General features: G+C 47.5%; 55 protein-coding genes (1 of these 55 cut by a window edge). 23 read left to right on the top strand and 32 right to left on the bottom strand.

Features of this window, described 5'->3' with window-relative positions; translation table 11 throughout:
* Positions 1–197, top strand: partial view of an HlyD family efflux transporter periplasmic adaptor subunit gene (locus RTV33_RS06985; protein WP_312642877.1) — the final stretch only. The gene continues 1,183 nt to the left of window position 1, outside the view; only the last 197 of its 1,380 coding nucleotides appear in the window; the start codon falls outside the window, past its left edge; it ends in the stop codon at positions 195–197.
* A gap of 128 nt (positions 198–325) precedes the next feature.
* A complete protein-coding gene (locus tag RTV33_RS06980) occupies positions 326–667 on the top strand; it encodes a hypothetical protein (protein ID WP_312642875.1) in 342 nt (113 codons plus the stop codon).
* 257 nt (positions 668–924) lie between these two features.
* Here RTV33_RS06980 and RTV33_RS06975 read toward each other — a convergent pair whose 3' ends face one another.
* Genes RTV33_RS06975 through kdpF form a run of 4 tightly spaced genes read right to left on the bottom strand, consistent with a single transcriptional unit; the run spans position 925 to position 5,452 of the window.
* On the bottom strand, positions 925–1,539 hold the full coding sequence (locus tag RTV33_RS06975; protein ID WP_312642873.1) for a K(+)-transporting ATPase subunit C: 615 nt from the start codon (positions 1,537–1,539) through the stop codon (positions 925–927).
* A gap of 17 nt (positions 1,540–1,556) precedes the next feature.
* Positions 1,557–3,611, bottom strand: a complete 2,055-nt coding sequence (kdpB, locus tag RTV33_RS06970) for a potassium-transporting ATPase subunit KdpB (RefSeq protein ID WP_312642871.1) — start codon at positions 3,609–3,611, stop codon at positions 1,557–1,559.
* A 13-nt stretch (positions 3,612–3,624) separates the two neighbouring features.
* Complete coding sequence (gene kdpA / locus RTV33_RS06965; RefSeq protein WP_312642869.1) at positions 3,625–5,349, bottom strand: potassium-transporting ATPase subunit KdpA; 1,725 nt, start codon at positions 5,347–5,349, stop codon at positions 3,625–3,627.
* Between the two features lie 25 nt (positions 5,350–5,374).
* Complete coding sequence (kdpF, locus tag RTV33_RS15670; RefSeq protein ID WP_396327233.1) at positions 5,375–5,452, bottom strand: K(+)-transporting ATPase subunit F; 78 nt, start codon at positions 5,450–5,452, stop codon at positions 5,375–5,377.
* Between the two features lie 424 nt (positions 5,453–5,876).
* Between kdpF and RTV33_RS06960 the strand changes: the two genes are divergently transcribed.
* Together RTV33_RS06960 and RTV33_RS06955 are read left to right on the top strand one after the other, a co-directional pair.
* Positions 5,877–8,582 (top strand): sensor histidine kinase KdpD, encoded by a 2,706-nt coding sequence (locus RTV33_RS06960; protein ID WP_312642867.1) that lies wholly within the window; start codon positions 5,877–5,879, stop codon positions 8,580–8,582.
* Complete coding sequence (locus RTV33_RS06955; protein ID WP_312642865.1) at positions 8,575–9,315, top strand: response regulator transcription factor; 741 nt, start codon at positions 8,575–8,577, stop codon at positions 9,313–9,315. Before RTV33_RS06960 ends, RTV33_RS06955 begins: the two co-directional genes overlap by 8 nt.
* 220 nt (positions 9,316–9,535) lie before the next feature.
* On the opposite strand, the gene nagA is transcribed toward RTV33_RS06955, so the two are convergent.
* The 7 genes from nagA to RTV33_RS06920 form a co-directional block, all read right to left on the bottom strand.
* Complete coding sequence (gene nagA, locus RTV33_RS06950) at positions 9,536–10,681, bottom strand: N-acetylglucosamine-6-phosphate deacetylase (protein WP_312642864.1); 1,146 nt, start codon at positions 10,679–10,681, stop codon at positions 9,536–9,538.
* Positions 10,682–10,737: 56 nt separating this feature from the next.
* Positions 10,738–11,559 carry a PTS system mannose/fructose/sorbose family transporter subunit IID gene (locus RTV33_RS06945; protein ID WP_312642863.1) on the bottom strand — a complete coding sequence of 274 codons (822 nt, stop codon included), beginning with the start codon at positions 11,557–11,559 and terminating at the stop codon, positions 10,738–10,740.
* Positions 11,552–12,334, bottom strand: coding sequence for a PTS sugar transporter subunit IIC (locus RTV33_RS06940; protein WP_312642861.1), 783 nt, complete (start codon positions 12,332–12,334; stop codon positions 11,552–11,554). The genes RTV33_RS06945 and RTV33_RS06940 overlap by 8 nt, the downstream gene beginning before the upstream one ends.
* Positions 12,335–12,560: 226 nt before the next feature.
* Complete coding sequence (locus RTV33_RS06935; RefSeq protein WP_312642858.1) at positions 12,561–13,052, bottom strand: PTS sugar transporter subunit IIB; 492 nt, start codon at positions 13,050–13,052, stop codon at positions 12,561–12,563.
* Between the two features lie 12 nt (positions 13,053–13,064).
* Entirely contained in the window at positions 13,065–13,478 is a 414-nt protein-coding gene (locus RTV33_RS06930; protein ID WP_312642856.1) for a hypothetical protein, read from the bottom strand.
* 237 nt (positions 13,479–13,715) lie between these two features.
* Positions 13,716–15,662, bottom strand: a complete 1,947-nt coding sequence (locus RTV33_RS06925; RefSeq protein ID WP_312642854.1) for an HTH domain-containing protein — start codon at positions 15,660–15,662, stop codon at positions 13,716–13,718.
* A 309-nt stretch (positions 15,663–15,971) separates the two neighbouring features.
* Entirely contained in the window at positions 15,972–16,514 is a 543-nt protein-coding gene (locus RTV33_RS06920; protein ID WP_312642852.1) for a stage V sporulation T C-terminal domain-containing protein, read from the bottom strand.
* A 312-nt stretch (positions 16,515–16,826) separates the two neighbouring features.
* Here RTV33_RS06920 and RTV33_RS06915 point away from each other — a divergent pair, with 312 nt between their 5' ends.
* The 4 genes from RTV33_RS06915 (at position 16,827) to RTV33_RS06900 (ending at position 19,938) form a co-directional block, all read left to right on the top strand.
* Positions 16,827–17,480 (top strand): Crp/Fnr family transcriptional regulator, encoded by a 654-nt coding sequence (locus RTV33_RS06915; RefSeq protein ID WP_312642850.1) that lies wholly within the window; start codon positions 16,827–16,829, stop codon positions 17,478–17,480.
* Between the two features lie 64 nt (positions 17,481–17,544).
* Positions 17,545–18,597: an ABC transporter substrate-binding protein gene (locus tag RTV33_RS06910; protein WP_312642849.1), complete on the top strand. Its 1,053-nt coding sequence runs from the start codon at positions 17,545–17,547 to the stop codon at positions 18,595–18,597.
* Positions 18,569–19,357 (top strand): ABC transporter permease subunit, encoded by a 789-nt coding sequence (locus RTV33_RS06905; protein ID WP_312642847.1) that lies wholly within the window; start codon positions 18,569–18,571, stop codon positions 19,355–19,357. The genes RTV33_RS06910 and RTV33_RS06905 overlap by 29 nt, the downstream gene beginning before the upstream one ends.
* Positions 19,354–19,938: an ATP-binding cassette domain-containing protein gene (locus RTV33_RS06900; RefSeq protein WP_312642845.1), complete on the top strand. Its 585-nt coding sequence runs from the start codon at positions 19,354–19,356 to the stop codon at positions 19,936–19,938. The genes RTV33_RS06905 and RTV33_RS06900 overlap by 4 nt, the downstream gene beginning before the upstream one ends.
* Before the next feature lie 51 nt (positions 19,939–19,989).
* On the opposite strand, the gene RTV33_RS06895 is transcribed toward RTV33_RS06900, so the two are convergent.
* The 4 genes from RTV33_RS06895 to RTV33_RS06880 all read right to left on the bottom strand — a co-directional run bounded on the left by RTV33_RS06895 (position 19,990) and on the right by RTV33_RS06880 (position 24,369).
* On the bottom strand, positions 19,990–20,976 hold the full coding sequence (locus tag RTV33_RS06895; protein ID WP_312642843.1) for a Gfo/Idh/MocA family oxidoreductase: 987 nt from the start codon (positions 20,974–20,976) through the stop codon (positions 19,990–19,992).
* Positions 20,977–21,026: 50 nt separating this feature from the next.
* Positions 21,027–22,361, bottom strand: a complete 1,335-nt coding sequence (locus RTV33_RS06890) for a DUF3887 domain-containing protein (protein WP_312642841.1) — start codon at positions 22,359–22,361, stop codon at positions 21,027–21,029.
* A 131-nt stretch (positions 22,362–22,492) separates the two neighbouring features.
* Entirely contained in the window at positions 22,493–23,992 is a 1,500-nt protein-coding gene (locus tag RTV33_RS06885) for a 4Fe-4S dicluster domain-containing protein (RefSeq protein ID WP_312642840.1), read from the bottom strand.
* A 98-nt stretch (positions 23,993–24,090) separates the two neighbouring features.
* Entirely contained in the window at positions 24,091–24,369 is a 279-nt protein-coding gene (locus RTV33_RS06880) for an NAD(P)H-dependent oxidoreductase subunit E (protein ID WP_312642838.1), read from the bottom strand.
* 326 nt (positions 24,370–24,695) lie between these two features.
* Between RTV33_RS06880 and RTV33_RS06875 the strand changes: the two genes are divergently transcribed.
* The 3 genes from RTV33_RS06875 (at position 24,696) to RTV33_RS06865 (ending at position 27,953) form a co-directional block, all read left to right on the top strand.
* The gene (locus RTV33_RS06875) at positions 24,696–24,956 is read left to right on the top strand and encodes a (2Fe-2S) ferredoxin domain-containing protein (protein WP_312642835.1); all 261 of its coding nucleotides are present in this window, start codon (positions 24,696–24,698) and stop codon (positions 24,954–24,956) included.
* Between the two features lie 68 nt (positions 24,957–25,024).
* Complete coding sequence (locus RTV33_RS06870; RefSeq protein WP_312642833.1) at positions 25,025–26,734, top strand: [Fe-Fe] hydrogenase large subunit C-terminal domain-containing protein; 1,710 nt, start codon at positions 25,025–25,027, stop codon at positions 26,732–26,734.
* A 46-nt stretch (positions 26,735–26,780) separates the two neighbouring features.
* Positions 26,781–27,953, top strand: coding sequence for a SpoIIE family protein phosphatase (locus RTV33_RS06865; protein WP_312642832.1), 1,173 nt, complete (start codon positions 26,781–26,783; stop codon positions 27,951–27,953).
* A 93-nt stretch (positions 27,954–28,046) separates the two neighbouring features.
* Here RTV33_RS06865 and RTV33_RS06860 read toward each other — a convergent pair whose 3' ends face one another.
* Together RTV33_RS06860 and mtaB are read right to left on the bottom strand one after the other, a co-directional pair.
* Positions 28,047–28,748, bottom strand: coding sequence for a 4Fe-4S double cluster binding domain-containing protein (locus RTV33_RS06860; RefSeq protein WP_312642830.1), 702 nt, complete (start codon positions 28,746–28,748; stop codon positions 28,047–28,049).
* 38 nt (positions 28,749–28,786) lie between these two features.
* A complete protein-coding gene (mtaB, locus tag RTV33_RS06855) occupies positions 28,787–30,085 on the bottom strand; it encodes a tRNA (N(6)-L-threonylcarbamoyladenosine(37)-C(2))-methylthiotransferase MtaB (RefSeq protein WP_312642828.1) in 1,299 nt (432 codons plus the stop codon).
* Between the two features lie 337 nt (positions 30,086–30,422).
* On the opposite strand from mtaB, the gene RTV33_RS06850 reads away from it, so the two are divergent.
* The 4 genes from RTV33_RS06850 (at position 30,423) to RTV33_RS06835 (ending at position 33,897) form a co-directional block, all read left to right on the top strand.
* Positions 30,423–30,653: an HPr family phosphocarrier protein gene (locus RTV33_RS06850; protein ID WP_312642826.1), complete on the top strand. Its 231-nt coding sequence runs from the start codon at positions 30,423–30,425 to the stop codon at positions 30,651–30,653.
* A gap of 131 nt (positions 30,654–30,784) precedes the next feature.
* Entirely contained in the window at positions 30,785–31,975 is a 1,191-nt protein-coding gene (locus tag RTV33_RS06845; RefSeq protein WP_312642824.1) for a D-alanyl-D-alanine carboxypeptidase family protein, read from the top strand.
* Positions 31,976–32,085: 110 nt separating this feature from the next.
* Positions 32,086–33,423 carry a glucose-6-phosphate isomerase gene (locus tag RTV33_RS06840; RefSeq protein WP_312642823.1) on the top strand — a complete coding sequence of 446 codons (1,338 nt, stop codon included), beginning with the start codon at positions 32,086–32,088 and terminating at the stop codon, positions 33,421–33,423.
* A gap of 63 nt (positions 33,424–33,486) precedes the next feature.
* Positions 33,487–33,897, top strand: coding sequence for a hypothetical protein (locus RTV33_RS06835; protein ID WP_312642821.1), 411 nt, complete (start codon positions 33,487–33,489; stop codon positions 33,895–33,897).
* Positions 33,898–33,995: 98 nt separating this feature from the next.
* Here the strand turns inward: RTV33_RS06835 and RTV33_RS06830 are convergent, their stop codons facing one another.
* On the bottom strand, positions 33,996–34,136 hold the full coding sequence (locus RTV33_RS06830) for a hypothetical protein (protein WP_312642819.1): 141 nt from the start codon (positions 34,134–34,136) through the stop codon (positions 33,996–33,998).
* Between the two features lie 100 nt (positions 34,137–34,236).
* Here RTV33_RS06830 and RTV33_RS06825 point away from each other — a divergent pair, with 100 nt between their 5' ends.
* The gene (locus RTV33_RS06825) at positions 34,237–34,497 is read left to right on the top strand and encodes a helix-turn-helix transcriptional regulator (RefSeq protein WP_312642817.1); all 261 of its coding nucleotides are present in this window, start codon (positions 34,237–34,239) and stop codon (positions 34,495–34,497) included.
* A 36-nt stretch (positions 34,498–34,533) separates the two neighbouring features.
* Here the strand turns inward: RTV33_RS06825 and RTV33_RS06820 are convergent, their stop codons facing one another.
* From RTV33_RS06820 to RTV33_RS06800, 5 genes are all read right to left on the bottom strand, one after another.
* A complete protein-coding gene (locus RTV33_RS06820; protein WP_312642814.1) occupies positions 34,534–35,193 on the bottom strand; it encodes a redox-sensing transcriptional repressor Rex in 660 nt (219 codons plus the stop codon).
* A gap of 23 nt (positions 35,194–35,216) precedes the next feature.
* Positions 35,217–36,377, bottom strand: a complete 1,161-nt coding sequence (locus RTV33_RS06815) for an isocitrate/isopropylmalate family dehydrogenase (RefSeq protein WP_312642812.1) — start codon at positions 36,375–36,377, stop codon at positions 35,217–35,219.
* A 117-nt stretch (positions 36,378–36,494) separates the two neighbouring features.
* On the bottom strand, positions 36,495–37,589 hold the full coding sequence (locus RTV33_RS06810; RefSeq protein ID WP_312642810.1) for a permease: 1,095 nt from the start codon (positions 37,587–37,589) through the stop codon (positions 36,495–36,497).
* A 393-nt stretch (positions 37,590–37,982) separates the two neighbouring features.
* Positions 37,983–38,726, bottom strand: a complete 744-nt coding sequence (locus RTV33_RS06805) for a PHP domain-containing protein (protein ID WP_312642808.1) — start codon at positions 38,724–38,726, stop codon at positions 37,983–37,985.
* Positions 38,727–38,883: 157 nt separating this feature from the next.
* The gene (locus RTV33_RS06800; protein ID WP_312642806.1) at positions 38,884–39,948 is read right to left on the bottom strand and encodes an extracellular solute-binding protein; all 1,065 of its coding nucleotides are present in this window, start codon (positions 39,946–39,948) and stop codon (positions 38,884–38,886) included.
* A gap of 494 nt (positions 39,949–40,442) precedes the next feature.
* Here RTV33_RS06800 and RTV33_RS06795 point away from each other — a divergent pair, with 494 nt between their 5' ends.
* The gene (locus RTV33_RS06795) at positions 40,443–41,066 is read left to right on the top strand and encodes an ECF transporter S component (RefSeq protein ID WP_312642804.1); all 624 of its coding nucleotides are present in this window, start codon (positions 40,443–40,445) and stop codon (positions 41,064–41,066) included.
* Positions 41,067–41,154: 88 nt separating this feature from the next.
* Here the strand turns inward: RTV33_RS06795 and alr are convergent, their stop codons facing one another.
* Complete coding sequence (gene alr, locus RTV33_RS06790) at positions 41,155–42,339, bottom strand: alanine racemase (protein WP_312642802.1); 1,185 nt, start codon at positions 42,337–42,339, stop codon at positions 41,155–41,157.
* Between the two features lie 212 nt (positions 42,340–42,551).
* Between alr and RTV33_RS06785 the strand changes: the two genes are divergently transcribed.
* Complete coding sequence (locus RTV33_RS06785) at positions 42,552–43,931, top strand: MATE family efflux transporter (RefSeq protein WP_312642800.1); 1,380 nt, start codon at positions 42,552–42,554, stop codon at positions 43,929–43,931.
* Positions 43,932–44,115: 184 nt separating this feature from the next.
* Here the strand turns inward: RTV33_RS06785 and RTV33_RS06780 are convergent, their stop codons facing one another.
* Positions 44,116–44,991, bottom strand: a complete 876-nt coding sequence (locus RTV33_RS06780; protein WP_312642798.1) for a LysR family transcriptional regulator — start codon at positions 44,989–44,991, stop codon at positions 44,116–44,118.
* A 107-nt stretch (positions 44,992–45,098) separates the two neighbouring features.
* Between RTV33_RS06780 and RTV33_RS06775 the strand changes: the two genes are divergently transcribed.
* The 3 genes from RTV33_RS06775 (at position 45,099) to RTV33_RS06765 (ending at position 48,671) form a co-directional block, all read left to right on the top strand.
* Complete coding sequence (locus RTV33_RS06775) at positions 45,099–46,010, top strand: 4Fe-4S binding protein (RefSeq protein ID WP_312642797.1); 912 nt, start codon at positions 45,099–45,101, stop codon at positions 46,008–46,010.
* Between the two features lie 379 nt (positions 46,011–46,389).
* A complete protein-coding gene (locus RTV33_RS06770) occupies positions 46,390–47,103 on the top strand; it encodes an ABC transporter ATP-binding protein (protein ID WP_312642796.1) in 714 nt (237 codons plus the stop codon).
* Entirely contained in the window at positions 47,100–48,671 is a 1,572-nt protein-coding gene (locus RTV33_RS06765; protein ID WP_312642795.1) for a putative ABC exporter domain-containing protein, read from the top strand. Before RTV33_RS06770 ends, RTV33_RS06765 begins: the two co-directional genes overlap by 4 nt.
* A 165-nt stretch (positions 48,672–48,836) precedes the next feature.
* Here the strand turns inward: RTV33_RS06765 and RTV33_RS06760 are convergent, their stop codons facing one another.
* The 7 genes from RTV33_RS06760 to RTV33_RS06730 all read right to left on the bottom strand — a co-directional run bounded on the left by RTV33_RS06760 (position 48,837) and on the right by RTV33_RS06730 (position 55,004).
* A complete protein-coding gene (locus tag RTV33_RS06760; RefSeq protein WP_312642794.1) occupies positions 48,837–49,142 on the bottom strand; it encodes a hypothetical protein in 306 nt (101 codons plus the stop codon).
* 240 nt (positions 49,143–49,382) lie between these two features.
* Positions 49,383–49,730 (bottom strand): hypothetical protein, encoded by a 348-nt coding sequence (locus RTV33_RS06755; RefSeq protein WP_312642792.1) that lies wholly within the window; start codon positions 49,728–49,730, stop codon positions 49,383–49,385.
* 19 nt (positions 49,731–49,749) lie between these two features.
* On the bottom strand, positions 49,750–50,964 hold the full coding sequence (locus RTV33_RS06750) for a cation:proton antiporter (protein WP_312642790.1): 1,215 nt from the start codon (positions 50,962–50,964) through the stop codon (positions 49,750–49,752).
* Positions 50,965–51,451: 487 nt separating this feature from the next.
* Complete coding sequence (locus RTV33_RS06745) at positions 51,452–51,943, bottom strand: ureidoglycolate lyase (RefSeq protein WP_312642788.1); 492 nt, start codon at positions 51,941–51,943, stop codon at positions 51,452–51,454.
* A 46-nt stretch (positions 51,944–51,989) separates the two neighbouring features.
* A complete protein-coding gene (locus RTV33_RS06740; protein WP_312642786.1) occupies positions 51,990–52,328 on the bottom strand; it encodes a cupin domain-containing protein in 339 nt (112 codons plus the stop codon).
* 146 nt (positions 52,329–52,474) lie between these two features.
* Positions 52,475–54,037 carry an autoinducer-2 kinase gene (gene lsrK, locus RTV33_RS06735; protein ID WP_312642784.1) on the bottom strand — a complete coding sequence of 521 codons (1,563 nt, stop codon included), beginning with the start codon at positions 54,035–54,037 and terminating at the stop codon, positions 52,475–52,477.
* A gap of 61 nt (positions 54,038–54,098) precedes the next feature.
* Positions 54,099–55,004: a sugar-binding transcriptional regulator gene (locus tag RTV33_RS06730; RefSeq protein WP_312642782.1), complete on the bottom strand. Its 906-nt coding sequence runs from the start codon at positions 55,002–55,004 to the stop codon at positions 54,099–54,101.
* 419 nt (positions 55,005–55,423) lie between these two features.
* On the opposite strand from RTV33_RS06730, the gene RTV33_RS06725 reads away from it, so the two are divergent.
* Both RTV33_RS06725 and RTV33_RS06720 read left to right on the top strand, forming a co-directional pair.
* Positions 55,424–56,953, top strand: a complete 1,530-nt coding sequence (locus tag RTV33_RS06725) for a sugar ABC transporter ATP-binding protein (protein WP_312642780.1) — start codon at positions 55,424–55,426, stop codon at positions 56,951–56,953.
* On the top strand, positions 56,950–57,671 hold a 722-nt coding region (locus tag RTV33_RS06720), incomplete at its 3' end, for an ABC transporter permease subunit (RefSeq protein WP_312642778.1). The genes RTV33_RS06725 and RTV33_RS06720, both read left to right, overlap by 4 nt.

Below are 57,671 nucleotides of genomic sequence, written 5' to 3'. Positions count from 1 at the left end.
TTGTACCCTATGAGGCAGGCAGCGCTGTTTATGTAGTAAGGGGCAGAAAAGCTGTGCTGGTTCCGGTAGAAACGGGAGTGCAGCGTGGCGGCAGGGTGGAAATTCTCTCCGGTTTAGAAGAAGGCGATGAGGTGATTCTGAACCCCTACGAAAACAAGATTCAAAACGGGAGCCGTGTGGCGGCCAAAGCACTGTAAAACAACGGTGATACCGTTAGACCGGAGCATAACTTTTTTAAAATAAGCCTTTTGTGGCCCTTCACCTCGAAGCTCATAGGTACGGCCGTACTCCTGCTTAAGAGAAAAAGCTTTGTATCGAGAACAACATGAGCGAAATATTGTTTACCAATAATATTTTTGCAGCCAATACTCCCATTCACATAAACAGTATGAAACGAATGGTGTCAGATCGCTCTTATTATGCGTCACCTTATAAATTTACTAAACATAAACTGTTATTAGTTTACAATAATCAAGAGAGGGTCTTAAGAGATATGTTCGATAGATTGAGCTCATTTTTCTTTCCATCTGAAGGTCGCCGCTGGTTTCCTAACTGGGTTCGCCGAGACCGTAACCGAGATCGCCATGGCCGCAATGATGGCCGCCGCGACCACCGTGACCACCGTGACCGTCACGACCGCCATGAACACCACCGTGATTGGCATTAAAATTTAAACCACGCATCGATCTAACATAGCGCAGGGAATGGTATGCGCGTAGATTGCAATGTTAATGAGCGGAGTTGCTAGTCAGCTCCGCTCTTCTGTAATGGATGGGGTGTATCTATGTGAAAAGCCCCGGAGCGGCGGTTGATCGCTTCGGGGTTTGAGGGGCTGTAACCTGATAGTTAGTTTGTCAGAACCGTTGGCTGAGCTTTTCACGCGCTATCTGACCAAGGGCAAATCCAACTGGAATCACCCGATGCTTACCCAATTCTTTCGAATATCTCCAAATTTACCAGCAGCACATTGACGGTTTCTTCCCCAAAAACACCAAGCAGTTTTTCGTTTGTATGCGCGTCTACAATTTCGGTCAGCTCCGCTTCGGTAAGCCCTGTCGCTTTAGACAGTGCTGGAATTTGAACCTTGGCCGATGCGGGTGAGATGTGCGGATCAAGCCCCGAGCCGGAGGCTGTCAAAAGGTCGGTGGGGATATCCTCTTGCTTTACGTCGGGGTTGCGCTTCAAAAAAGTGGAGATATCCTGCTCTACCCGATTTGCCAACGCTTTGTTGGACGGTGCGTAGTTGTTGGAGCCGGAGCCGACGCCGCTATAGCTGCCGTCAGCTTTCTGCTCTTGCGTGTAGGTATTGTAATTTACCGCAGAGGGGCGGCATTTCATAAACCTGTCGTCTTTAAAATCTTGTCCCACCAGCCGTGAGCCAACCGCTTTTCCGTTTACCTCCACCAAGCTGCCGTTTGCCTGTGACGGAAACAGAACCTGCCCAATGCCCGTTACCAGAAGCGGATAAGCAAGGCCGCACACAAGCATGAGAACCACAGTGAGCAGCACAGCGTTTTTAAAAGTTTTGCCTATATTCATAACTCAATCGCTCCTTTTTATAGCCCAATTGCGCGAAGCATGGGTGCAATGATTAAATCAATTGCTTTAATGCCTACAAAAGGTGTAATAACACCGCCCAAGCCATAGATCAGCATGTTTTTAGCCAGCATTTTTGCTGAGCTCATCGGCTTATACGGAACGCCCTTCATCGCAATGGGAATCAGCAGCGGAATGATAATGGCGTTGAAGATCAAAGCCGATAAAATAGCGCTGTTGGGGGTTGCCAGCCCCATGATGTTGAGCATCTGCATCTGTGGGATTGCCATCATAAACATAGCGGGGATAATGGCAAAGTATTTTGCCACATCGTTGGCGATACTGAAGGTGGTGAGTGAGCCGCGTGTAATTAGAAGCTGCTTGCCAATTTCCACAACCTCCAGTATCTTGGTGGGGTCAGAATCCAAATCTACCATGTTAGCCGCCTCTTTGGCGGCGGTAGTGCCGCTGTTCATGGCAAGGCCCACATCTGCCTGAGCCAATGCGGGGGCGTCGTTGGTACCATCGCCCGTCATAGCAACAAGCTTGCCCTCTGCCTGCTCCTTTTTGATGACCGCTATTTTATCCTCCGGCTTGCACTCTGCAACAAAACCGTCCACACCTGCCTCTTGTGCTATGGTAGCAGCGGTAAGGGGATTGTCACCTGTGCACATAATCGTTTTAATCCCAATTTCCCGCAGCCTTGCAAACCGCTCTGCCATGCCCGGTTTTACGGTATCTTTTAAATAAATAACACCCAAAATCCTCTGGTTAACACACACTACCAGCGGTGTACCGCCCAGCTTTGAGACATTGCTTACTTTGTCGGGCAGGTCACTGGGGATAGTACCCCCAAGCTGCTTTACGTATTCGGCAATGGCATCGGAAGCGCCTTTGCGAATTTTGGTACCGTCGGCAAGGTCAATGCCGCTCATACGGGTTTGGGCGGTAAACTCAATAAAGCGTGCTTTGGCGTAGAGGTCTGTAGTTCTATTACCGCCAAGCTTTCGCCCAAGCTCTACAATCGATTTCCCCTCGGGAGTATCGTCTTGCAAAGAGCATGCCACCGCACATTCAATCAGCTCGTTTTTATCTTGATGCTGCACCGCAATAAATTCTGATGCGAGACGGTTACCAAAGGTAATGGTTCCGGTTTTATCGAGTATCATGGTATCTACGTCGCCGCAAGCCTCAACCGATTTACCGGAGAGTGCGATAACGTTAAACCTCGTCACTCTGTCCATGCCCGCTATGCCAATGGCGGAGAGCAGGCCGCCTATGGTAGTGGGAATTAAGCAGACGGTCAGTGCAACCAGCGTAGAAACGGGGATTTCAACACCACTGTAGCGGGCAATGGGGTACAATGTGACAATGACGATTAAAAAGATAATGGTAAGGCTGACGAGCAGGGTGTTCAGTGCAATTTCGTTTGGTGTTTTCTGGCGGGATGCACCCTCAACCATGGCGATCATTTTATCGAGGAACGACTCGCCGGGGGAAGATGTAATTTTGATTTTCAGCCAGTCGCTTACCACAGTGGTGCCGCCGGTTACCAAGGCAAAATCGCCGCCGCTTTCTTTCACCACAGGGGCCGATTCACCTGTGATAGCGGATTCGTCGACCGATGCGATGCCCTCAATTACCTCACCGTCGTTCGGGATATTTTCGCCGCTTTTCACCAATACAATATCGCCCTTTTTTAGGTCAGATGCGTTGATGATTTGTTCAACGCCCTCAGACAGCAGTCTGGCACTGGTATCTTTCTGGGTTTTCTTCAGGCTTGCAGCCTGCGCCTTTCCTCTGCCCTCGGCAACGGCCTCGGCAAAGTTTGCGAACAAAACCGTAACAAAAAGCACAATGGAAACAATAATGTTGTAAGCCCTCAAATCGCTGCCATTTGCACCGAAGATATTGGGAAAGACCGAGAGCAGTATCGTAACAGCAAAGCCCACTTCAACCACAAACATAACCGGGTTTCTCATCATGGTTTTGGGGTTTAACTTAGCAAAAGCACTGGCAATGGAGGACGTCAGAATGTCCTTGGTAATTAACTTTGTCTTTTTAGCCTTGCTCATAAAAAAGCCTCCTTTAGCGCCAAAGCGCCAGATGCTCTGCGACCGGCCCCAGCGATAAAACGGGGAAGAAGGTGAGAGCCGCAAAAATTAAAACTACTACGACAAGCGAAACCGTAAAGGTAAGGGTATCTGTCTTTAACGTGCCTACCGTTTCATTTACCTGCCGCTTTCTCATAAGCGAACTTGCAATTGCAAGCTGAAACACAATGGAGAGATACCGCCCAAAGAACATGACAATGCCTGTTGTAATGTTCCAGAACAGGGTATTATCCGCCAGCCCCTCAAAGCCCGAGCCGTTGTTGGCAGCAGAGGAGGAATACTCATAAAGCACCTGCGAAAGCCCATGAAAGCCCGGGTTGGTGATTGCGCGCAGTCCTGCCTGTGTGCTGACAGCCAATGCAGAGAATGCAAGTATCAGCAGCGGGTGCACGATGATACACAGCGCGGTAAGCTTCATCTCTTTACCTTCAATTTTTTTACCAAGATATTCGGGGGTTCTGCCAATCATCAGCCCACAAATAAATACGGTTAAAACAGCATAAAGCGCCATATTCATAAAGCCAACTCCCTTGCCGCCGAATACCACGTTTAGCATCATGTTCAGCATTGGGGTAAGTCCGCCCAAAGGGGTGAGCGTATCGTGCATATTGTTCACCGTACCGGTGGTAAAAGCGGTTGTTACCGTTGTAAACAAAGAGGATTGCGCAATGCCGAACCGCACCTCTTTACCCTCCATATTGCCCATGCTTTGGCTGAGCCCCACCTGTGCCAAAGTGGGGTTGCCCATACTCTCGGCAACAAAGCAAAGTGAAAGCCCCAACAAAAAGATGATAGACATTGCGGCGAAGATGGTTCTTCCCTCGCCACCGAACAGGGCAGATTTTGCAAGAGCGGGGCTGGCTGCATATTGCTCTTTTTTACGGTCAAATACAGTAAGCCCAAATACAACCACACATGCGCCGGGCAAAATCATCATAGACAAAAGTTCAATTAAGTTGGATATAATGGTAGGATTCTCAAAAGGTGCGGCAGAGTTTGCGCCGAGAAAACCACCCCCGTTTGTGCCGATATGCTTGATTGATTCCAGTGAAGCGATGGGGCCCATAGCAATGTCCTGATAGCTCCCCTCTATGGTTTGTACCGTTACATTCGGTGAAAGATTCTGCGGAACGCCCTGCCAAATCAAAAGGATAGCGGCAAGTATCGAAATGGGCAGCAGTACGCGGGTTGTCACCCGTACCATATCCACATAAAAATTGCCCATGCCTTTTTTGCCGGCAATGCCGCGGATAAATGCCATGCAAGCCGAATATCCGCTTGCGGCAGAGGTGAACATCAAAAAGGTAATTACCATCATCTGGCTTAAATACGACAAGCCGGCCTCACCCGAATAATGCTGCAGGTTGGTATTGGTTATAAAGCTGATGATGGTGTTAAAAGATAAATCTGCCGGCATTGCACCGATTCTGTTTGGATTCAGGATAGGAAGCGCCTGTATCCTTAAAATCAGATATCCCGCCAGAACCATAACCGCGTTTGTAATAAGAAGAGAAAACACGTATCGTTTCCAGCTCATATCGTTGCAATCAATGCCGCATACCTTGTAGATTCCGTTATCGAGGTGGTTGAAAAGCGGGTCGGCAAAGGTTTTTTTATGGTCGGCTACATAATAGAGATATCGGCCGATTGGAATTACCAAAACAAGAAAAATACATAGTGTAAAAAATATCTGAATCATCTGTCTTTCCTCCTGCACAGCCGGGTTAAAACTTTTCGGGGTTTATTAGGGCATATACAAGGTAAGCGCCCAGCCCCAAAATCAATAAGATCAACAGCAACATAATATACCCCCTATTTGTTGATTTGGTGGTCGCACCACTGAATCAACCCTATTACTAAGGCAAAACCAACTGCCAAAATACCAAGCATGCATAAATCTGTCATCCTTACGTTTCCTCCTGCGGTTCATCTCTTTTGCAGCTACCAATAGCCACTGTTCCGGTTATTACCGGGCAGCTATAAGAGTATCATGCCAGAGATAAATACAGTGTGAGGGTTTTATAAAAGAGATAAAGACTTTGTTAAGATGCAATATGCTTAACAAAGTCTTTATCTCGTCCGGTAAAATTAAGTACAGTTTTTTATCTGTTTGGCGGTTTATATGCATTTATAAAATCTTAACACAAATCGTGCAAATTCTAATGAAGAATTAATTTTGTTTATGGTACAATGATAAAAAAGGATTGCACGGAGAGGTGACTCGCAATGAATGAAAACCGCCCGCACCCTGAGCATTTGCGGTTGGAACTTTCACGGCAGGTATTAAAGCAAAGGCGCGGCAAGCTCAAAATATTTTTTGGCTATGCTGCCGGTGTTGGTAAAACCTATGCCATGCTGGAGGCGGGGCATGCCGCCAAGGATGCGGGAGTGGATGTTGTTGCGGGGTACATTGAACCGCATTTGCGCCCCGAAACCAGCAAGCTGATTGAGGGTTTGGAGGTGATACCTGCTCTAAAAGTAACCTGGAAAGGGATTACCGTCAACGAGTTTGATTTGGATGCGGCCATTCAGCGCCATCCGACGCTCATTTTGGTAGATGAGCTGGCACACACCAATGCACACGGCTGCCGCAATTTAAAACGGTATCAGGATATTGAGGAGCTGTTAAAAGCCGGAATTGATGTGTATACAACCGTAAATGTTCAGCATATCGAAAGCCTGAACGATATGGTGTACCGCATTACAAAAATTGCCGTAAAAGAGCGGATTCCCGATAAAGTTATTGACTCGGCCGACCAGATTGAGCTGGTTGACATTGAGCCGGAAGAGCTGATTGCCCGCCTGAGCAGCGGCAAGGTTTACCGTAACGTGCAGGCGAAACGGGCGTTGCAGAATTTCTTTACAAAAGATAATTTGGTAGCGCTGCGGGAGATTGCCCTGCGCCGTACCGCCGATCAGATCAATAATAGGTTGGAGCAAGAAAACCCCATATCCAAGCGCGAATACTATACCAACGAGCATATATTGATTTGCCTGTCAAGCTCGCCCTCCAACGCAAAGGTGATACGTACTGCGGCAAGAATGGCAAATGCCTTTCACGCTGCATTTACAGCACTGTTTGTAGAGGTGCCGGGAACGAGCGAACTCTCGGGAGAGAACAGGGACCGGCTGCGCGCCAATTTAAGGCTGGCGGAGCAGCTTGGGGCAAAAATAGCCACTGTCTACGGTGATAATGTGCCGGAGCAAATTGCCGAATATGCAAAGGCGGCGGAAGTTTCTAAAATTGTAATTGGGCGCTCCAACAATAAAAAGCGCCTGCTTCCGCAGCAGACTTTTGTAGAAGCACTGACACAGCTTGCCCCCGATTTAGACATCTTTATCATTCCGGATCATTTCGCGCCATACGCCCGCCCTTCGAAGCTTAAAAAGGCACAAAATCCCGCAATCTCGGTATTGGACGCTCTGAAATCTGTCGCTATTTTAGCGCTTGCAACTTCGATTGGGTTTTGCTTTCACCATTTTGGGTTTAACGAGTCAAATATCATTATGGTGTATATTGCGGGCGTTCTGCTAACCTCTGTTTGCACCCACCGAAGGCTGTACAGCCTAATTTCCTCCGTACTGAGTGTTCTGATATTCAACTTCCTTTTTACCGATCCCAGATTTACCTTTAACGCATACGACAGCGGATATCCCGCCACATTTGTTATCATGTTTCTCGTCGCTATGTTTACCAGCTCGCTTACAATGCGTGTAAAAAAACAGTCCCGACAGAATGCGCTCAAAGCCAGAAGCACCGAAACCCTGCTGGAAACAAGCCAAAGGCTGCAAAAAGCAGAGGATACGATGGCGATTTATCATGTAATGGGCGAGCAGGTAAGAAAGCTGCTGGAACGAACGGTTATCCTCTATCCGGTGACAGCGGGTACGTCTTTGAGTACCGAACCAATTGTTTTTTCGGAAGAAGCCGAGGCCTCTGTGCAAAAATACCTTTCGCACGAAGAACGCGCAGTGGCGGAATGGGTGCTTAAAAATGATAAGCATGCAGGTGCCACAACCAATACTCTGTCGGGTGCAAAATGCCTTTGCCTTTCGATTAGAGGGCAAACATCTGCGGTTCATGCGGTTATTGCCATTTCAATGGAATCTGCCGAACTGGGCTCCTATGAAAAAAACGTACTCATATCTATGCTGGGTGAATTTGGGCTTTCTCTCGAAAAAGAAGCAATTTATCAGTCCAACAAAGAAATTTATATGAAAGCACAGCAAGAGCAGCTTCGGGCAAACCTTTTGCGCGCAATTTCGCACGACCTCCGCACTCCGCTGACGGCGATTTCCGGCAATGCAAGCATTCTTATGGGCAACGGCAACGTTTTAAACGCAGATAAAAAGCAGCAGCTTTACACCGATATTTACGACGATTCGATCTGGCTGATCAATCTGGTGGAGAATTTGCTTTCGCTTACCAGAATCGACAACGCCCAAATGGAACTGAACCTTCAGCCCGAGCTGCTGGATGAAGTGATCAACGAGGCACTTAGGCATATCAACCGGAAAAGTGTTGATTATTGTATCAGCGTTGATTTGGCGGACGACATGCTCATGGCAGCCATGGATGCAAGGCTGATTATTCAGGTGATTATCAATCTGGTGGATAATGCAATTAAATATACAGACCCGGGTACATCCATTCAAATCAAAGCGTATCAGCTGAGCCCCGAAAAAATCGCCGTGGAAATTTGCGATAACGGCAACGGCATTGCAGACCGCGATAAAGCCAAAATATTTGATATGTTTTACACCGCAGATAAAAACACAGGTGACAGCAGACGCGGGCTTGGGTTGGGGTTATCGCTGTGTAAATCTGTAATAAACGCGCACCAAGGGGAAATATCCGTGCGGGACAACCACCCAAAAGGAACTGTCTTTTTGTTCACATTACCAATAAAGGAGACGAATGCATATGAATAAGCTGAACCTCTTTGTGGTGGAAGATGACAAGGCAATTCGCAACCTCATCGCTACCACGCTGGAAACACAGGGTTATCATTACCAAACGGCCTCAACGGGCAGTGCTGCGATTATGGGCATTTTGTCTTCTAAACCGGATATCGTTATTTTGGATTTGGGGCTGCCTGATATGGATGGAGTCGATATCATACGCAAGGTTCGCGAATGGTCGGAGGTTCCCATCATTATTGTAAGCGCCAGAAGTGAGGACAAGGATAAAATTCAAGCGCTGGATGCCGGTGCGGATGACTACCTGACAAAACCCTTTAGCACAGATGAGCTTTTGGCGAGATTGAGAGTTACCCAGAGACGGCTTAAAAACATCGGCTCCATGTCCTCATCGGCGCAGGACACGGTTTTTAAAAATGGAGATTTGAAAATTGACTATCCGGCGGGATGTGCTTACCTAAGCAATACAGAGCTTCGTCTCACCCCCAACGAATATAAACTGCTGTGTCTGCTTGCCCGAAATGTGGGAAAGGTTTTGACGCACAATTTTATTCTGAAGGAGATTTGGGGCAGCACACTGTCGGGCGACACGCAGTCGCTGCGGGTGTTTATGGCAACTCTCCGCAAAAAGATTGAGACCGATACCGCAAACCCCAAATATATTCAGACGCACATTGGTGTCGGCTACCGTATGCTTAAAATAGAGGATGCGGAAATAAAGCCATGTAGCGCCGAAGCAAAATGAAATTTAGTTTATACGATATTACAACAAAAAATCATGTGCAAGGTTAAAACCCCTATACATGATTTTTCTTTGTCCCTTGTTCGGGATATTGATATCCTATGGTTTTCAGCAAGGATTTGAACTATTATGGTAGCCCGTGACTGTTGCACAATAGAAAAGGTGAACATCTATTCACGAGCAATAGACGTTCACCTTTTTTAGATGGTTCGTTACCGTTATTCTACTTTGAGTACGCAACATCGCCGCTGACAAAGGTCTTTATGCACTCAAAATCTTTGCTTATAACAACTACATCTGCGTCTTTTCCAACACAGATAGAGCCCTTGCTGCTATCGATTCCAAGTTTACGCGCCGGGTTGAGCGAAGCCATCTCTACAACCCTTTCGATGGGAATATGCAACTGCTGGTGAAGACTTTTCATGCCAAATAAAACAGGTTTGGTACTGCCGCAAAGCCTTCCACCCGATTCACGAATATACCCATCTTCACCTACAAACAATGTCATATTGCCGAAAAGGGTGTATTCGCCGGGTGCCAGCCCGGTAAGACCTATAGAATCTGAAACCAGAATAAACTTGCTGTAATCCTTTAATTTGAACATGATTTCAAGCATTTCCGGGCAAAGATGAAAAAAGTCGGCTATAATCTCGCAATCGACATTCGGATCCATCAAAGCTGTACCCAGTGCACCGATGTCACGGTGATGAATACCGCTCATAACATTACCGGTATGTGTAACCAAAGTAATGCCTTTCGCAAAGCCATGTGCCATTTCCTTGTGGGTTGCATTTGTATGGTATGCTGCAACAATTATTCCTTGTGAGATTAGGTAATCGATGACTTCATCTGCACCACATGCTTCCGGAGCAATTGACATAATCTTGAGAAGCCCGCATCCACGCCTTACATATTCCTTTGCAACCTCCACCGAGGGCTTAGGATAGGTGAAGTGGTTAGCAGCATTTTCACCCTCTCGTGTTCCAAAAGGGCCTTCCGAGTATATTCCCAGTATCTGTGCGCCATCGTTTCCTCTTTGCTCAACCGAAGCAATGATTTCAAAGAAATCCAGAGAAGCAGTGGGTGTTACACCTGTAACACCTACCGACGGCAGCATGGAGAGGTATCCCAAAAGATTCTCCTCATTGATGTCATCGCCCTCTGCCCATACACCTTTTCCCATAAAGCCATGGCTATGTAAATCAATGATTCCGGGAATAAGCATGGAATCTCCACAGTCTTCTATGCTGCCGCTTACAACAGCACCTTTTGGCAGTATTTCTGTAATTTTACCGTTTTCCATTCCCAGGTAACCAGAAACACATCCCGATTGAGTGAAGATATGCTCTGACTTTAAAATTTTTTTCATGTCAATCGTCCATTTCAATTCAATTTCATCTTTATTGCTGATTTCCAGCCATGAAATCAAAATATTCCAAGAATCGCTCCAAGTATGCACATTACCATAACGCCACATACAATCACTACAGGCTTAACACCCTTTTTGACGAGGGCGATGATACCAAATACCATAGCTAAGCTGAGCATTCCGGGCATAATGGAATCAAAAACCTGCTGCAGTGCGATTTCGGCGCTGCCTAGCTTTAAAGTAAAGGGGGTAGACACATTAACCATTTGTGCTACCAATGAACCAATCATAATTACACCGATAATAGACGCCGCATTGGTAACTCTTTTCAGGATTCCGCCCTGAAACAGCTTGTCAATCATCGTGGTGCCGATAGAGTAACCTGTAAACATCAAAGTTTTACGTATAAACAAGAATGGCAAAAAGTAAAGTAAAAACGCCAGTATGGGTCCAAACACACTGCCCGGAGTAGCAAGTGAAATACCTATTCCTGCTGCAATAACCCTCAGTGTGTTGAACTGAAAGGAATCACCGATACCCGCCATAGGCCCCATTAGGGAAGTTTTTGTTGCTGTAATCGCTTCAGAGGATATTTCGCCTGTTTCCGCTTTTTTCTTCTCCATAGCAATATTCAGTCCCAGAATAAAGGGCAGGCACATGTTGTTTGTATTCATGAAGCTGTTTGCTCTGTTCAAAGCTTCTTTTTGGTCTTTTTCGGTTTTGTAATATTTGTTGATAAAAGGCATCATGCAGTAGGCATAGCCTTGGCCAAGCATTTTAACGTAGTTAAAGGATGCACTGGTAGTACCGGATTTCCACATTGCTGTGGTAAGCATTTTCTTTTCCTCTGGTGAAATATTAGCGTACATTTTACTCATCGAAAAAATCCCCCTCTTCTGCCGAAACAGCTACTGCCGGCTGTGTGTCACCTTTGTCAGCCATAAACACAATTACTGCAATTGCGATTGCTAAAATTGATGTTGCAATGATAGGTAAATTCATATATTTGCAGAAAACAAATCCAACAAAGAAGAAGATGCATGTGCGTTTTGTCATGGTCATATTCAGCAGCAGTGCAAAACCAAGTGCGGGAAGCATGCCACCAGCAACACTAAAACCATGCATTATGGTTGCCGGCAGCATTGCAACCAAACTATCAAACTTCTCCATGCCAAAGGCGATGCCTGCAAATACGATAAGCGCATCAGGCAGATTCATAAGCCAAAGCGGCTGCGTCAAATGCATTTTAGTAAAAGTTTTGTATTTTCCTTGCTCCAGCAAAGAATCGTATTTGGGAGCCAGCATAGTGCTTGCAGTTCCGATCAGGGTCATTGCGGCACCGGATGCTGTAGCTACAGGTACTGAAAGCGCCAATGCCGCTTCCATATTCGCACCCGTCAAGATAACAAATGGAACGGCAAGTGCAGATGCCAGCGACGCGTTTGCGGGCAGTGTTCCGCCAATTGAAGCATAACCCATATAGATTCCTTCAAGTGCTGCGCCCATCATAATGCCTGTTTGCAAATCTCCCAGTGCCATACCAATCAATGTAGAAATCAGCAGGGGACTGTAAAACACTGCGCATGCTGTGGTAGTTCCCAGATAATACATTGCATAAAGAATCAATGCCACTACCAATGCTTCAAAAATCATTGTAAGCTCCATTCCGCCGCTCTGCACCGGCATAAAATTTTAATGAGAAAGTGCAACCCTTATCAGCAGAGCAAAGAAATGATAAGAGTTTCTTTGGGTATAGGCGCGGCGACGGCACTGTCGCAGAAAAAATGAGTGAATTGTTTCACTCGCAGACGTTGGGCTTAAAAGACGAAAATATCTTTTGCTTTCGCACAGTTGTAGGTCTTTCAGCCTATTTTCTCCTCTAAAACTTTTCCAGCAGCGCGCTTAAAGATAGTTTTGGGCGCTCTGGCACCATCCTCACCTCTGTTTCAATTCCGGTTGCTATAATTTCCTTTAAAATCTGCACTTCCTCACTGTTCACAAACAGGCCATCGCTTAACATTTTTCTGTCCGTCGCTTTGTCTCCGAGTCTTCCGCTGTTTCCTATATTCACCAAAGGAATATTGGGAACCGCTTTTGCAATTTTCAGCGCATCCTTTGGACAGTCGACCACAATTAGAATAGACATCTTCTCACAGCGCGGGTCATTTAACAGCACAATAGCATCGTCTACTGTTTTGATGGCAACTTTCATACCCTGAGGAGTAGCCATTTTCAATGTCATTTTAATCATTTCGTCTTCTGCGGCAGTATCGTTAGCCACTACTATGGAGGTAACCGTCAGCACCTTTGACCAGGCGATTGCCACCTGTCCATGAATCAACCTTTCATCTACTCTTAGCATTTTTATCATTTTCCTGTCCTCCTAAAAAAAATCCTCTTCTCCCGGCTGGTTGTCTGCTTTTAAGCTATCTGCGGTTATGAGTCTCATCTGGTCGCGGCAAACCTTAACAGCATCTTCCATCTCTTCTGCGCTTGGTTCGTTCATAAAAAGTATCTCCATAGCAAGGACAAGGTTGATTCCGGCAACAACGGTTACCCTGTTACAGATATATTTAGTCGCGATACGGTTAACGCTTCCCCCGTAGAGATCGGTCATGATTACAATTTTCTCGTCTTTAAAACGGACGTTTACGAGGTCAGCTATCTTTTCCTCAGGGTCGGAGTCATCCAGATAAGCATCGATTACATGCAGATCATGGCGCTCTCCTATTAACAAATTCAGTGAGCTTTGGATGCCCGAAGCCATTTTTCCGTGTGTAATAATAATAAATTGCATGTACTGTTCCTCACTTATATCAAAAATCTTGGCAAGCCCTGTTTCTTTGTGAGAGCTTGCCTGCAGTAGCGTTTTGTTTTAAGTTAGCCATATTATACCTATATTTTTTATAAAAGGTAATGTGTTATTTTTCTCCTTGGTAGGTGCAAAACGAGCCATTGCACTTACACAAGTGCAATGGCTCGCCAATAGTCTTTGGCAATATAACAACAAAACAATATACCATATGCAATTTCGTCACTTTTCATAATAAGACATGTTTTTGCTTAAATAAGTATTTTCAACCATATTCTGTGAGCCTGTCACCTTTTCCATCACTTTATCAACAATCCATAATTCCTGTGGAGAAATTTCACCGCGCATCTCAAAATACAATACATATCGGACTTCACTGCTTCCCCAAGATAACGGGTTCATAAGCGTGAGCAACTGACACCTGCGCGTGGCCGGCCTGACATCAAAGTTGATGATAACCGCCGCTCCATTTCCGCAGTCATACGAAATCACTTTTTCTCTGTGCTCCAGCTCACCGGTTAATACCCTGCTTTCTTGTATATCACTGTGATCCTTATAGATCAGAAACGTCAGAACATCCTCTTTCGACTTAAAATTAAGGTTTAAAATAATATTGTTTTTGGATAGGTACGGGATAATATCAGGGGTTTTAAGCTCTTCCAGCAGGAAATCCATAACCGGCTTATATCCATCGCCAGCGGTGAGTTTAGAGAGCGGTATTGCAGGAATATTGTCACTATATGTTGGCTCTAGCCCCAATATCAGGTCATATTTTTCTGCCCTCTCTTCTCTGCGCACAAGATACATTTCTTGAATATCTATTTTCTCAATGTACTGTCCATACAGCAATTTTAGCTCATCCGAAATAAGTCTTGCACTTTCATATCCGGAAGAAGGAAAGATCAATATTCGCTTCTTTTTTACCGAAAACGCTCTTTGCCGAACCGCATATTTAAAGCAGTAGGCAAGTTGATAAATTTTCTCTTTGCATACATTTTTTCCGGTTGCATTCTGAATGGATTTTGCAGCTAAATAGCCGAGCTGCTGTGCCAAAGGGTTTTTTGCAACCTCATCAAACCTCAGCTTCATGCACCAGCTATTGTGTTCCACTACATCAATGTGCATTCCTATGGATACCGGAATCAGCGTTCTGATTAAAGAGGCTCTTAATTCCTCTTGGCATTCAAACTGAATATCATACCCGTCGCTCATATCAAGCAGTATGCAGTCCGCCAGACGTTTCGCCTCTGTGTGGTGTGCGCCGTAGCGCAATACATCCATGGAGGGTGAAATATCTTCAAACGACAGCAGCATTACAGTCAAAAACAGCTTTTCTACCTCCGGAAGCGGTTTTTCAAAATACACATTGGTACGCTCTATAATGCGTTCCATAATCTTATATTCCAAAAAGTTTTTATATGGAACCAGCTTGCTGTATGGAATGTCTATGAGATGTCCGGCTATGTACCGTTTGTATGAAAGAAGCAGCAATACCGGTAATTTTTGCGAGTAGAAATCCTTAATAACCGTGTTGCTCCTTCTCATTTCTTCCAAGAAGATTTGCCGTGTATGCAGCCGTATTTCCATTGGAACATCAAACAGCTTATTAAACTCTTTTACCTTAAAATTAGGAATAGACTTGTGGTAGTAGTGGGTGTAGAAATCCAACTGACAAAGCCTCTTATGAAATTCGCTTCCTGTTGCTACAAGTCCAAGATTCCCTTCGTTCTTTAGCGTAAGTTTGTATTCATCAAGCGTTTGATACGCTCGCCGCATTTCTTTGCTCAAAGAGCGCTTTACCAAAAAAAGCTCTTCCGCTAGCTCATTGGTATTAACCGCTGCATCCCTGGAGATCAAGGTTCGTATGATATAATTTAACCGTTCATCACAATCGTCTGGAATTTCATCTACATGAGAGTATTTGTATGTAATAGGATTAAAAAAGCTCTCAAAAAGATCCTTGTTTATTATTTTGATGGAATACCCCATACCTTTTCGGCTAATCAGCTCAAGCCCATATTCGTCCAGAGAATTTCTGTATGCGGTAATATCGCTTTTGACGGTTCGCACCGAAACTTTAAGCTTTGAAGCTATTTTTTCTCCTGTGTATAACGCGTTTTCATGCAAAAGAACATAGATGATACCAATCATTCGTCTAGATAACTTCATGCCTATTACACAACCTCCCAGTGTACTTATCCTACTGCACTTATATAATATTATCGTCACTAATCTACATGCTTCAATTAGTTCAGAAGCCCCAAGAGTAATTTTGCATGCCAAATTAAGCTCTATTATAACATATAGAGGAGCAAACATCTTCTGTATTGAGGGCTGCTTAAAAAATATGCTGTTTTTCGTATCAAGGCACAGCAAAAGGGCTTGCCGCCTGCTCTTTACAGACAACAAACCCTCGAGGCTGGTTCATGAAAATATTTGCCCAACTTTTGAGCTCACTTCACTATGTGAAATATTTTGTTACTCTTCCATTTGCCTGCCTAAAAACAGCGCTGCTGCGTTAATCAGCTTAATTTCAGAGTCTTCTGCCACAGAGCCTGTATCTCCTGCGAGGAAAAGCACCGAGCCGCAAACATCGCCCGCCGCAATAATGGGAGCAGCAACCAACGCATAGCGGTCTACACCCTCTACCGGCTGCAGCTTGCCCTGATCTTTCGAAACCATTGCATAGTTGCGGCGCTGCTCCATAATCTCTTCAAGCGCGGGGGAAACGCGGCGCTCCAAGAGCTCTTTTTTAGGAATACCCGATACAGAAATAACATGATCTCGGTCGCAAATTACCGCGGGAAACCCACCTGCCTTATGCAGTACTTCAGCATACTGCCCGGCAAAAGACGACAGCTCACCGATGGGTGAATATTTTTTGAAGATTACTTCTCCGTCATTATCTGTATAGATTTCAAGGGGGTCACCCTCCCGAATCCTCATTGTTCTTCTAATCTCTTTGGGAATTACGACACGGCCTAAGTCGTCAATTCTTCTTACGATTCCTGTGGCTTTCATATCCTTAAACCCCTTACTTATAAATGTACTCATCTTTTGCTGCACTATTTATGGCGCATGTTTTACTGATTAAGCCTTGTTTTACAGCCGCATTTGTTTTACGTGATTAACCTGTGAACATCTCACTGGCTTATTGCTATTATCTGCTTGATTAGAAAAAATATGCTGATAGAAATTACAAAAATTCAACTTATTTTTAAAGGTCTTGCCTTTTTGGATAAAGATGATTTTCACCGTTGACAAAACAGTCTCGTGTGATTATCATGTAAATTGTACCATATGAGACACATTTTAAGATGAGAGGGTTGCTTTATGTCACTAACGGCGAAACAGAAAAAAGTAATCGGCTCTTGTTTTTTGTTTGAAGGGTTGGAGCCACAGCTGCTCGAAACTTTTTTTAGCGGCCTTGCCCCCGTAAGTTTCCCCGCGGGAGAACCAATTTACACCACAAGCAATTTCAAAAAATCCATTGGCATCATTACATTGGGAACAGTAACGGTGCAAAAAAGCAAAGGCGTTGTGCTCAACACACTTGGTGTGGGCGATTGCTTTGGTGTTGCAGGGCTGTTTCACCCTGTGGAGGAGTATGTTACAACGGTACGGGCAAAAAGCTTTGCCGAGCTGGTGTTTATTACCGACCGGCAGCTTACCCAACTGTTTGGTCAATACCCTGAAACTGCTATTAACTACATCACCTTTCTTTCCAAACGCATTCATTTTCTCAACCGTAAAATTGATAGCTTTACCGCACCCACCACTGCTGAAGGGCTTAAACTGTACTTGCTGGAAAACCAGCTCGGAGGCGAAGTCACTGTCTCAGCTGGATATTCGCAGCTTGCGCGGCAGCTGAACATGGGGCGTGCGTCGCTTTACCGCAGCCTTGAACAATTAGAGAAGCAGAATATCATCCGCAGGGAAGACCGAAAAATTACCGTTTTAGATTTAGCGTCTTTGTCTACAGAATAATTTCTGCATCTTTTATTGAATAATGTACAGTATTAGTATGACACCAAAAAAGGAGAAGTATCGTATGAAAAAAATTTTAGCCATTGCAATGGCACTGGTCTTAGTTCTTTCCTTTACAGCCTGCGGTCAAAAATCATCTTCCTCCGAGGCGATATCCTCTGAAAGCTCTTCCGCCGCACAGTCTTCTGAACCCGAGGAAACTCCCGCTGAAAAAATCGATGTCAAAATAGCAGCACTCAAAGGCCCCACAGCAATTGGCATGGTAAAGCTGATGGATGACGCTGCAAAAGGCGAAACCGCAAACAACTATGAGTTTACCCTTGCGGGCGCGCCCGATGAAATTGTGGGCAGCATTATCAAAGGCGATTTTGATATTGCCGCTGTACCCACCAATCTTTCCGCCACCCTATTCAATAAAACTGAGGGCAAGGTAAAGCTTGCAGCGCTCAACACCATGGGTGTGCTGTATCTCGTTGAAAACGGCGAAGCTATCCAGTCGGTCGCCGACCTTAAGGGCAAAACTATTTACGCAACGGGCAAAGGCTCTACGCCGGAGTTTGCACTGAACTACGTGCTGGAGCAAAACGGGCTCAAAGTAGGTACCGACGTAACCGTGGAGTACAGAACCGAGCACACCGAGCTTGCAAGCATGCTTGCGGCAGGGCAGGCAGACATTGCACTGCTTCCGCAGCCTTTCGTCACCAGCGTATTGATGCAAAACGAAAAGGTGCGTGTAGCACTTGACCTCACCAAAGAATGGGAGAGCGCAACCAAAGGCGCGAGCGGGCTCACCATGGGCTGTATTGTAGTTCAGCAAAAATTTATCGACGAGCACCCCGAAGCGTTAAAAACATTTTTGGAGGAATACAAGGCCTCCACCGCTTACGTTACCGACAGTGCAAATCTAGATGCTGCTGCCGAGCTGGTGGTTGCACAGAATATTATCCCCAAGGCGCCTATGGCAAAAAAAGCCATTCCCCAGTGCAACATTGTGTTTCTCGACGGCGCTGAGATGAAAACCATTGCGGGCGGCTTTTTGCAGGTTCTCTTTGATGCCAACCCCCAATCGGTAGGAGGAAAACTGCCCGATGAAAGCTTCTACTACACCGCACCATAGAATATTTAGTTCCATTGTTGTGATTACCCTTTGGCTGCTATTGTGGCAGGGGGCATATCTCGTTGTGGGGGAAGACCTTTTGCTGGTTTCTCCCGTTGCAACGTTGCAGCGCATTTTTCAGCTTATGGGCAGCGGCGGGTTTTGGCAGATCGTCTTTGGCAGCGTAGGCAGAATTTTACTCGGTTTTGCAATGGGGCTGCTGCTTGGCACTGTAATTGCTGCGGTCACCGCCCGTTCTCGGGCGCTGTATGCATTTTTTTCACTGCCCATGAGCATGATTAAAGCGACGCCTGTTGCATCGTTTGTGATTTTGGCTTTGGTGTGGATTCGCGGAACCAATCTTTCGGCTTTTATCGCGTTTTTGATGGTGCTGCCTCTGATTTGGTCAAACGTGCACGAGGGTATTACACAAACCGACCCTAAGCTGCTGGAGATGGCGGCGGTATACCGCCTGCCCCGCCGTGCTGTGCTTAAAAACATCACCGTTCCCGCCGTGCTGCCTTATTTTCTCTCTGCCGCAAAGGTGGGGTTAGGGTTTTCGTGGAAGGCGGGTATTGCGGGCGAGGTCATCGCTATTCCGGCAAATGCAATCGGTACACAGCTTTACAACGCCAAAATCTACCTCGAAACGCCCGACCTGTTTGCATGGACTGCTGTAATCATCCTGCTATCCGTTTTTTTGGAACGACTGATGGTAAGCGGCATCAACGCACTTGCGAGGCAGGTGAACCGCCTTGCAGAGCAGGAGGTGCCCAAATGAAGCTGATACTGGAGAGTGTCTGTTTTTCTTACGGAGAGAAGCAGATTTTGCACAACACCAACCTTACCCTCGCCGCAGGTGATAAAATTGCGCTGATGGGTGCGTCGGGCACCGGCAAAACCACTTTACTGCGGCTGATGGCAGGGCTGAACTTACCCGATTCAGGCACCGTACAGGGTATTCCCGCACAGGGCGTTTCGATGGTGTTTCAGGAGAACCGACTGCTGCCACACCTCACCGCGCTGGATAACCTCGCACTGGTTGCTCCCTACAAATCTGCTGCAGAGCTGACTGCATTGCTCGCTGAGGTAGGGCTTGCGGGGGAAGGGAACAGCTACCCCAAGGCACTCAGCGGCGGAATGAAACGGCGTGTGGCAATTGCGCGGGCAATTGCATTGGGCAGCCCTCTCGTGCTTTTGGACGAGCCTTTTTCGGGGCTGGACGAGGCAAGCCGCCGCCAGACTGCCGAATTCTTACTGCAGCACACCACCCAAAGCATTGTTGTTGCCGTAACGCACGACCCACAGGAGGCTCAGCTGCTGGGCGCACAAATCGTAACACTGGATTCTTTGCGAAAATAGGCACAAAAAAGAACGCTGATTAACAGCGTTCTTTTTGTATTGCTCTGTTATTTATTTGCCATCTGCCGCAAACACAATGCCCGCACTTTTACGTGCTTTGCACAGTACGTCCATTACGATTTCGCTCTGGTTTAGCGCACGCAGCACATAATCCCAGTCATCATTCTGTATCGCTTTCACAAATGCCGCTGCTTCGTAATCCATCGGGTTATCGCTCTGCGTAAGAGAGACGTTCCTCTTCTCCTCACCGGCAAGTGCAAGCCCGACATGGTCGCAGCGCCCGGTAGAGCCCCGTATGGTCAGATAGCCATGTTCCCCTTGGAATTCCGTCAATGTGGTGGAGTGGGTATCTTTACTAAAGGTAATATTACACACCTTATCGGGGTATTTGAGCAGCAGCATACCCGAGGTATCAATGCTATACTGCTCGCTGTTGCTAAAGCACACCACATCCTGCGGCGCGCCAAACAGCCCCACCGTAAGGTGAATACCGTATACACCAAGGTCGTATAGTGCACCACCTGAAAACGCGGGGTCGAAAATATTGGTGCGCTCCCCAGCCTGCAGCTGTGGGTAGCGTGATGAATACTGGCTGAAATCCACCTTGGCAATGCGAACAGGCGCAATCTTTTTGATATTCTCTTTGATGCATGCAAAATTGGGCATAGAAAGCGTGGTAATCGCCTCAAATACAAACGCACGCTTTTCCACAACCTTGCGTTTGATCTGTTGAAACTCTTTCATTGTTGAAACAAACGGTTTCTCGCAGATGACGGCTTTTCCCGCATCAATTGCGCGGTCCATATAGCCGAAATGCAGCGAATTCGGTGCGCCGATGTATACAATCTCTACTTTCGAGTCGTCCAAAAGCTGCTGATAATCATCATAAAACGCGGTGGCTCCATGCGGTGTGCCAAACTCATTGGCTTTATCGATACTGCGCGAAAACACGCCGTATGGCTCCAACCCTTCGGTAACGGCAGCCGCCCTCAAAAATCGTTCGGTAATCCAGCTTGTTCCGACTGTTGCCAGTTTCATCTTTGATCAACCTTTCCTCTTGTCATTCTTATCATCAGATGATTGCACCGTTAATGGGTCTTAATCCATGCGGCGATATCATCAATTACCTTTTGCTCCACATGGGCGGGGGAATCGTAATCGGTGGTATCTTTTACTCCGGTGGTAGGCATAAACAGGTGGTTCAGCCCGCCGTACACCCAGTAAGTGACATTTTGCTTGCCCGCAAGCGCATCGCGCCAGGACTGATAGTCCTTTTCTACCGAAACCTGAAAATCTGCATCGCCTTGCAGCACCAGCATGGGGATGTTGAGGTTTGGCGCATAGGCAATGCCCTTTGCACGGTTCAGGCTTACCCAGTAAGAAGCTGGTTGCCCAAAAACAGTTACGGATTTCTTTGCATCGGCATCGGTTAGCTCTTTGATTTTTTTATATTCCTTTTCCAACGCTTGAACTCTTTTTGCTTTCTCGCTCTCGCTGATATTGCTTTCGTTAATGGCAGCGAGGTTTTGATCAAGCAGGATATCCTCCATTCCACGCAGGCTGCCTGCCATGGAGATAATGCCGCGCACCGTTTGGTTGTCGTACGCAATTTTAGGTGCCAGCATGCCGCCCATGCTGTGACCCAGCAGATAAATACGGTTGTTATCTACCCGCGTATCTACCTCTGCAAGCTCTATCGCATCGGTTGCATCCTTGATGACCTCGTCCTCAACGGTGAGCGTATTGGCAAGGTTCTGTGCCTCTTCGGGGTAGGTGAAAAAACGTTTGTTGTAGCGGATACTGGCAATGCCCTGCTCCGCCAAGCCATGGGCAATATCACGAAATGGCTTGTTGGCAGCCTTACCCACCGTTTCGTCAAGGTCGGTAGAGCCGCTGCCCTGCAGCATCACCACCACCGGCGGTTTCTCCACGCCCTTGGGCAGGGTGAGTTTGCCGCTGAGCTTGGTGGCGCCGGAGCCAATTTCCAGCCTGATTTCTTCAAACTTTTCGCTGTTCTCAAGCGGCTGCTCAATCACTTTGCCGTAGTTAATCCAGAGCCCTTCGATTTGATTTTTTCGGTTAAACGTAAATGTAGCGACCAACTCTTTGGAGGTATATTCGCTGGTGACTATTACGGTGGCCTTGCTGCCTTCTACTTTAACCTCGGCACCGGTTTGCTTTACAAATGTGCCCACCGGAGTTGTCACCAAACCCCACGCTTGGCGCAGGGTCTCAGCGGGCAGCTTTGCCGCACAGGCTGTGCTCATTTTCGCTACTACCTTATCGTAGTCGCCCGCCACAATCTCATCCACACTCTGCGAGGCAATCTGCCTGATTGCTTGTTCATCAAAGCTTGCACTGCCGCAAGCTGCCATACCAATTGTCAGCAACGCCGCCAGTATCATTGCCCAAAGCTTTTTCATCGATTCCCTCCGTTTTATACTTCTTGAAATCTATTGTGTACTTTTGTTTTAATTTTACCATATTATGTGTTGCATTTCTGTAAACATTAAAAAAGAACCGCCTCAAGGCAGTTCTTTTTTATGCAAATCATTTATTCTTTCACTTCGGCCAAGGGGTTTTTGGTGGCAATTTTTTCAGTAGCCTCGTTCTGGAAGTTCTTCACCGCAGAAGCAGCCTTGTTCAACGGCATAAGCGTGCCTGCGCCTGCCACACAGCCGCCGGGGCATGCCATACCTTCCATCAGGTAACCATCACGCTTACCGGCTTTGGCTAACATCAGCATCTTAGCGCAATTTTTCAGCCCCTCTGCACGGTCAATCTTCATCTCCACGTCGGGGTATATCTCTTTTACACATGCGGCAATTGCTTCGGCAACGCCGCCGGCTACGCTGTAGCCGCGCCCTGCAGCAGTGGCATCATCAAACTTTTCGGCATCTTCTATTTCACCAAACTCAACGCCTTTTGCAACAAACATACCCATCAGCTCTTCAAAGGTGATGACAAAGTCAACGTCGCTGCGCACAGTTTTTCTGGAGGCCTCCAGCTTTTTGGCGGAGCAGGGACCGATGAAGACAATTTTTGCATTGGGGTGGTCTTTTTTAATGATACGCGCGGTGGCAACCATAGGGGTAAGAGCGCTTGAAACATAAGGTGCAATCTCGGGGAATTTGTTCTTGGCCATCACTGACCACGACGGGCAGCAGGAGGTTGCAAGAAACGGTTCATCACCGTTTACAACCTTGTGCACATAGTGCTTGGCTTCTTCCACTGCACCCAGGTCGGCACCGATGGCAACCTCAACCACGTCAGCTATGCCAAGGCGTTTGATCGCCTCTTTAATTTTATCGGGGGTGGCGAGCGGGCCGAACTGGCCTACAAACGCGGGTGCGATTGCACCGATTACCTCGTCGCCCTCTTTAATGGCATGGATGAGCTGAAATATTTGTGACTTGTCTGAGATAGCACCGAACGGGCAGTTTACAAGGCACATTCCGCAAGAAACACATTTGTCGTAGTTAATTTTTGCCCTGCCAAGGTGGTCGCTTTCAATCGCGTCCACACCACAGGCAGCGGCACAGGGCCGGTCGTATTTCACAATTGCCTCATAGGGGCAGCTATCTTTGCATCTGCCACATTTGACACATTTGTCTTTATCAATCAAAGATCTGCCGTTTACCATCGAGATTGCCTTGACCGGGCAAACCGATGTGCAGGGGTGCGCAAGGCAGCCGCGGCAGTTGTTGGTAACAAAGAATGAAGTCTCTTCACATTTGCTGCAAGCAAACGGAATCACGTTTATCAGCGGAGGCTCGTATACTTTTTTTGCAATCGCGCTTTCTTCAACGCCACGAGAAATCGGCGCAGGGTTATCTGCAGGGTAGAGAGGCAGCCCAATGGCGAGACGCAGGCGCTCTCCCACAATTGCGCGTTCTACAAACACACTGTCACGGTAGGTGGGAACCTCGCCCGGTATTATTTTAAAAGGGATTTCAACAATTCTCGAATAATCTCCGCCCTCGTACGCCATCCGGGCAACCTCGGCAAATACCTGTCTGCGTATCTTCGTAACAGGTGTAAAAATTCCCCTCATAACTGGTCTATCGTCCTTTCGCCGCTATCGGCCTGAAATTATTTTGTGCAGGGGTTTACCAACTGCAAACCCCTGCACCCAAAACCAATCTTTCACAGTTAGATTGATTTTATGTCCTGCGATGCAAGCCCTATCACTTTTGCCATTACGGTTTCGCTATCCGCCTTCTCAATTAACTCACCGTTAACTTTGATCAGCGGAGACTGCAACCCATGCTTTGTTTCGCCCAGACACTTGTTCATCTCAATTTGGATTTGTGTGTTGAACCGAAGCTGCACTTTGAGTTTTTTCAGACTTTCGATCGACTCAATAATGTCCATAGCACCTTTCATAACACACTCGTTGCACACACAAACCTCCACGATCAGCTTTTTCATGGTAACAAGCTGTCCCCTTTCACACATATAGTATACGATACATTTGCCTATTGTGACAAGCCGTTGTCACAAATTTAACAACCCTATTATTTATTATAGAATATGATATAGGTCAAGTCAACCTTTGGGACAAAACCTTGTGCCAAACGGTGCAGAATATGTTACAATAAAAGGGTAAAATCACAATGCATAAGCAGCCGAAAAAAGACGGTGAGCCTACCCGTTCTCTATTGAAATAGAAGCCATAGTATTGTATAATAAGTTTGATATTTTTTTAACAACTCAAGGTTCCTTTTTAGGTACCCTATCGAAAGGATGCAAGCTTTATGATCGAAGTAAGTGTGTGTGTAGGCAGCTCATGTCATATGCGCGGCTCGTATCAGGTAATTAAAACCTTTACCGAGCTAATCAAACGCAACAACCTTGAAGAAACGGTCAAGCTGAAAGCAGCGTTTTGCATGGGGCACTGCCTCAACGGCATTGCCATTACGGTGGCAGGTGAGCCGGTGGATAATGTGGGCTTCGCCAATGCAGAACAGGTGTTTTACGAAAAAATTTACCCGCTGGTAAAAAGTATAGGGCAATGAGATAGAGGAATAACCGTGAGCAATTGCTGCTGTGTATATGGCTTTGCCACGGCTGAACGGAGGCCATTATGAGCATAATTGAACTAAACCCCACCAACTGCCAAAACTGCTATAAATGTATACGCGAATGCCCGATTAAGGCAATTGCTTTTAAGGACGGGCGCGCCAAAATTATTGATAAAGAGTGTATTCTGTGCGGTATCTGCGTTCAAAGCTGTCCGCAAAACGCAAAATATATCCGCAATGACGTAGATGCTGTCAAGGCGCTGCTGCAAACCGGCAAGCCGGTGTACGCGTCGATCGCGCCCTCTTGGCAGGGCTGGTACGATACCGATGAGTTTGGGGTAATCAGTGCCGCGCTGAAAAAGCTTGGCTTTGCGGGTGTGGAGGAAACCGCTATTGGTGCTGCGGAAACCTCTCGCGAATACGCCGAGCTGATGGAAAAAGGTTCTATGAAGAACATTATTGGTACGGCATGCTCGTCGGTGGTAATGCTCATTGAGCGCAAATACCCCGAGCTGGTAAAAGCATTGTCACCGGTATCGTCCCCTATGATGGCGCATGCGCGCCTGATGCGCGAAACTTACGGCGATATCAAGGTGGTGTTTATAGGCCCCTGCCTTTCCAAAAAGGATGAAGCCGCAGACCCGCTCGCAGGAGGTCTCGTAAATCTGGCGCTTACCTTCTCGTCGCTTGACCGCTGGCTGGGGGAGGAGGGCATCACCTTCGGCACGGCAGATAACAGCGTGCTGGGGGTAAAAAACAGAAAAGCGCGGTTCTATCCCAAGAGAGGCGGTATTCTCGCAACCATTCCTGCCGAGAAGTTCGGCAAATACCGCCCTATGGCGGTGGATGGTATCTTCCGCTGTATTGAGCTGTTTGATGCCATGAAAAACGGCGAGCTGGAAAATGTGTTTGTCGAGGCAAATATCTGCGCGGGCAGCTGCCTTGGCGGCCCGATTATGCGTATGGGCGGCAAGCGTTCCATGCTGCTGGAAGATCGCATCACCGACCACGCCCTCAGCCATGACGTGCGCTATGCACCCACCGCAGAGTCGCAGTTCTCTCACCCGCGTGTGTTTGCAAACCGCGCCGATAAAACCCCTATGCCGAGTGAGGAGGATATTAAAAAAATTCTTGCACGTATCGGCAAATACACCCCCGAGCAGGAGCTCAACTGCGGCAGCTGCGGATACCCCAACTGCCGAGCCAAGGCGATTGCGGTATACCAGGGCAAGGCAGATATCAACATGTGCCTGCCGTTCTTCCGCGCGCGTGCCGAGAACATGTCCAACATGGTGATGGAGCACTCACCCAACGCAATCATCGCGTTCGACCACGATCTGCTGGTGCAGGAGCTCAACCCCACCGCTGAGGAGATGTTCTGCATTTCGGCGGCCGATAGTATCAACATGCCGATCTCCGAGTTTTATGGCGAAACCGCCTTTGAAGATGCAAAGCGCAGCGGCAAGCCTGTCATCAAAAAGGCCCGCCTGTTCAGCAACAATCACTCGGTGGAAGAGACCTTTATCTATATCAAAGAGCATAATATGTATCTTGCATTTGTAAAGGATATTTCGGGTGACGAAAAGCGGCAGGAGGAGCTTGCCGAGCTGCGCGCCCATACAATTGATACGGCACAGCAGGTTATTGACAAGCAGATGCGCGTAGCACAGGAGATTGCAAGCCTGCTGGGTGAAACTACCGCCGAAACCAAAGTGGCTCTCACCAACTTAAAGCGCTCGATGAGCGGTGAAGCGGGGAACACCCCAAGATAAGCATCAAATTCGTTAGCACAGTCTTTTTGGAATTGGAGAAACAACCATGGATTTATTTATAGATGCGGCTTATGAAAGTTTAAACCACTATGGCGAAGAGCTCTGCGGCGATAAGGTTGAGTTTATGCGCACCGACCGCGGCTTTATTCTGGTGCTGGCAGACGGACTGGGCAGCGGTGTAAAGGCCAATATTTTGTCCACCCTCACCAGCAAAATCATCGCCACCATGCTGAGCAGCGGTGCCCGCCTGAAGGATGCCGTGGAGACCATTGCCAGCACGCTGCCCGTATGCAACGAGCGCGGCATTGCCTACTCGACCTTTACCATTATCAATATCAGCAAGAGCGGGCATGTACGCATTGCAGAGTTCGACAACCCCAGTTTGGTTTACTTCAAAGGCGACACGATGACTGAGATTGACCGCGCTGAGCAGGAGATTGGCGGTAAAACCGTATACACCAGCGACTTTTATGCCCAGATCGGCGACACACTCATCGCCTTTTCGGATGGTGTAGTGCATGCCGGCGTCGGCGCTTTGCTTGACCTCGGCTGGCAGTACGATAATATTGTCAAATACATCAAAGAAAACTTTTCGCCTGATGTAGCGCCCATTGTCATGTGCCGAAAGCTGCTGGGTGCGGTGAACACGCTTTATATGGGCAAGCCGGGGGATGATTCGACCGTGTGCACCCTGCGCATCAAGCTCAGTCGCCCCGCCTATGTGATGGTAGGGCCGCCAATGAACGCAGAACTGGACAAAGTGGTTGTGGATAAACTGATGTTTTCGGGCGGTTTAAAGGTTGTGTGCGGCGGTACCACCTCGCAGATTGTCAGCCGCGTTACAGGCAGAGAGCTGGAGGTTACGCTTGACTACGAGAACCCTGCTATCCCGCCGACTGCCCGTATCCCCGGTGTCGACCTTGTCACCGAGGGTGTGCTTACGCTCGGCAAATGCCTTGATATCATCAAAAACATGAACGAAGCAGATAGCGACAATTGGGATATGTATTCGCTCAATAAAAAAGACGGTGCGTCCGAATTAACAAGGCTGTTGTTGCAGGAAAGCACAGAGGTTCACTTTTTGGTGGGGCGTGCGCTCAACCCCGCCCACCAAAACCCGGGTATGCCTGTTTCGCTCGGCCTAAAGCTGAACCTCATCAAAGAGCTTGCCACAGAACTGGAGAAAACCGGCAAAAAAACCTTTATCGAATACTTTTAGCGGTGAGTCCGCATACTGTAAACAAGTAAGAGCCCCTCCAACCGGAGGGGCTCTTACTTGTTTTGCCTGTAACTCAGCTTATAAACCGCAGCCTTACGACTTTTGAACCGTCTGCAGGCGTTTACAGGCCTGAGGGCAAACCCGCATGCAAACACCACACACCGCACCGCGTCCGATATGCTTGTATTTTTCTTTCATATGGCGGCTGCATTTTTCGGGGTCAAAAATTTCACTGCGCGCGGTGCCAACCTGCCACTCACCGCCCAGAATCGCACCCGATGGGCACGCATCCACACACAGCCTGCACCCACCGCAAACCGATACAGGCTTCGCCTGCTCGGTTTCAAATGCACAGTCGGTGAATACCGTACCCAACCGCACACGGGAACCGTATTCTCTGTGCAAAAACAGCGAGCTTTTGCCGATAGTGCCAAGCCCCGCAAGACAGGCAGCCTTTTTGTGGGAATAGCGCCCGTCGTAATTCCAGCCGTCTTTGTTGATGGATTGCGACGCGGCTACCGTAATGTAACGGTAACCTGCACGGTCGAGAAAGAGCCCTGTTTTCAGCAGCATCTGGTCCAAAAAGGCGTTGACACTGCGGTAATGGTTAAAATAGGTGTGAGTAGGTTCGGTGGTAATCTCATCCACAATCGCGTCCGAAAGCTTTACCGCAAGGCTGACAAAATGCCCACAGCCGCCCATAAAGCCCTTCGGTTCATCCAAAACCTGCCCAAAGCCCACGTCCGAAACACCCTGCTGCAGTAAATATTGTTTCAGCTCAGCCTGTAAGCTCATTGCATTACCCCCAACGTAATTCATAGATCGAAAGCGGCCTAATCCACCAGCTTGCCGATGCAGTAGTCGCCGCTGACCGAAACAAGCTGCACGTTGCGCAGCTGCCCGCGGATATCCGTATCCGCAAGTACCCGCACAGGGGTATAGTTTTTGGTGTATCCCTCGGTGCCCAGCGCAGTCTCATTGGTTTCAAACAGTACCTGTTCGGTTCTGCCTACCTGCGTTTGCAAAAATGCGCGGCGTACATCATCCATCACGCGTGAGAGCTCGGCACAGCGTATTTCTTTCACTGCTTTGGTAATTTGATTGGGCATGGTTGCGGCACGAGTACCCTCGCGCACCGAGTACGGGAACACATGCACCTTGGCAAAGCCGATCTCCTGTGCAAATTTAACGCACTGGGCAAACTCTTCGTCGGTTTCGCCGGGGAAACCCACTACAATATCGGTCGTCATGGCCGAATTATCAAAAGCGGCGCGCAGCTTGCGCACAATGTCTGCATATTCCGCACTGGTGTAGTGGCGGTTCATGCGTTTTAGGGTGGCGTCACAGCCGCTTTGGAGAGACAGATGAAATTGCGGGCAGAATTTGGGCTGTGCCGCCATTCGAGCAATATCCTCGTCGGTGAGCAGTTCCGGCTCAAGCGAGCCAAGGCGTACGCGTTCAATGCCGCCAATGGAACAGGCAAGCTCGATAGCGTCAATCAAACGCAGCTTGCCGCCGGTTTCTTTACCGTAGAAAGGCAGGTTGATGCCGACCAGCACAACCTCCTTGTAGCCTGCTGTTGCAAGGCCCTCCAGCTCTTCCTTAAGCTCCTCCAGCGGCTTGCTGCGTACGGGGCCGCGCGCCATGGGTATAATGCAGTAGGAGCAGTAGCGGTCGCAGCCGTCCTGCACCTTGATGAACGCACGGGTGCGGTCAAGAAACTGGCTCGCCTTCATGCTCTCAAACTTCTCGCCCCGCTCATGCGGAGTAATATCGATGACGCGCTCACCTGTTTCCAAATATTTTTGAATGTTGGTAAGCAGGCTGCTGCGGTTGTACGAGCCCGTAATCACATCGGCCTCAGGAATTTTCTCTGCCGCGTCGGGGAACGCCTGCGGAAAGCAGCCGGTAAGTGCGGCTACCGCCAGCGGGTTGGCACGTTTAAACCGGCGCAGGGCCTGTCTTGTTTTTTTATCGCCTGAAGAGGTCACCGTGCAGGAATTGATCACGAAAATATCCGCCCCGGAATCGGGTGGGACAATATCAAACCCATTATCATAAAAAATCTGCTCTAAAATTTGTGTTTCATACTGGTTCACCTTGCAGCCCAGTGTGTAAAAAGCGGCTCTCATGTTCGCCCTCCATTTTTTATTTAAATAAAGCTTGCCGCACCGGCCGTCATAATTCGACGCACCCTGCGCGGCAACCAAATTTTGTCTAGATGGTTTTTCGATAAAGAACGAAGAAAACAGGTATAAAATTTGCTGCACAGCAGCTTTCAAACCAATGTCATAATGCTTGCGGGTTAGTGGGTAAATAAATTTGTTGCAAAAGCCTATTTCCTATGTATTATTATAATAAATTTCACAGATAATTACAATTAGCAGTTGACTTAAAAACCCACGGCTGATATATTGTAATTATGGTAATAATCCTTACAAATTATAATAGAAATGGAGGATTGCTGTTATGAAAGAAGTTACGATTCTTCTCAACACAATCAATGATGTCAAGATTTTTGTAAACACCGTTTCCAAGTACGATTTTGATGTGGATCTGATCTCAGGCAGATACGCAATCGATGCAAAATCGATTATGGGTATTTTTAGCCTCGACCTGTCTAAACCGATTAAAATGCAGGTGTACAGTGACAACTGCGACTCGTTTATGGACGAGATTAAGTCTTTCATTGTGTCATAACCAAATAAACAACATAAATAGCTGGGTGGCATTTTTTTAGATGCTGTCCAGCTATCCTGCATGAAGGCACATTTTTTACTCCCTTGTCTGCATACACTAGTAGCAACATGTGAACGAATGGGAGTGCTTTTATGTCTGCAATAGGTAAACGAACCCTTGCTTTATTTTTGGCATTTTTACTGTGTGCATTCGGCGCACAGCCCGCGCTCGCCAGCGAGGCGGAAAACCAGGACGTTTCGCTCCCTGTGGAGCAAAGCAACCTTGCAATGAATGTAAAATCAGCAATTTTGCTGGAGCAAACCACCGGACAGGTACTGTACGAACAAAACGCCGATGAGCTGATGCCACCCGCTTCGATTACAAAAATTATGACGCTGCTTTTGGTTATGGAGGCACTCGATACGGGCAAACTAAAAATGGAAGATATGATTTCCTGCTCGGAGCATGCTGCAACCATGGGCGGCAGCCAGATTTGGTTGGAACCAAATGAGCAGATGAGCGTACACGACCTGCTCAAGGCGGCGGCAATCTCCTCTGCAAACGACGCCTCGGTACTGTTGGGCGAAGCGGTAGCTGGCAGCGAAGAGGGCTTTGTGGCGATGATGAACGAACGCGCCAAGGAGCTGGGCATGAACAATACCACCTTCCGCAACGCATGCGGATTGGATGAAAAAGAGCATTTAACCACCGCGCGTGATATCGCCATTATGTCCAGTGAGTTGTTAAAGCATGACAAAATCAAAGAATACACCACCGTATGGATGGATTCGTTGCGCGGCGGCAAAACACAACTGGTAAATACCAATAAGCTGGTGCGTTTTTACGACGGCACCACCGGGCTAAAAACCGGTACAACCAACGGTGCGGGCAGTTGTCTTTCTGCCTCGGCACAGCGCAAAGGGCTTTCGCTGGTGGCGGTGGTGCTGGGTGCACCCACAAGCGATGACCGTTTTGCAGGCGCCCGCAAGCTGCTTGATTACGGCTTTGCAAACTATGCCATGGCAACCCCACCGAACATTGATGCACAGCTTAACCCCGTTAAGGTTTTACGTGGCACACAGCCCGAGGTTGCAGTGCAATATGAGTCTCCAAAGGCAATTGTGGTGAAACAGGGTGATGAGCAAAAGCTTGAGCAGCGCATCAGTCTGGTGCCGGATGTTGTTGCACCGGTTGAGGAAGGGCAGATTCTCGGTAAAGTTTTGATTTCGCTCGACAGCAACCCCATTGCCGAGTACCCGTTGAAGGCGGCTTGCGGTGTTGAGCGAATGACTTTCCCCAACGGAATGAAAAAATTATTCGGCTCGCTGATAAAGTTAAAATAAAATGAATTTATTGTGAAAAATGCATAAATTATTAATATATTCGAACAAGATACTTGCAAATAATGCTGTAATATTGTAGAATAGAGACATAGAAAGTGGAGGAATTTTAAATGGCAATGAAACTAAATGCCAACTATGTGAAGGGCTTTTTAACAGATGCTGAACTCAATGCAATTTACCCCGAGATTAAGGCTGCACATAAAACCCTGCATGAAGGCAACGGCAAAGGCAACGACTTTTTGGGCTGGTTGAATCTCCCTACCGAATACGACAAAGAAGAGTTCGCAAGAATTAAAGCTGCCGCAGAAAAAATCAAAAAAGACAGCGATATTTTAATCGTCATCGGTATCGGCGGAAGCTACCTCGGCGCACGAGCTGCCATTGAGCTGCTCCGTTCCCCTTTCTACAACAACCTGAAAAAAGACACACCTGAGATATTCTTTGCAGGCAACAACATAAACCCCGCTTATTTAAACGAAATTCTCGCGCTGTGTGAGGGAAAGGATATCTCGATTAATGTTATTTCCAAATCCGGCACCACCACCGAACCTGCCTTGGCATTTCGCATCTTCCGCGAGCTACTCGAGAAAAAATACGGTGTTGACGGTGCAAAGGGCAGAATCTACTGCACTACCGACAAAGCACGTGGCACGCTTAAGCAGCTGTGCAACGAGCAGGGCTACGAAACCTTTGGTATTCCCGATGACGTAGGCGGCAGATTTTCGGTTCTCACCGCGGTTGGCCTTTTGCCCATCGCTGTTGCCGGTATCGACATCGATTCGGTTATGGCAGGCGCGGCAGCCGCTCAGAAAGAGCTTGACAATGACGATGTTGCCTCCAACGACTGCTACCGCTATGCGGCTATTCGCAACTGTCTGTACCGCAAGGGCAAATCGATTGAAATGCTCGTCAGCTATGAGCCCGCTTTCACCATGATGGCAGAATGGTTCAAACAGCTGTTCGGCGAAAGCGAGGGCAAAGAGAACAAAGGCTTGTTCCCATCCTCCGCAACCTTCTCAACCGATCTCCACTCAATGGGCCAATACATTCAAGAGGGTGAGCGAATCCTCATCGAAACGGTTGTGGATATTAAAAAGCCCAAAACCGATTTGTTTATCGGGCGTGACGCATCCAACGCCGATGGACTCAACTTCCTGTCTGAGCAGAATATGTCCATCGTCAACAGAAAAGCGCTGGAGGGCACTATCTTGGCCCACACCGAGGGCGGCGTACCCAACATTGTACTCGAGCTCCCCGAAATGAATGAATACGAGTTTGGCTACATGGTTTACTTCTTTGAGAAAGCATGTGCGATCTCCGGTTACACTCTGGACGTCAACCCGTTTGATCAGCCGGGTGTTGAGAGCTACAAAAAGAACATGTTTGCACTGCTTGGCAAGCCGGGTTATGAAGATATGAAGGCGGAGTTGGAAGCAAAACTCAAATAAGAAGTACACAAAAATCGCCGTAGGGTGATACCAAAATACACCAAAAACTGGGAGGAATAAAACATGATTAAGCTCATTGTGGGAAACAAAGGCTCCGGTAAAACCAAAACACTCATCAATCAGATCAACGCAGCTGTTAAAACAACAACCGGCAACATTGTATGCGTCGAAAAAGGGCTTAAAATGACCTATAATATTGACCATGCGGTAAGATTGATTGATATTGAAGATTACAAGGTTGAGAACTACAGTGCTTTTTACGGCTTCCTCGCAGGTATTTTTGCAGGCAACTACGATATTTCCGAAATCTTTGTAGATGGAACGCTGAAAATTGGCGGCAAAGATTTCAACGAGTTTGCTGCATTTATCGAAAGCCTGAATGCCCTTGTTGAAGTAAGCAAGGCTACTATCATCTTTACCGTTTCCTGCGATGCATCTGAGCTTCCCGAAAGTGTTAAAAAATATATCGTCTGATTCGGGCATCCGCCCGGCAGCACAGCCTGGGCAGAGTGCTTACTCGCATAAAGCTTTTTGCTTCGGGCGGTAATAGTAAAAAATAAAAAGAGGATGGCTTAGCCATCCTCTTTTTTGTCTGTCTGCTCATCTGTAGCAATACAAATTTCCTCGGTAATTTGCTGCGCCGTTTGCAGCTGTTCGATCGCATTGGTCACCTTGTTAAACAGTACATGGTACATTTTTTCGTAGTCCGGCACTTTATCCTCTCCTTTTGACATTCAGCAGATGTCATATTTTGCTCCATTTTATCATACAATAGTTTAAATGACAATAACTAAGTGTCAAAGTTGGTGTTGTATGTATAAAAACAGAGCTACTGATGGCAGAAATAATATCTGCGGCAAGAATATAGCCAAGATACGAAAAAGTTTAAATCCTAAAGTTTCACAGCGAATGCTTGCAGATCAATTGCAAAGGCAAGGGCTTGATATTGATAAAAACGCAATTCAAAGAATTGAAAGCGGTGAGCGTTTTGTCACAGATATTGAGTTGATAGCACTTGCAGCAGTACTGAAGGTATCCCTCGAAGCACTTACAGATTGTACCTCTGGTTTATAAAAAAGGCTGCGATCAATCGATCGCAGCCTTTTGCACTTAATTTTCCGCATTGTCAGCGGTGTCTTTGTAATCGATGTCCTTTACCTTGTAGCACAGGGTCATCAGACTATCACCGAGGTGAACGTTTTCTACCGCAACATGTGGGTGCTTCATGTTAATATCGTAATGCGAATAGTTCCAGAAGCCACGCACACCAAGCTCCACGAGCTTGTCGGCAATGCGCTGTGTCGCTTCACGCGGGGTACACAAAATTGCAACATCGGGCTTGTTTTTGATGCAAAAATCTTCCATCTGGTTCATATCCATAACGGTAATGTTACGCACAACCTCGCCCACAATTTTTTCGTTGCTGTCAAACAACCCAATCAGACTGTAGCCCCTACCGTCAAACGTCATATGGTTGGCAACCGCACGGCCGAGGTTACCTACACCGATAAGAATGGTTTTATAGTTCTGATCTAGCCCGAGAATATGGGCAATTTCGCCATACAATGCCTCGACATTGTAGCCATAGCCCTGTTGACCAAACCCGCCAAAGCAGTTTAAATCCTGCCTGATCTGTGACGCGGTAAGCCCCATACGAGAGGAGAGCTCACGCGAGGAGATTCTATGTATTCCGTTTTTCAAAAGTTCACCAAGAAAGCGGTAATATCTCGGCAGTCGTCTGATAACAGAGATAGATACCTGTTTGTTCATTGCATTCACCTTTTCCAACAAATTTACAGAGATTCAATCGTCCTCATAACATAGTTGCCAAAATCTTCACAGGTAGCGCCGGTGTCGCGTCCTGTAATGGTAAGTTTTTTCTCTTCGTACATGCAGATGTCAAGTGCACGCTCCAGCTTGTTCGCCTCGGTCTGGTGGCCAATGTGCGAAAGCAGCATAACAGCCGCGCGCAGCATCGAGCAAGGGTCTGCATAGCAGCCTCTGCCTTCATCCATCATTCTGGGTGCTGAGCCATGAATTGCCTCAAACATCGCATAACGTTTGCCAAGGTTGGCACTGCCTGCGGTACCTACACCGCCCTGCATCTCTGCCGCTTCATCGGTAATGATATCGCCGTAGAGATTGGGCAGCACCATAACCTGAAAATCTTTTCTGCGCTTTTGGTCAATCAGCTTCGCCGTCATAATATCGATGTACCAGTCATCGGTTGCGATGTCGGGATACTCTTTTGCAATGTTCTGGCAAAGCTTTAAGAACTTGCCGTCGGTTGTTTTTATAACGTTTGCCTTGGTAACAATGGAAACACGGTTTTTGCCATTTTTCTTGGCGTAATCGTAAGCAAGGCGGGCGATTCTTTCCGTTCCCTCGGTGGTGGTGACGGTAAAGTCGAACGCCAGTTCATCATCTACGTTAATGCCGCAGGAACCGAGTGTATAAGCACCCTCAGTGTTCTCGCGGAAGAAAGTCCAGTCAATGCCCTCAGAGGGTACTTTTACGGGGCGTACGTTTGCAAACAGGTCAAGCTCTTTTCGCATTGCAACGTTGGCACTCTCAATGTTGGGCCACGGGTCGCCCGCACGCGGTGTGGTTGTTGGGCCTTTGAGTATAACATGGCACTCCTTCAGCTCCGCCAGCACATCGTCGGGAATCGCCTTCATGCATGCGACGCGGTTCTCAATGGTGAGCCCGTCAATCTCGCGAAACTCCACCTTGCCCGCTTTTATCTCATCCGCCAGCAGATAACGCAGCACACGCTCTGCCTCATGGGTAATGACAGGGCCAATGCCGTCGCCACCGCAAACACCAATTATAATTTTATCCAGTTTTAAATAATCCACAAAGTCTTTTACTGTTTTCATGCGCTCTACACGCGCAAGCTGCGCCTCAACCAATGCGGCAAAATGAGCCGCAGCAGCCTGTACTTTTTGTTCCATATTGGCACCCCTGTTCTATATTCGTAATCGTAATTCTATAGTTAGCTCTTATAATAAACCATTGTTAAATCGTTGTCAACGAGAAAAATATGCGAAAAAGGGCTATTATGCAATAGATTATAGCACCAACAAGGTAACGTAGCCTGCCGCCACGGACAAAGCTACAAGAAGCACTGCATATGCTGCAATGGTTTTCGCCTTAAACACGCGGCTAAGCAATACCACCTCGGGAATCGAGATTGCCATAGCACCCAAAGCAAACGCCATGGTTGCCGAAAAATTAATCGGACGCAACAGTTGCAACAGTGGTAAAATCGAAAATACATCGGCATGGATCGGTGCACCGATCAGCCCTGCAAGCAGCGGCGAAAGCACATTTTGCTGCCCGATCACGGTATTGAGTGTTTCTATCGGCACAAAGCTGATCACCGCACTCGAAAGTGCAACGCTCAGTATCATATACAGCCATGTCTGGCGCAGAACATGCCATACATTATCCACGCAGTAGCCCACGCGCGATTTCGGCTCGTGATGGCTGCATTCGCTGTGGTTATTGCAGTGCTCGTCATGGCAATGGTCGTCATGGCAGTGGTCACCGTGATGATGCCCCATATCATAGCTGATGATATTCTCTCTACCTGCAAAAGGACGTATCAGAATTGAGGTGAGTACAGCAATCAGCACCGATACCGCCACATATATTCCACCGAACTGAGCACCCATGGTGGAAAACAGTGTAACCACCGCACCGCCGTTGAGTAAAGCCGCAGATGTGAGGTAGCACAGCGCAACCTGCACCGGTACGCCCACCGAAATCAGGCCCATCACCACAGGGATGATGGTGCAACTGCAAAACGGCGAAGCCACACCCAGTGCCAGTGCGAGAAGATAGCCCCACACACTGCCCAGCGCCGACAGCTTCTTTTTCAGGCGATCGAACGGAATATAGGTTTGCAGCAGCGATACCGCGAACATTACCACAAATAAAATCAAAAACAAGTTGACGATATCCGTAATAAAATGCAGCAAAAATTCCGTCCATTGATGGGACAGACCCATCGATTCAAATAATGTTTCCAGCATACCGTCCAATGCGGATTCATGCTGATGTAAAAAGGTTAATCCAAGCTTCATAAAAGTTATTCCTTCTTGCGGCGATGCCGCCACTGGCTCCTCGGGCAGGGATGTACCGTTGCAGTATGATTCTGCCACGAACGCAGACACCTGCCCATATTGTTTGTTTTTATGTTACGGCGATGCCGCCGTAGGTCGTTTAAGTTGTTTTATCTACCCAATTTATGGGTTTCAAGGTTTTAGATTCTTTCTTTTAGGTCAGTTTACTTTAAGCATATGCCTGCGGGGTTCCGTCCCCGCGCGACGGGAAACATTCTTTGCCCGTGCAAAGAAGTTTCACAAGAAAGCACGCATAAGGGGGAACGTTGAGGCAAAAAGGCAGGGGCTTTCTGACACGTTCCCCCTTATGAATCCCCCGCGTGCCACAACAGTAGTGCACATTCCGCGCGTTGTTTGTGCATACAAAGCCTTATAGTCCTGTACCCGCGCGGGCGCATGATACACATGTGTTAGTTTGTTTTTAGGTTATGGCTAGGCTGTAAAAAGCCGGTCTTCAGCAACCCCAAGTTTGTGCAGCATATTCAGGGCATAGTCGAGGTTACAGGTATGCTTCGGCTGGTGGCAGTCGCTGCCCAGCGAAAATTTGACGCCTGCCAAATGTGCCTTTCGAATGAGCTCTTCGTCGGGGCAGTGCCACAGTCCGCTGATTTCCATTGCAACGTCATATTTTTTGCAGAGTGCAACGGTTTCATCTTGCCAGTCGGAGAGGTGCTGCTGCCCCAACAGGGCGTCGTAAAACGGGTGTACCGTGCAGTGCCCCAAAATATCCACACGCTGGTTCTTAAAATCAAACTCATAAATACGTAAAATCTGCTCCAGATAGTATTTTGCTTCATCCTGCGTAAAAGTACGGGTGTAGGGCAGTGCACCTTCGTCACCCGCACGGTCGCAGAAGTAGGGGCCAAGCTGCAGGCTTTCTCCATTTAAGTCTTGCACCGAATGTACGCTTGCAATCACGTAGTCCACGCGTTCATCCAGTTTATGCGGCAGTGTAAAGTTTTCACCGAGGTTTGCTTCCACACCATGCAATACATCATAGCGGTCAAGCTCGTTCAGGTAATGCTCCACATCGCGCAGCGTCAGTAGCTTGCAGCAAAAAAGATGATCGGAGATGCCCAACCCATAACCTTTGCTGTTCGCCGTATCAAGCAGCTGCTGCGGAGTACAATCACCGTCCGACATTACGGTATGGGTATGAAGATCAAAATATTTCATTGTTTCACCCTCTACGGGAAATACCCGCCGAAAAATTATATGCATTTTGCAGCCAGCCGTTTGAGCACAGCCCAATAAATGCTTTAACCTATATTATAGCACAAATTTGCGAACAGCAAAAGAAAGATCAGAGCGTTTTTATACTCTGATCTTCCCGTTACTTTTTGGCAGTCTTGTCTGCCGCGTTGGCGTCGGTCGCTTTCTTCGCCGCAGTGGTAAACTTTTGGATCAGGTCAGCCCTGTTGTTCACTGCCTGTGCCACATTGTAATCTACAAATTTGATGTCTTTTTTCGCGGTTAAACCCTCCGGATCGGCAAGGTCGGTGCGCACGGTGCGCAGCTGAAACTGCTCTACCAGTATTTTTTGAAACTCCTCACCGCTGACATAATCCACAAACTTTTGCGCCAGTTCCTCATGTGTGGCATTTGCAACAATTGCACTTACTTCCAATGCGGCGGTTGTGCCCTCTGCGGGGTATGCAATGCCCACCGTGTTTTCGTAACCCGCATCGAGGTATTTCTGCACGCTGCCCTCCAACGTAACGCCTACTGCAAACTCGCCCGCGGCAACCTTGGAATAAACATCTGAAATGCCACCCTGCATTTTACCGTCCAGGTTCACGGCAAACTTTTCAACGTAATCGTCACCTAGCTCCTTCAACTGTGCCATAACACACAAGGTTGTATACGAGGTTCCCGATTCTTGTGGGTTTGCAAATGCAACCCAACCATTGTAGCTGCTGTTTATCAGCGTTGCCCAACCCTCGGGGGCTTTGGTTGTCTGCTCTTTGCTGTACATCAGTACAATCGGCATAGGGGTAAGCGGGGTAAACAGGTTGTCCTTACTCAAAAATGTATGGTCAAGTGTGTAGCTTTCAGCCGTTTCGTAGGTGGTAAACAGTGTTTTGTACTGTGCTACCACTTCTGCCCCCGCGCCAAACAGAACATCGGCCTTGGGTGCATTTTTCTCTGCGTTCAGCCTTTGAATCAGCACTTGGGCACTGTCGCAAATTACTTCGGTCTCAACACCGGTTTGTGCCTCAAAGCCTTCGATTGCTGCATCGAGCAACTCCTGCGGCAGCGGTGAATAGATGGTGAGTACGTTGTTTACCGGTGCCTTTTCGGGTACAATCGCCGGAACTTCCTCTTTCTTTTCTTTTCCGCAGCCTGCAAGCCCCAGCAGAACCAGCGCCGTCAAAACAGCACACAACAGTTTTTTCACGTTAAAAGCTCCCCGTTTCCAAATATATTCGTAATAATAATGATGCTTTTTACCTTAAAACACCAGTTATTTTAACATATTAGGGGATAAAAAACCACATATATTGCCACATTTAAGAAAAGATTTTTACATATCTTTTCTCTCTGCGTCACAATCGCACACTGCAGTAGTACATATAAACTAAAATTACCTTACCCAACTCTATTTTTGTTTGCTTTTGCGTTGATAACGATACAGCAGTATTTTTCTACGATATGCCCAAATTTGCACTTACATAAAACAGGTTCTTGGTAAGGTTTTTTTATTTCCCCCTGAGATAATTACCATATCGCTTAGCTGATTGTGCATATAATACGGGTTGCTCTTTTATGGTGCATTTAAAATTAGGTAACATATACAATTTTCAATAAAAATATAAAAAGCTGCAGTGTTTTGCATCTACCTTTGTCCTCGCGCTAAAATAAGGCTACATAATACTTGAGGGGGCATCTACGATGCAGAATAGCAAAAAACTTTCCACCTATGATCTTGCAGCCATAGGCATGATGGCTGCGGTATGCTTTGTTGCAACAATGTTTTTAAAAATTGGGCCGATTCCCACCCCTGCAGGGCCTACCATGTTGAAAACCGGAAACCTGTTTTGCTTGCTGGCAGGGCTGTTGTTTGGCGGTGTTCGCGGCGGCTTGGCTGCCGGAATTGGCTCAGCACTTTTTGACCTGACCAACCCAATGTTTGTGGATAGTGCCCCGTTTACGTTGGTCTTCTTCTTTTTGATGGCTTTTGTGTGCGGCAAAATTGCTCATTCACATGGCAGGGAGGCGAAGAGCACAAAATGGAACATCATTGCGGCGGTTGCGGGCTCGCTCACCTATATGGTACTGCACCTCGGCAAAACCATGATCGAGCTGCTGCTCAAAGCAAACGGATTGGATTTGCAGCTGTGGCTTTCGGGGAATGGATTTGAGACAGCGCTTATCACCTGTTCCACTAAGCTGATTACCTCGAGCATCAACGCGGTGTTTGCGGTGGTAACCGCAGTCATTCTCGCTCCGCTGTTTCGAACGGCGCTTATCAAAGCGGGTATCTACCAAAAACTATGGAGATCTAAAACTGCATAAAATAAGCATAAAAAGGAGATGGCTTTTGCCATCTCCTTTTTATGCTTATTTTACATGTTGACCGTGATCGTGAGTAAAATACTCAATTTTATACGATATAATGCACTACCTCCACCTCTTTGCCGTTCTGCACATAAACGCGCGGTATCCGCTTAGAGAGGGAGCAGGTAATTTCATAGTTGATTGTCCCAAGCATGTTGGCCAGTTCATCAATGGAAAGAAACTCGTCGCCCTGCCCGCCAAAAATCACTACAGGGTCGCCGCGTTTCACCTCGGGCAATCCGGTTACATCCAGCATCAGCTGGTCCATACACACCCTGCCGATGATGGGGGCAAAGTGCCCGTTCACCAGCATACGCGCTTTGCCCGAAAGGTTGCGGCTGTAGCCGTCGGCATAGCCGATGGGCACCACCGCTATGGTGGTATCACGCTCGGTGGTGTAGATTCTGCCGTAGCTCACCTGTGTGCCCGCGTCGATGCGCTTTACCGAGGCAATCACCGATTTGAGTGCCATCACGGGCTTTAGGTCTATTTTGCCTGTGCACTGGTCGGAGGGATCCATCCCATATAAAATAACGCCAGGACGCACCATATCAAGGTGCATTTCGGGGTAACTGATCGTACCTGCGCTGTTGGTGCAGTGGCGGATTGGCACTGCCACGCCGTGCGCCCGCAGCTCGGCAACCATATGCATAAAACGCGCAAACTGCCTTTTTGTATATTCTACTGCATCACCGAGGTAATCGTCCGCACTGGCAAAGTGAGTAAAAATACCGCTCAGCTTTAGGTTTGTAAATTCAGCCACCGTCTCAATTTCATGCAGCGAGGTTTTAAAATGGCTGTCATCCGCCAAAAAGCCAAGGCGTGTCATGCCGGTATCCACCTTAATGTGGCAGTCGACCGTCACACCCTGTGCCTGCGCTTGCTGCTGCAGCGCCTCAGCGTATTCCAGCGCATACACCGTCTGTGTAATGTGCTGTTCTGCAAGGATACCTGCCAGCTCAGGCGGAGTGGTACCAAAAATTAAAATTGGTTGAGTAAGGCCGTGGTTGCGCAGGGCCATGCCCTCTTCAATATTCGAAACACCGAACCAGTCAACGCCGCATTCCACCAGTTTGTGTGCAACCTGCGCCGCACCATGCCCGTAACCGTCGGCCTTTACCACGGCAAGCACCATACAACCCTTTTGAAGGCGCCTTTTAATCTGCTGCATATTAAACTGCAGAGCATCAAGGTTAACCTCGGCCCAGCTTCTTTTGAGGTAATCTATCATAACAAACCAGCTTTCTTACAATTAAAGTTTCTTCCATTATATGCGCAGAATGGGCAATAATCAATCATTGGAATTACTTTTTACAGCAGTTTCATGGCAACAATCGCCTAAAGCTATAAAAACTGAAATCATACATCCGCTGCGCTATTTGATTTTTTGGTTGGAATCGTATATGATGAAGGACGACAAAACGATTTGAAGGGGCCATATTTTTGAAGCGACAAAACAACACAGATATAAACGAACAACTCGCCCATGCGAAAATTCTTCCGTTGCTGCTTCGTCTTACCATACCAACCACGGTAGCGCAGCTGGTAAATGCCTTGTACAGCATTGTCGACCGTATGTATATTGGGCGTATGCCCGGTGTCGGCACTATGGCCCTCAGCGGGCTTGGGCTTACCTTTCCCATCATTATGCTCATTACCGCGTTCAGCTCACTTATCGGTATGGGCGGTGCACCGCTTGCTTCAATACGCATGGGTGCGGGGGACAAAGAGGGTGCTCAACGTTACCTCGGTAATGCCTTTTCACTGCTGCTTATTATTGGTGCGGTGCTCACCGTGGTTTGCACTATTTGGAGAGACCCCATGCTGCTGGCATTCGGTGCAAGCGAAAACACACTGCCCTATGCGTCGGATTACCTCGGTATTTATCTGCTGGGTACCGTATTTGTTCAGCTTTCACTGGGGCTGAACGCTTTTATCAATGCGCAGGGCTACGCAGGCATGGGCATGATTACGGTGATCATCGGAGCGGTGCTCAATGTGGTGCTTGACCCGATCTTTATCTATGTCTTTGATATGGGTATCGCGGGTGCCGCAGTTGCCACCGTGATCTCCCAGTTCGTTTCTGCCGCATGGGTGGTAGGCTTTCTCTGTTCAAAAAAGCCGCGTTTAACCATTACACTGCGTGATATGCGCCTAGACTGGGGCATTATAAAATCCAGCTGCGCACTGGGCGTTTCTACCTTTACCTTTATGCTCAACGAAAGCATTGTGGTAATTGTACTCAACCGTCTGCTGCGGCATTATGGCGGCACTCTGGGTGACCTGCACATCGCCTCCATGGCAATTCTCTCAAGCGTGGGGCAAATTTTCTTCATGCCGCTCAAGGGCATCATACAGGGTGCTCAGCCCATCATCAGCTACAATATGGGTGCACGCAATTATCCGCGCATTCGCGAAACCGTGCACTATGCGCGCGTATGCAGTATCACCTGCGCGGTGGTGATGTGGGCAGCGATGGTATTTCTGCCGCAGCACATTGCGCTGGCCTTCACCCCCGACCGGGAACTCATCAGCCTTACGACCATTACCATGCGGCTGATGTACAGCACGGTTTTTGTACTCGGCCTGCAAATGGTAAACCAAAACGCATTTATAGCCATGGGCAACACCCGCTACTCGTTTTTCTTCGGCATTTTACGCAAGGTGATTTTGCTGCTGCCACTTGCGTTTATTTTACCCTTTTTCACGGGTGTATGGGGCATTTATGCCGCCGAGGCAATCTCAAACCTTATTACAGTGGTGGTAACGCATGTGGTGTTTACCAAATATCTCAGGCAGCTTAAATTGGAATTTGGCTGCTGATGCAGCAAACTCAAAACTGATATCACAGTTCCCCGGTTTCGGGTATAAGCTAACATCATAGGCATTTTCCTATAGATATCATTGGAACTAACTATTTTACAAGCCCGCTGTGAAAACCTATAATAGGAAAGGTATTTACAAGCGGGCTTTTTGCATGGGTGTTAACGGTAGGTTTCGTTGTATTTTAATTGCCTTCCATTACCTCGCCGATAAAGTTTAACATGGGCTTCGATAAAAATTTGTTTTTATGGTAGATTAAATTAAAAGTTCGCCGCAGCTCTGCATCTTTCAGGCGAATGATATGCAGCTTGTTTTGTGCCACCATGTTATCTGCCAGCAGCTTGGAGATAACGGTGAGCCCCTGCCCGCCCGCCACAGCGCTCAGAATTCCGTCCGAGCCATGGCAGGTCCATTTAGGATAGACCGATACGCCTTTGCTTTCGAGGCATTTTTCAAACTGCTCGCGCGTTCCGCTCCCTTCTTCGCGTAAAACAAAAGGCTGTTCGCTCAGTTCCTCAATCGAGACGCTGTCCTTGCCCCAAAATGGGTGATCAATTCCGCAAACAAGAATCAATTGATCTTCAACGGCCGGCTTTACAATGATATCTTTGCTTTTAATTGCACCCTCCACCACGGCAAGGTCAAGCTCGCTGTTTAAAATCATTTTCTCTATTTTTTGGGTGTTATCTGTCACCACCTGTACCCCCATATTGGGGTATTTGGCTTCGGCACGGCTGACAAGGCCGGGCAGCAAACAATTCCCCACCGTAATAGTGGCACCAACTTTAATGGTTTGGTGCTCGGAGGCATGGCTTAAGCTATGCTGCATTTCTTCAAACAGCGCGACTATGCTTTTTGCATATCCCAGCAATTGGTTGCCGGCCTGTGTGATATAGAGCTTTTTGGAAAGGCGCTCAAACAGCTTTACCCCGTAGACGTCTTCCATTTCAGAGATGACCTGGCTTACTGTTGGCTGTGAAATATAGAGCTTTTTCGCTGCTGCGCTCATATTGCTGCAATCGGCAACCGCTATGAATATTTGCAGATGACGGATTGTCATATTTCCACGTTCCTTACTATAGGTTTTTTACTATATAATACTCTACTGTTATTTCAATTTCAAATATATTTAGGGAAAACTATACTATTAAAACGGAGGCTATAAAAATGGCGATTACTCTACAGGATATAAAGCGCGTAAAAGGACAAGGCTTTTTACATAACAGGGGCACAGAGCAGTTTTCCGGCAGGGTTATTACCCAAAACGGAGTTTTAACTGCCAAGCAAATGAAAAACTTAAGCGAGGCAGCCGAAAAATTCGGCAACGGAACCCTTGCCTTTACCTCGCGCTTAACGGTAGAGCTGCCGGGAATCAGCTATGAAAACATGGAAGGCTTTCAAAAGCATATTGCCCAAGAGGATATGCTGACCGGCGGAACGGGAGCCAAAGTACGCCCCGTTGTTTCGTGCAAAGGCACTACCTGCGTTTTTGGCTTGTACGACACCCAGGCGCTGGCCAAAGAGGTTCATGTGCGTTTTTATGAGGGCTACCATGACGTAACGCTCCCTCACAAATTTAAAATTGGAATTGGCGGGTGCCCCAACAACTGCATTAAGCCCGATTTAAACGACATTGGCATTGTGGGGCAGCGTGTACCTAAGGTAGAATTAGAGCTCTGCAAGCGCTGTAAGGTTTGCCAAGTAGAAAAAGCTTGCCCTATGCACGCAGCCGTGCTCGGCAGCGATGCAATTTCAATCGACAGCGGTATATGCAACCATTGCGGGCGCTGCGCCGGAACCTGCCCCTTTCAAGCCGTAACACATGGTGAGACCATGTATAAAGTTTACATCGGCGGGCGCTGGGGCAAGCAGGTGCGTATTGGCAGTGCTTTAACAAAGCTTTTTACCAAAGACGAAGTTCTGGATGTCATTGAAAAGGCAATTTTGCTTTTTAAGAGCAAGGGCATTGCCGGTGAGCGTTTTGGTACTACGATAGACCGAATTGGCGTTGAAGAAGCAGAAGAAATGCTGATCTCGAACCATTTGCTTAAAGAAAAAGGCGCAGTACTGGAAGGATAAACGAACAAAACTCAAGCGATTTAGTGGCAGTATTGCCTCTGTTTTTGCTTGGGTTTTCTGTTTTATAAAATCAACAGAAATGAAGCTGGTTTGCCCCTTTGGCTATGCCGATTTTAGGGGCGGATTGCCATAACCGGTACAACTTGCCGCGGTCTGCATTCTTTATTCATAGGACTTAGCATAAATTAGTAAAAATTTTGATTATTTGTAAATCTTTCTTTCAAATGTATCATTTCTGTTGCAGATGCGTTAAAATAATAAGTATACGGTTTTGGCTTTGAAAAGCCGTTTGCACGGCAGTTGCCAATGCCTGCTGCTTTTCCGATTGATTCGCAGAAAAGCTATAAGTACCAATTTAGCCACAGAAACGAGGAATACGATGTTTGAAGTAAACCATGTAACAAAGCGTTATGGTAGGGTCGTTGCCAATAACGACATCCATTTTCGTGTAAACGACAGCGAAATAGCAGTACTGATGGGCCCGAACGGTGCGGGCAAATCTACTATCATCAAATGTATTGCAGGGTTGCTGCGGTTTGACGGTGAAATTACCGTTTGCGGGCACCCGAACAAATCGCTTGAGGCTAAAAAGCTGCTCGGATATATCCCCGAAATGCCCGCCGTCTACGACATGCTAACAGTAGAAGAACACCTTGAGTTTATAGCGCGTGCCTACCGGCTAACAGGGTGGCAGCCGCTTGCGGCTCAGCTGCTGGAGCGCTTTGAACTGGAGGATAAAAAAGATAAGCTGGGGAAAGAGCTTTCGAAAGGCATGCAGCAAAAGGTGAGCATCTGCTGCGCTGTTTTACATAAACCGCGCGTACTCATCTTCGATGAACCGATGGTGGGGCTTGACCCGCATGCCATTAAGCAGCTCAAGCTACTGTTCACCGAGCTCAAAAACGAGGGCGCGTCTGTGCTCATCAGCACACATATGATTGACAGCGTAGAGGATTACTGGGATGTTGCACATATTATGATGAATGGCTCATTTGCTGCCACCAAACGCAACCGCTCAAGCAACGAAAATGAGAAATCGCTGGAAGACCTGTTCTTTGAAATCACCGAGCGGAAGGATGGGGCAGCACAATGAAAAGTCTCTTCTACCTGCTGCGCACCACGCTGAAAAACAACCTGAAAGAGTTGATACGGCGCCCCGCAAAGCTTATATTGACACTGTTTGTAGTGCTGATGCTGGGCTTTATGGTGGTGAGCGCTATGTTCACCATACCTATGCCGGGTAAAAGCTATCGCTCTATCGCAGAGCTTACGGTAATGATGTTGGGGCTGTATGCGTTTATGTTTGCAATGGGTGTTCTTCAGGGGCTTGGCTCGGGTGCAAGCTTTTTCTCTATGGCAGATGTTCATATGCTCTTCCCCGCGCCTATTCCGTCGCACCGGGTTTTGCTTTACGGCCTTGTTAAGCAGATGAGCACTTCGCTGTATGTGGGCTTTTTTCTGCTGTTCCAGTACTCGTGGCTGCATCAGAGCTATGGCATTTCGTTCGGCGCATTGCTTATCATTCTGCTGGGCTATTGCCTGTGCGTATTTTGCTCACAGCTTACCGCCATGGCGATTTATACGTTCACCAGCCAAAATGAGCGTGTGCGAACCGCCGTACGCATCGGCTTTTACACCATACTTGGTGTGTTTTCTCTGTACATCCTGCTGCCGGCTTTTACCAACAAGGGCGATGTACTGGGTTCTATTGTGAGCGCTGCCAACACCCCCATTGCAGCGTTATTTCCTGTTGCAGGCTGGCTGAAGGCTGCAGTGGCAGGTTTTCTCTCTGCCAACTGGGCTGCGGCAGTACTAGGGCTTTTGGCAACTGTACTGTTCGCCGCTGCCCTGATTGTAGCAATTGCCAAAGCGCGCGGCGATTTTTATGAGGATGTTCTGAAAGCCACCGAGGTTTCTCTCTCTGCAATTACTGCAAAAAAACAGGGCAAATTTGCCGACAGCCTGCCCCAAAACGTTAAGGTTGGCAAAATAGGTATTGGTAAAGGGCAGGGTGCAAGCGTATTCTTTTATAAGCATATGCTGGAAAACCGCCGCTCTCGCTTTTTAATGTTAGACAAAACAAGCCTGCTGTTTATTGCAATGACCATAGGCTTTTCCTATTTTATGCGCGATGAAGGGCTGATACCAGTGCTGTTCTTCAGCGTTTATCTGCAGATATTCAGCGTTGCTACCGGGCGCTGGGTAAACGAGCTGTTGCTGCCCTATGTCTATCTCACTCCGGAACCACCGTTTCTCAAACTCTTACACCTGTGCCGTGAAAGCATCTGCAAAGTTGTGCTGGAGGCAGTGGTGCTGTTTATCCCTGTAGGCTTGCTGCTCAGCCTCTCCCCGCTGGAAATTGCAGCTTGCATTGCTATGCGCATCGGTTTTGGCGTTTTGTTCATTGCAGGGAATATCCTCATTGAACGGGTGTTGGGCTCGCTGACCAGTAAAGTGATTATTATGATGCTCTATTTCCTGATTATGATACTAATTTGTGTGCCGGGGTTGATCATCGGCTTTGCAGTGATGGCGGCATTGGGTGATTCGGGCCCGACGCTGCCCTTGCTCACCACCTTTGTATGGAACACGCTCTGTGCTTCGCTCATTTTATTTCTCTGCCGCGATATTCTCAACTACGCCGAACTAAATAATCGGTAAACAAAATATCAAATTAAACGAAAAGGCATTCACGTTCAAAACGGACGTGAATGCCTTTTTGTTTTGCCAAACCGTTTTTGGGCAGAAGATTAAAACAAAAAAGTTTACCGATTGCCCTTGCTAAATCAGGAAGCAAAATTTTTTCTCAACCTGCCTAAGCCTAGCTTATTGTTTTTTGCGCCTTCGCAAAGATATTTCGTAAACAACCAAAACAATAAGGCTGGCAACAAAAGCTCCAAAAAACAGCATGCCGAGCAGAATATATGCGATATCCAGAAAGCCTTCCAGGTGTGAGGTTTTTGCATAGATAATGGAGCCGACCCCTGCAAAAACAGTAATGAGGGGCAAAATGTATTTGGTAAGCCCGCCTTTTGAAAACCTGCAAATCAAATACTCAATGAGTGCCGACGGTACTGAAAACAGCAGCAGCACCAGAAAAAGCCTTATTGTACCGTTGTCAAAAATATTCATTGAAAAGTGCCTTTCTATCTAATAATGTTTATTATTCCCTAAAACCACCGAAAACATCGCTGATCAATATAAGAAAACAAGAAAATTGCTCGCAGAATCTATTGTTTTTATACCTAGGCTGTGCGCCAATATGCTTCGTCTTAGGTGTTCTCCTGAAGCCACAAAAGAAAATACGGGCAACCCTCGTACAACAGGTTACCCGTATAGTAAAAAAATTAGAATAGCCGAAAAAAGCAGCGCCTACTCGGATGAGAGAGGGTACACAGCCCCTATCGGCACGGAAAACATCATTCCCGTTCCCGGCCTTGCCTCCTCGCCTAGGGTCTGCCGTACCGCTGCAACCGCCTTATCCAAAAGAGCATCGCTCTCCAGCACCGTAAAAATAGTTTTGTTAAACGGCCTGGCACTTGTCAAAAAAGACTTAAACATGTTGGCCATAGATAGGCTTGCTTTGTCGTTGTCCATCATAAAGCCGGCCATACCTTGGCTTTCTAAAATCGTCGCGCCGGTAACCCCGGCCTGCACCAGTCCCGCAAGGATATCATCCAGATAGTCTGTGTCATTCAGAACGATAAATAAAGCATGCATAATATTGCCTCCTCAATTTTTATTTTAAAGCCACCGCTTCTGGGGTATGGTCGGGCTTTCGATCCATTCCGCCAACCTCACCGGCCTTTTGTATGGCTATCTTGGCAAATATGGGGCCGGTAGTCTCATAAACCAGCACGCTAAACATGATAATAGTGGCAATCGCTTCGGCTTGCTCGGGGAACATCTGGCGCACAATAACCGTAAGGCCAATGGATATGCCCCCCTGCGGCAATAGGGCAAGGCCCAGATATTTGCGTATCACATCCGGGGAAGCGGAAATCTTCGCGCCCGCCCATGCGCCTGCCATTTTTCCACCCATACGCGCCAAGATATAGCCCACGCCCAGAAAGCCCACCGAGGCTAGTATACGAAGATCCAGGCTGGCCCCTGCCAGAGTAAAAAACAGAAGGTATAGCGGGGGCGTAAAGTTGTTGAGCGACGAAAAAACCCGGTTGGGGTTGTGCTTAAGGTTTACTACCATCGTACCTACCATGATACAGGCAAGCAGAGCCGACAGCCCCAACCAGTTAGCAATACCTGTGGTAATACCTATAACAGCCAATATAAGCCCCAGCAAAACCTCATTGTCCGGAGCAAACTTGCATGCATAGGTGAGAATCACGCCAAATACACACCCTAAAAGCAAGGAGGCAAAAATTTCAATAAAAGGCTTGGTAACCATAAGGGCCAGCGGCTGATCTGAGCCGCCTGTAACGATTTTTGCAACGGATACCGCCAACCCAAAGGCAATGATACCAAAGACATCATCAAGTGCAACAACAGGCAGTATCGTCTGGGTTAAGGGGCCGCGGGCACGAAACTGACGTATAACCATTAAGGTGGCAGCGGGGGCCGTAGCCGCAGACATGGAGGCGATGATAATGCTGAACACAAAGGACTGCTGAAAGATATAGTATACCACAGTAAACACGACGATTACAGCGCCAATTACCTCTGCCAAGGTAATAATAAAAACGGCTTTGCCCAGCTTTTTCATCTCTTTTACAACGAATTCACTGCCGATGCTAAAGGCGATCACCGCGAGGGCGAGCTCACTTATAATGCCAAGGGAGTCAATGTCCTGCTCAGACACCAGCTGAAGAAAGGAGCCGCCTAAAAAAAGCCCTGCAATTAGGTATCCCGTTACATCCGGGAGCTTAAAGTGGCGGGCAATCTTGCCGCCTATCAGTCCGGCCAGAATCACAAGTCCAAGTTTTAATAGTAAGTTCAATGGTTTCCCTCCGTGAAGATTTTATTTGTGGAATAAGCTTTGACTGCATATAAAAAACGTATTACCAAATTGGCATACGTTATTTTACAATCGGCCCTATATAGACCATATGAAATTGTAGGAACGTGTCCGCAAAATTCGCCGCTCTACAGCTGACAAAGGTAGATATATCTAAATACATGATAGCATGCCGTCATAGAAAAGTCAAAAATACGCCCTTCGTAGAAGAATTGCGTTCGCATGTCGTATTTTCCCTTTAAAAGCTGAAGAGACAGTACCGATGCCCATGTTGCTGCAACTGAAACGATAATAGGCAGCTGAACAGAAGCAAGCCCCCGAGCATTGGTGCCTCTTTTGGCATAGAAAAACACTCCAATCTTTATTCGGTATACTTTACTGAACAAAGACTGAGGTGTTTTTCACGCGGGGTTCTTTTTGCTGGGATAGGATTAGGAGAAAATGAAGAAAATGAAGAAGATGTCAAAAATTATTCGATTATCAAAAAATCCTTCTCATCAAGAAGATATTTTTTGGTATCGTTGAGATAAGTGCGTTCGGGCAGACAGATCAATACAGTGCCGTCATGATGGACAGGGTAGGGTGCACCATGCCAAACACCTGCGCGAAAGATTACCAAAGTGCCTTTGGGAACCAAAAACGCCACAAGTTTGTCAAGCTCAATTACATCACTGGAGGCAGGGCCCACGTAAATGACGATGTCGTCGTCCATCGGCATCATTACTTCACAGGCATGAGAATGATATTCCACATCCTGTACAATCATTGCCCGCTTGCCAATTTTTAAAGACCCAAACGCAATAGGGTCGCTGCTCCCATTCGGACAAAGGACAAGGTCGCGGTGAAAGGTGCAGGGGTAAGCCCCCATACCGTAGCTACCCGAGGAATCGGAGATATTTGCCACATAGCCATAGGGTAAAAAGTTTTCGGCGGTGATAGGGGTTGCTTTGATTGTTTTCATAGAAAAGCCTCCCATGCGGAACAAATCCGCTTATAAAATGAAACGACTATTCAACATCAACCTTATCCACTTCCTGATAAGGAGCAAGGGTGGAAACCATTTTCAGCACCTGATCCGAGGTGTTGCGGACATAGTGAACCTCTTTGGGTTCAATATGAATCATCTGGCCGGGGGTAAGGTTGTAAACCTTGCCGTCAACTGTAATTTCGGCAGTACCCTCAAGAATATAAAAATTCTCCTCCATAATGTTGTGATAATGCGCCTGGAAATCTTTACCCGGTGTAAACTGAACAATTGCAAAGTTCATACGGGGGCCTTTCATCAGGTATTTGGGGCCATTATCACCAAAACGGTATTCATGGTCTTTTTCATCTACAATAAACATAATGATTCTTCCATTCTCCGCTGCGGCACGGATCAGCACTGGGTTGGATTTGCCCACCGCAGATTCAACAATCGGGCAAAACAAGACAGATAATACAATGCGTATCAGATAAAATCTCTGCGTTACAGATGTTAAATCGCTAAAAGTTACAGCCCAGGTGCTACCCACATATAGTTGGTGAGCTTCTGGTCGCTGAGTGAAAGGTTGGCGGCGTATACAGTACGCCATGTATCGTAAAGCTTGCTGTAGGTGGCATGGTTCTCGGCGTTTGGTGTGTACTCTGCATCCCATTTTACAAGCTGTTTTGCGGCCTCAGACATATTGACATAAATGCCCACACCCACACCTGCGGCAATTGCCGCGCCAAGCGCGGTGGCTTCTTTTATTTTAGGCACACGCACCTTAAGCCCCAGAACATCCGCCAGTATCTGGCACCAAACCGGGCTCTTGGAGGCGCCGCCTGCAAATACAATTTCCTCGGGCAGGTTGCCCGTTACATCAGAAACAAGCTCCAAATTGCCCTTAGTCACCATGCAGGCGTTTTCCATAATGGCACGGTAAAAGGTGTAACGATTAAATTTCTGCGGGTCTAGTGCAAAGTTGACAAAAGCGGGTGCCGCATGCCGCCAGGAGATGAAGTTCATCACATCCGAGAAGGTGCACATCATGCCGTAGCTGCCAGCGGGTATTTTCTCCGCTTCTTGATCCATCAGATAATAAGGGTCTTTGCCCGCTTTTTCACCTTCGGCTTTTTCCAACTGACAAAAGCCGTCGCGGTACCAGCGCATAATAAGCCCCGGATAGAACGCCAAAGCTTCGTACTGCCACAGGCCCGGTACGGCATGACAGTTTACCCTAACACGGCACTGGTCATCGGTTTTGGCAACGTTGGTATTAAACTCAAACTGCCAAAAGCTGCCCCCGAATACCGCAGCCTGGTTTGGCTCTACAACACCGACACCAACGCTGCCAAGCTGAGCGTCACCCCCGCCTGTGACAACCGGAGTACCCTCGGCAAGGCCGGTGAGCGCCGCCACCGCTGCGGTAACCTTGCCCACAACCGTACCGCTCTCAAACACAGGCGGAAAAATGTCGGTTTTCAGCCCGCATTTTTTCGAAATTTCGGGTAGCCAGGCGCGCTTTGCGAGGTCAAAAATGCCGGTAGTGCAGCCATTGGAGGGCTCTGCAGTGAGTACCCCGGTGAGCTTTGCAATCAGCCAGTCGTTAAACATGGTGACAGTCGCAGTATTCTCATAAACCTCGGGCAGGTGATTTTTCACCCACAAAATTCTGGGCAGTGCACCCAGTGCGTAGGTCTGCCCGGAGGGAAGATAGATTTCTTTCTCAAGGCTCTCCGAAATTGCTTTCAGCTCACTGACCTCACCCACCGAGCGGGCATCCACATTGGCGCATGCCCAAATTTCTTTACCGTTTTTATCGTAGAGCACAATACCCTCGCGCATGCTGGTGGTTGCAATGCCTGCAATTTTGGTGGGGTCAATGCCACTTTCTTTCATGACATCGCGCACACAGCCGTATGCAAGCTCCCAGTTATGTACCCAGTCAAAATCCATTGAGCCGGGATAACGCGGATCTTCTTTGTGTTCCCACTCCTGCTGAGAGACAAAAAGCTGGTTTCCAAGGGTATCAAACAATACAGCGCGGACGCTGCCGGTTCCGGCATCAATCGCCATTAAGTATTTACTCATAGTTGCAACCTCCTGTTTTATAAGAATGATGAGGGGGTATTTGGTGCTCATTTGGTGTTCATTACAGCGTCAGCAGGCTTTCGGCGGTTTCCTCGTCGGTAATGAGAACATCAAGGCAGCCGCTTTTGAGTGCCGCGTTGATGGCATGCGTTTTTTCTAACCCGCCCGCAACACCCACAACGTTTGGAAAGGTTTTGAGTGCCTCCAGCGGGGTGCTGATCAAACGGTTGTGAATGGGGCAATCGATCGGGTCACCGTTTTTATCAATAAAATGTCCCAAAATATCGCCGACTGCACCTTTCATCTGCATAATAAGCAGATCATTTGCAGTGAGTTTGCCGTCTTTTACGACAGTTGCATGTTCGGTTACACCGCCAATACCCACAACCGTAAGCGAGGCGAGGTTGGCGAGGCGTAGAATTTCGCTCACAGAGCTTTCTTCGCAGATGGCGCTTGCCATTTCGGCGGTGGATGCTATAAAAGGCGCGGGGATGATATACCGTGTAGCAGACGCAACACCGCAATTTGCAGATGAAGTATAGTAGCTGACGCCGCCAGTGAGGGATACGAGCGAAATCTCGGAGTCACTGGCGAGGATGAGGTTATTTAAAGTGCGAGAGGTGGTATCACCAAAGCCGATATTGATAAAGGCTTTGTTCTGTACGTGGTCGCCGATATAAAGTGCGGCGGCACGCGCCACCGTTTCGTTAATGTTTTCCGATACAGACGGTACAATATAAATATCCTTTAGGCCGTAGCGGTCAAGCAGCTGCTTTTCCAGCTCCATGCGGTGTGCAGCATCTGAACGGATTTTAAACTGAATCACCTTTTTGATTCGAGCCTTTTCTAAAAGCTTAATGACCCGCATTCTGGAAATACCAAGCTGCTCGGCAATCGCCTGCTGTGTCATGTTTTCTATGTAGTAGCACCAGGTCGTTTTTATCATGAGGGTTTCTTCATAATCCATAGTGGAAAGCCTCCTGTTTGCTTTTTGATTATTTGCATGAAAGATGGGACATCGAATGAACGAGAAGCCCTTTTCAATATACAAAAGTTTATAAAGTGATAAAATGTTTAACATCTAAGCTGAGTATATCAGTATTGCTCCCGAGTGTCAACTAATTTTATTTTGCAATTAAATGCTTAAAAAAAATTATGATGTATACAAACTTAAAGCTAATTTATTGACATTTTACACAATGAAAACATTAAAAACAGCCTACTTTAAGAATTTTTGCAGGGTAAAAAGTGGTTTTCAAGAAAAATATCACAAGTTTGTAATTTTACGATTATTGACAAAAATAAAAAAATACATTATGATGCAGACATCAGATAAAAATTTCAATGCGTTACAAATGTTTCGTCGGTGTAATCGGAGGATTGAATATGAGTACAACTGCAAACAAATCTTCTCAAGTGCCCATGATCTCCATCCGCGGCGTCTGTAAGTCATTCGCGCTCAACACTGTTTTAAAAGGAATTGACCTTGATGTAAACAGCGGCGACGTAGTGGCGATGATAGGCGGCAACGGTGCAGGTAAGAGTACTTTAATGAAGATTATTATGGGTATTTACCAGCAGGATGCCGGTGATATCTTTATAGCCGGAGAAAAAGCAAACCTCAACACGCCCTCGGCGGCGTTGGCAAAGGGCATTTACCTTGTGCCGCAGGAACCGATGCTGTTCCCGAATATGACCGTTGAGGAAAATATTGTTCTTGGCTTTGACGAAAAGCGCAGCGAGCTGCACACCCGCTTGGTGGAGCTGAACCAGAAGCTTGGCTGGAATTTGAAGCTTGACCGCAAGGCCGACAGCCTTTCGATTGCAGAGCAACAGCTGGTTGAAATTATGAGAGGGCTTTTGAGAAACTCCCAAATTTTAATCCTCGATGAACCAACGTCGGCACTTACTTTTAATGAAATAGAGTCTCTGTTCAAAATCGTGGAGGATCTCAAGAAGAGCGGCATCTGCATTTTCTATATCACCCACCGCCTGACAGAGGTGTTTCAGATTGCGAACCGCGTGGTCATTCTGCGTGACGGTCTCATCACCGTGGACGGCCCTGTGGAAGATTTCACACAGGATGATTTGATTAAAGGCCTGCTGCCGCCCAACGCGCAAGATATTACTGCGCAGGCTTGTGCTATAGGGCCGGGTGTGGATTACACCAAAACAAAGCCGATGCTTGAAGTAAAAGATTTTTGCGGCTACGGCTTTAATCACATCAACCTAAATGTTTACCCCGGTGAAATTTTGGGCATTGCGGGTGTTGTGGGTGCCGGTCGTACCGAGCTTGCAGTAGGTATTTTCGGCATTGACGAGGTTAAAAGCGGCAAGGTGCTGCTGGACGGCGAAGACATTACCGGTAAAAAGACCAGTCGGATCATCGACATGGGGCTTAACTACGTTCCGGAAGATCGTCACCTCAATGCAATTTACGGAATCAGCGGCGTTACCGAAAATGTATCCTCCGGTGTGCTCCGCAAAATGAGCAAGGTGTTTATAAACACAAAGGCAGAGAAAGAGCTGGCGGATCAGTACATAAAAGACTTCCGAATTAAAGTGACCGGACGCGATCAGCTGATCGGCTCGCTTTCAGGTGGCAATCAGCAAAAGGTGGTTATTGCAAAAACACTTGCCACCCAGCCTAAGGTGGTTATTTTGGATGAACCCACTAGGGGAATTGACGCGGGTGCCCGCGGCGATGTATATAAAATTATCAACCAGCTCAAAGAACAAGGTGTTGCGGTAATGCTGATCTCATCGGATATCGAAGAGGTCGTACAGCTTTCCGACCGCGTGATGACGATGTTCCAAGGCTCGATCAATCACACCTTTGAGCGCTGCGACATCACGGTAGATAATCTTATGGCCGCCTCTTTCGGCGTGTATGAGAAGGAGGTAAAAGCGGAATGAAACAAGTAGTTCAAAAACTAACCAAGGCGCGTGAGTTTTCTGCTTTGGCATTTATGGTGGTTCTGTTTGCTGTAGCAGGTATAGTAAACCCCGATTTTCTGTCGCCCGATAACCTGCTGCTGTGCTTTAACGGCAGTGTAATGTACATTCTGCTTGCCATTGGCATTTCGTTTGTCATTGTTACCAGTGATATCGACGTTTCCATCGGCGGAACGCTGGGGCTTACCGCGGCGGTGTCCGCAACCATGATTCGCGACGATGTTTCTCTATGGATCACCATTCCGGCAACATTGCTCATCGGTGCAGTCATCGGTCTCATCAATGGGTTGGGTGTTACAAAGCTACATGTTCCCGCAATTATTATGACGCTTGGTACCAACGGCATTATCCGCGGATCGGTTTATATCTACACCAAGGGCAAATGGGTAGAAAACCTGCCCGACGCCTTTAAGCTTTACTCGCAGAAAAACATTCTCGGCTTTGTCAACGTGTTTCTTCTGGTTACTATTTTAATCACAGTGGGTATTTACCTGTATCTTTCCAAAGCCAAAAAGGGCAAATATTTTGCAGCAATCGGCGATAACATCGGCGGTGCCGCGCTCATTGGTATACCGGTTACCAAAACAAGAATTCTGGCGTTTGTAATCAGCGGCACCTTTGCCGCGCTGGCGGGGCTCGTATTTGTCAGCAAGGTCGGCTTTGTATCCCCCATGGCGGG

The organism is Hydrogenoanaerobacterium sp. (genome assembly GCF_032017025.1).
GTDB lineage: Bacteria > Bacillota > Clostridia > Oscillospirales > Ruminococcaceae > Hydrogenoanaerobacterium.
The sequence above is the reverse complement of the archived record's forward strand: the minus strand, read 5'-3'. Positions and strand labels throughout refer to the sequence as shown.

What these genes read in the sequence shown, in the direction of transcription:
- RTV33_RS06980 (WP_312642875.1), top strand. Translation starts at nt 326, where the DNA reads ATGAGCGAAATATTGTTTACCAATAATATTTTTGCAGCCAATACTCCC.
- RTV33_RS06975 (WP_312642873.1), bottom strand. Translation starts at nt 1,539, where the DNA reads ATGAATATAGGCAAAACTTTTAAAAACGCTGTGCTGCTCACTGTGGTT.
- kdpB (WP_312642871.1), bottom strand. Translation starts at nt 3,611, where the DNA reads ATGAGCAAGGCTAAAAAGACAAAGTTAATTACCAAGGACATTCTGACG.
- kdpA (WP_312642869.1), bottom strand. Translation starts at nt 5,349, where the DNA reads ATGATTCAGATATTTTTTACACTATGTATTTTTCTTGTTTTGGTAATT.
- kdpF (WP_396327233.1), bottom strand. Translation starts at nt 5,452, where the DNA reads ATGTTGCTGTTGATCTTATTGATTTTGGGGCTGGGCGCTTACCTTGTA.
- RTV33_RS06960 (WP_312642867.1), top strand. Translation starts at nt 5,877, where the DNA reads ATGAATGAAAACCGCCCGCACCCTGAGCATTTGCGGTTGGAACTTTCA.
- RTV33_RS06955 (WP_312642865.1), top strand. Translation starts at nt 8,575, where the DNA reads ATGAATAAGCTGAACCTCTTTGTGGTGGAAGATGACAAGGCAATTCGC.
- nagA (WP_312642864.1), bottom strand. Translation starts at nt 10,681, where the DNA reads ATGAAAAAAATTTTAAAGTCAGAGCATATCTTCACTCAATCGGGATGT.
- RTV33_RS06945 (WP_312642863.1), bottom strand. Translation starts at nt 11,559, where the DNA reads ATGAGTAAAATGTACGCTAATATTTCACCAGAGGAAAAGAAAATGCTT.
- RTV33_RS06940 (WP_312642861.1), bottom strand. Translation starts at nt 12,334, where the DNA reads ATGATTTTTGAAGCATTGGTAGTGGCATTGATTCTTTATGCAATGTAT.
- RTV33_RS06935 (WP_312642858.1), bottom strand. Translation starts at nt 13,052, where the DNA reads ATGATAAAAATGCTAAGAGTAGATGAAAGGTTGATTCATGGACAGGTG.
- RTV33_RS06930 (WP_312642856.1), bottom strand. Translation starts at nt 13,478, where the DNA reads ATGCAATTTATTATTATTACACACGGAAAAATGGCTTCGGGCATCCAA.
- RTV33_RS06925 (WP_312642854.1), bottom strand. Translation starts at nt 15,662, where the DNA reads ATGAAGTTATCTAGACGAATGATTGGTATCATCTATGTTCTTTTGCAT.
- RTV33_RS06920 (WP_312642852.1), bottom strand. Translation starts at nt 16,514, where the DNA reads ATGAAAGCCACAGGAATCGTAAGAAGAATTGACGACTTAGGCCGTGTC.
- RTV33_RS06915 (WP_312642850.1), top strand. Translation starts at nt 16,827, where the DNA reads ATGTCACTAACGGCGAAACAGAAAAAAGTAATCGGCTCTTGTTTTTTG.
- RTV33_RS06910 (WP_312642849.1), top strand. Translation starts at nt 17,545, where the DNA reads ATGAAAAAAATTTTAGCCATTGCAATGGCACTGGTCTTAGTTCTTTCC.
- RTV33_RS06905 (WP_312642847.1), top strand. Translation starts at nt 18,569, where the DNA reads ATGAAAGCTTCTACTACACCGCACCATAGAATATTTAGTTCCATTGTT.
- RTV33_RS06900 (WP_312642845.1), top strand. Translation starts at nt 19,354, where the DNA reads ATGAAGCTGATACTGGAGAGTGTCTGTTTTTCTTACGGAGAGAAGCAG.
- RTV33_RS06895 (WP_312642843.1), bottom strand. Translation starts at nt 20,976, where the DNA reads ATGAAACTGGCAACAGTCGGAACAAGCTGGATTACCGAACGATTTTTG.
- RTV33_RS06890 (WP_312642841.1), bottom strand. Translation starts at nt 22,361, where the DNA reads ATGAAAAAGCTTTGGGCAATGATACTGGCGGCGTTGCTGACAATTGGT.
- RTV33_RS06885 (WP_312642840.1), bottom strand. Translation starts at nt 23,992, where the DNA reads ATGAGGGGAATTTTTACACCTGTTACGAAGATACGCAGACAGGTATTT.
- RTV33_RS06880 (WP_312642838.1), bottom strand. Translation starts at nt 24,369, where the DNA reads ATGAAAAAGCTGATCGTGGAGGTTTGTGTGTGCAACGAGTGTGTTATG.
- RTV33_RS06875 (WP_312642835.1), top strand. Translation starts at nt 24,696, where the DNA reads ATGATCGAAGTAAGTGTGTGTGTAGGCAGCTCATGTCATATGCGCGGC.
- RTV33_RS06870 (WP_312642833.1), top strand. Translation starts at nt 25,025, where the DNA reads ATGAGCATAATTGAACTAAACCCCACCAACTGCCAAAACTGCTATAAA.
- RTV33_RS06865 (WP_312642832.1), top strand. Translation starts at nt 26,781, where the DNA reads ATGGATTTATTTATAGATGCGGCTTATGAAAGTTTAAACCACTATGGC.
- RTV33_RS06860 (WP_312642830.1), bottom strand. Translation starts at nt 28,748, where the DNA reads ATGAGCTTACAGGCTGAGCTGAAACAATATTTACTGCAGCAGGGTGTT.
- mtaB (WP_312642828.1), bottom strand. Translation starts at nt 30,085, where the DNA reads ATGAGAGCCGCTTTTTACACACTGGGCTGCAAGGTGAACCAGTATGAA.
- RTV33_RS06850 (WP_312642826.1), top strand. Translation starts at nt 30,423, where the DNA reads ATGAAAGAAGTTACGATTCTTCTCAACACAATCAATGATGTCAAGATT.
- RTV33_RS06845 (WP_312642824.1), top strand. Translation starts at nt 30,785, where the DNA reads ATGTCTGCAATAGGTAAACGAACCCTTGCTTTATTTTTGGCATTTTTA.
- RTV33_RS06840 (WP_312642823.1), top strand. Translation starts at nt 32,086, where the DNA reads ATGGCAATGAAACTAAATGCCAACTATGTGAAGGGCTTTTTAACAGAT.
- RTV33_RS06835 (WP_312642821.1), top strand. Translation starts at nt 33,487, where the DNA reads ATGATTAAGCTCATTGTGGGAAACAAAGGCTCCGGTAAAACCAAAACA.
- RTV33_RS06825 (WP_312642817.1), top strand. Translation starts at nt 34,237, where the DNA reads ATGTATAAAAACAGAGCTACTGATGGCAGAAATAATATCTGCGGCAAG.
- RTV33_RS06820 (WP_312642814.1), bottom strand. Translation starts at nt 35,193, where the DNA reads ATGAACAAACAGGTATCTATCTCTGTTATCAGACGACTGCCGAGATAT.
- RTV33_RS06815 (WP_312642812.1), bottom strand. Translation starts at nt 36,377, where the DNA reads ATGGAACAAAAAGTACAGGCTGCTGCGGCTCATTTTGCCGCATTGGTT.
- RTV33_RS06805 (WP_312642808.1), bottom strand. Translation starts at nt 38,726, where the DNA reads ATGAAATATTTTGATCTTCATACCCATACCGTAATGTCGGACGGTGAT.
- RTV33_RS06795 (WP_312642804.1), top strand. Translation starts at nt 40,443, where the DNA reads ATGCAGAATAGCAAAAAACTTTCCACCTATGATCTTGCAGCCATAGGC.
- alr (WP_312642802.1), bottom strand. Translation starts at nt 42,339, where the DNA reads ATGATAGATTACCTCAAAAGAAGCTGGGCCGAGGTTAACCTTGATGCT.
- RTV33_RS06780 (WP_312642798.1), bottom strand. Translation starts at nt 44,991, where the DNA reads ATGACAATCCGTCATCTGCAAATATTCATAGCGGTTGCCGATTGCAGC.
- RTV33_RS06775 (WP_312642797.1), top strand. Translation starts at nt 45,099, where the DNA reads ATGGCGATTACTCTACAGGATATAAAGCGCGTAAAAGGACAAGGCTTT.
- RTV33_RS06770 (WP_312642796.1), top strand. Translation starts at nt 46,390, where the DNA reads ATGTTTGAAGTAAACCATGTAACAAAGCGTTATGGTAGGGTCGTTGCC.
- RTV33_RS06765 (WP_312642795.1), top strand. Translation starts at nt 47,100, where the DNA reads ATGAAAAGTCTCTTCTACCTGCTGCGCACCACGCTGAAAAACAACCTG.
- RTV33_RS06760 (WP_312642794.1), bottom strand. Translation starts at nt 49,142, where the DNA reads ATGAATATTTTTGACAACGGTACAATAAGGCTTTTTCTGGTGCTGCTG.
- RTV33_RS06755 (WP_312642792.1), bottom strand. Translation starts at nt 49,730, where the DNA reads ATGCATGCTTTATTTATCGTTCTGAATGACACAGACTATCTGGATGAT.
- RTV33_RS06745 (WP_312642788.1), bottom strand. Translation starts at nt 51,943, where the DNA reads ATGAAAACAATCAAAGCAACCCCTATCACCGCCGAAAACTTTTTACCC.
- RTV33_RS06740 (WP_312642786.1), bottom strand. Translation starts at nt 52,328, where the DNA reads ATGTTTATTGTAGATGAAAAAGACCATGAATACCGTTTTGGTGATAAT.
- lsrK (WP_312642784.1), bottom strand. Translation starts at nt 54,037, where the DNA reads ATGAGTAAATACTTAATGGCGATTGATGCCGGAACCGGCAGCGTCCGC.
- RTV33_RS06730 (WP_312642782.1), bottom strand. Translation starts at nt 55,004, where the DNA reads ATGGATTATGAAGAAACCCTCATGATAAAAACGACCTGGTGCTACTAC.
- RTV33_RS06725 (WP_312642780.1), top strand. Translation starts at nt 55,424, where the DNA reads ATGAGTACAACTGCAAACAAATCTTCTCAAGTGCCCATGATCTCCATC.